55 protein-coding genes and 1 pseudogene (2 of these 56 cut by a window edge) are annotated in these 56,393 nt (G+C 61.7%); 18 read left to right on the top strand and 38 right to left on the bottom strand.

Annotated features, from left to right (window positions below; all coding sequences use genetic code 11):
• The 14 genes and pseudogenes from EQG66_RS02950 to EQG66_RS15255 form a co-directional block, all read right to left on the bottom strand.
• Positions 1–281 carry the beginning of a relaxase/mobilization nuclease domain-containing protein gene (locus EQG66_RS02950; RefSeq protein ID WP_129403059.1) on the bottom strand. Its footprint begins 1,459 nt before the window's first position, so only the first 281 of its 1,740 coding nucleotides appear in the window; its start codon is at positions 279–281; its stop codon lies beyond the left edge, outside the window.
• A gap of 231 nt (positions 282–512) precedes the next feature.
• The gene (locus EQG66_RS02945; RefSeq protein ID WP_129403058.1) at positions 513–1,217 is read right to left on the bottom strand and encodes a lytic transglycosylase domain-containing protein; all 705 of its coding nucleotides are present in this window, start codon (positions 1,215–1,217) and stop codon (positions 513–515) included.
• A 4-nt stretch (positions 1,218–1,221) separates the two neighbouring features.
• A complete protein-coding gene (locus EQG66_RS02940; protein ID WP_129403057.1) occupies positions 1,222–1,569 on the bottom strand; it encodes a DUF736 domain-containing protein in 348 nt (115 codons plus the stop codon).
• A 107-nt stretch (positions 1,570–1,676) separates the two neighbouring features.
• Positions 1,677–2,195 carry a S26 family signal peptidase gene (locus EQG66_RS02935; protein ID WP_129403056.1) on the bottom strand — a complete coding sequence of 173 codons (519 nt, stop codon included), beginning with the start codon at positions 2,193–2,195 and terminating at the stop codon, positions 1,677–1,679.
• Positions 2,192–2,713 carry a DUF2840 domain-containing protein gene (locus EQG66_RS02930; protein ID WP_129403055.1) on the bottom strand — a complete coding sequence of 174 codons (522 nt, stop codon included), beginning with the start codon at positions 2,711–2,713 and terminating at the stop codon, positions 2,192–2,194. Before EQG66_RS02930 ends, EQG66_RS02935 begins: the two co-directional genes overlap by 4 nt.
• Positions 2,714–3,017: 304 nt before the next feature.
• Positions 3,018–3,833, bottom strand: a pseudogene (locus EQG66_RS02925) (replication initiator protein A); the annotation flags it as partial.
• Between the two features lie 17 nt (positions 3,834–3,850).
• Positions 3,851–4,132 carry a helix-turn-helix transcriptional regulator gene (locus EQG66_RS02920; RefSeq protein WP_129403053.1) on the bottom strand — a complete coding sequence of 94 codons (282 nt, stop codon included), beginning with the start codon at positions 4,130–4,132 and terminating at the stop codon, positions 3,851–3,853.
• Between the two features lie 138 nt (positions 4,133–4,270).
• Positions 4,271–4,786, bottom strand: coding sequence for a DUF2285 domain-containing protein (locus EQG66_RS02915; protein ID WP_129403052.1), 516 nt, complete (start codon positions 4,784–4,786; stop codon positions 4,271–4,273).
• On the bottom strand, positions 4,737–5,024 hold the full coding sequence (locus EQG66_RS15410; protein ID WP_268249033.1) for a transcriptional regulator domain-containing protein: 288 nt from the start codon (positions 5,022–5,024) through the stop codon (positions 4,737–4,739). Before EQG66_RS15410 ends, EQG66_RS02915 begins: the two co-directional genes overlap by 50 nt.
• Before the next feature lie 113 nt (positions 5,025–5,137).
• Positions 5,138–5,410, bottom strand: a complete 273-nt coding sequence (locus tag EQG66_RS02905) for a DNA -binding domain-containing protein (protein ID WP_129403050.1) — start codon at positions 5,408–5,410, stop codon at positions 5,138–5,140.
• Positions 5,411–5,524: 114 nt separating this feature from the next.
• Entirely contained in the window at positions 5,525–5,779 is a 255-nt protein-coding gene (locus tag EQG66_RS02900) for a helix-turn-helix domain-containing protein (protein ID WP_129403049.1), read from the bottom strand.
• Between the two features lie 196 nt (positions 5,780–5,975).
• Entirely contained in the window at positions 5,976–6,302 is a 327-nt protein-coding gene (locus EQG66_RS02895) for a DUF736 domain-containing protein (RefSeq protein WP_067733898.1), read from the bottom strand.
• Positions 6,303–6,878: 576 nt separating this feature from the next.
• Positions 6,879–7,319 (bottom strand): hypothetical protein, encoded by a 441-nt coding sequence (locus EQG66_RS02885; RefSeq protein WP_129403048.1) that lies wholly within the window; start codon positions 7,317–7,319, stop codon positions 6,879–6,881.
• Between the two features lie 141 nt (positions 7,320–7,460).
• Positions 7,461–7,625, bottom strand: coding sequence for a hypothetical protein (locus EQG66_RS15255; protein WP_164975567.1), 165 nt, complete (start codon positions 7,623–7,625; stop codon positions 7,461–7,463).
• A 304-nt stretch (positions 7,626–7,929) separates the two neighbouring features.
• On the opposite strand from EQG66_RS15255, the gene EQG66_RS02880 reads away from it, so the two are divergent.
• A complete protein-coding gene (locus EQG66_RS02880; RefSeq protein WP_129403047.1) occupies positions 7,930–8,547 on the top strand; it encodes a plasmid pRiA4b ORF-3 family protein in 618 nt (205 codons plus the stop codon).
• A 15-nt stretch (positions 8,548–8,562) separates the two neighbouring features.
• Here the strand turns inward: EQG66_RS02880 and EQG66_RS02875 are convergent, their stop codons facing one another.
• The 3 genes from EQG66_RS02875 to EQG66_RS02865 all read right to left on the bottom strand — a co-directional run bounded on the left by EQG66_RS02875 (position 8,563) and on the right by EQG66_RS02865 (position 15,146).
• Positions 8,563–9,489: a DUF2493 domain-containing protein gene (locus EQG66_RS02875; protein WP_129403046.1), complete on the bottom strand. Its 927-nt coding sequence runs from the start codon at positions 9,487–9,489 to the stop codon at positions 8,563–8,565.
• 306 nt (positions 9,490–9,795) lie between these two features.
• On the bottom strand, positions 9,796–10,830 hold the full coding sequence (locus EQG66_RS02870) for a DUF7146 domain-containing protein (RefSeq protein WP_129403045.1): 1,035 nt from the start codon (positions 10,828–10,830) through the stop codon (positions 9,796–9,798).
• Positions 10,830–15,146, bottom strand: a complete 4,317-nt coding sequence (locus EQG66_RS02865) for a strawberry notch family protein (protein ID WP_129403044.1) — start codon at positions 15,144–15,146, stop codon at positions 10,830–10,832. The genes EQG66_RS02870 and EQG66_RS02865 overlap by 1 nt, the downstream gene beginning before the upstream one ends.
• 184 nt (positions 15,147–15,330) lie before the next feature.
• Between EQG66_RS02865 and EQG66_RS02860 the strand changes: the two genes are divergently transcribed.
• Positions 15,331–15,606: an HU family DNA-binding protein gene (locus EQG66_RS02860; protein WP_129403043.1), complete on the top strand. Its 276-nt coding sequence runs from the start codon at positions 15,331–15,333 to the stop codon at positions 15,604–15,606.
• Positions 15,607–15,646: 40 nt separating this feature from the next.
• On the opposite strand, the gene EQG66_RS02855 is transcribed toward EQG66_RS02860, so the two are convergent.
• The 4 genes from EQG66_RS02855 to EQG66_RS15500 all read right to left on the bottom strand — a co-directional run bounded on the left by EQG66_RS02855 (position 15,647) and on the right by EQG66_RS15500 (position 20,293).
• The gene (locus tag EQG66_RS02855) at positions 15,647–16,291 is read right to left on the bottom strand and encodes an antitoxin of toxin-antitoxin stability system (RefSeq protein ID WP_129403042.1); all 645 of its coding nucleotides are present in this window, start codon (positions 16,289–16,291) and stop codon (positions 15,647–15,649) included.
• Complete coding sequence (locus EQG66_RS02850; RefSeq protein WP_425470206.1) at positions 16,284–16,799, bottom strand: hypothetical protein; 516 nt, start codon at positions 16,797–16,799, stop codon at positions 16,284–16,286. Before EQG66_RS02850 ends, EQG66_RS02855 begins: the two co-directional genes overlap by 8 nt.
• 22 nt (positions 16,800–16,821) lie before the next feature.
• Positions 16,822–18,969 (bottom strand): ParB/RepB/Spo0J family partition protein, encoded by a 2,148-nt coding sequence (locus EQG66_RS02845; RefSeq protein WP_129403041.1) that lies wholly within the window; start codon positions 18,967–18,969, stop codon positions 16,822–16,824.
• A gap of 130 nt (positions 18,970–19,099) precedes the next feature.
• A complete protein-coding gene (locus tag EQG66_RS15500) occupies positions 19,100–20,293 on the bottom strand; it encodes a DUF932 domain-containing protein (RefSeq protein ID WP_245987815.1) in 1,194 nt (397 codons plus the stop codon).
• 204 nt (positions 20,294–20,497) lie between these two features.
• Here EQG66_RS15500 and EQG66_RS02835 point away from each other — a divergent pair, with 204 nt between their 5' ends.
• From EQG66_RS02835 to EQG66_RS02800, 8 genes are all read left to right on the top strand, one after another.
• The gene (locus tag EQG66_RS02835; RefSeq protein ID WP_129403040.1) at positions 20,498–23,224 is read left to right on the top strand and encodes a class I SAM-dependent DNA methyltransferase; all 2,727 of its coding nucleotides are present in this window, start codon (positions 20,498–20,500) and stop codon (positions 23,222–23,224) included.
• 6 nt (positions 23,225–23,230) lie between these two features.
• Positions 23,231–23,986, top strand: coding sequence for a hypothetical protein (locus EQG66_RS02830; protein ID WP_129403039.1), 756 nt, complete (start codon positions 23,231–23,233; stop codon positions 23,984–23,986).
• A 159-nt stretch (positions 23,987–24,145) separates the two neighbouring features.
• Positions 24,146–25,282 carry a Fic family protein gene (locus EQG66_RS02825; protein WP_129403038.1) on the top strand — a complete coding sequence of 379 codons (1,137 nt, stop codon included), beginning with the start codon at positions 24,146–24,148 and terminating at the stop codon, positions 25,280–25,282.
• Between the two features lie 7 nt (positions 25,283–25,289).
• Positions 25,290–27,353: a DEAD/DEAH box helicase gene (locus EQG66_RS02820; protein ID WP_129403037.1), complete on the top strand. Its 2,064-nt coding sequence runs from the start codon at positions 25,290–25,292 to the stop codon at positions 27,351–27,353.
• Positions 27,346–28,539: a GIY-YIG nuclease family protein gene (locus tag EQG66_RS02815; protein ID WP_129403036.1), complete on the top strand. Its 1,194-nt coding sequence runs from the start codon at positions 27,346–27,348 to the stop codon at positions 28,537–28,539. Before EQG66_RS02820 ends, EQG66_RS02815 begins: the two co-directional genes overlap by 8 nt.
• Positions 28,540–28,776: 237 nt before the next feature.
• Positions 28,777–30,075 carry an SIR2 family protein gene (locus EQG66_RS02810; protein WP_164975566.1) on the top strand — a complete coding sequence of 433 codons (1,299 nt, stop codon included), beginning with the start codon at positions 28,777–28,779 and terminating at the stop codon, positions 30,073–30,075.
• Entirely contained in the window at positions 30,065–32,068 is a 2,004-nt protein-coding gene (locus EQG66_RS02805) for an ATP-binding protein (RefSeq protein WP_129403034.1), read from the top strand. Before EQG66_RS02810 ends, EQG66_RS02805 begins: the two co-directional genes overlap by 11 nt.
• A 1-nt stretch (position 32,069) precedes the next feature.
• A complete protein-coding gene (locus EQG66_RS02800; RefSeq protein WP_245987814.1) occupies positions 32,070–32,993 on the top strand; it encodes a 3'-5' exonuclease in 924 nt (307 codons plus the stop codon).
• A 73-nt stretch (positions 32,994–33,066) separates the two neighbouring features.
• Here the strand turns inward: EQG66_RS02800 and EQG66_RS02795 are convergent, their stop codons facing one another.
• From EQG66_RS02795 to trmB, 6 genes are all read right to left on the bottom strand, one after another.
• Positions 33,067–33,621: a toll/interleukin-1 receptor domain-containing protein gene (locus tag EQG66_RS02795; RefSeq protein ID WP_129403032.1), complete on the bottom strand. Its 555-nt coding sequence runs from the start codon at positions 33,619–33,621 to the stop codon at positions 33,067–33,069.
• 6 nt (positions 33,622–33,627) lie between these two features.
• The gene (locus EQG66_RS02790) at positions 33,628–35,079 is read right to left on the bottom strand and encodes an SIR2 family protein (RefSeq protein WP_129403031.1); all 1,452 of its coding nucleotides are present in this window, start codon (positions 35,077–35,079) and stop codon (positions 33,628–33,630) included.
• A 17-nt stretch (positions 35,080–35,096) separates the two neighbouring features.
• Positions 35,097–35,594, bottom strand: a complete 498-nt coding sequence (locus EQG66_RS02785) for a TIR domain-containing protein (protein ID WP_129403030.1) — start codon at positions 35,592–35,594, stop codon at positions 35,097–35,099.
• A 155-nt stretch (positions 35,595–35,749) separates the two neighbouring features.
• Positions 35,750–36,592, bottom strand: coding sequence for a hypothetical protein (locus EQG66_RS02780; RefSeq protein ID WP_129403029.1), 843 nt, complete (start codon positions 36,590–36,592; stop codon positions 35,750–35,752).
• A gap of 421 nt (positions 36,593–37,013) precedes the next feature.
• Positions 37,014–38,213 carry a tyrosine-type recombinase/integrase gene (locus EQG66_RS02775; RefSeq protein ID WP_129403028.1) on the bottom strand — a complete coding sequence of 400 codons (1,200 nt, stop codon included), beginning with the start codon at positions 38,211–38,213 and terminating at the stop codon, positions 37,014–37,016.
• Between the two features lie 129 nt (positions 38,214–38,342).
• Positions 38,343–39,050: a tRNA (guanine(46)-N(7))-methyltransferase TrmB gene (gene trmB / locus EQG66_RS02770; protein WP_129403027.1), complete on the bottom strand. Its 708-nt coding sequence runs from the start codon at positions 39,048–39,050 to the stop codon at positions 38,343–38,345.
• Positions 39,051–39,162: 112 nt separating this feature from the next.
• Between trmB and EQG66_RS02765 the strand changes: the two genes are divergently transcribed.
• The gene (locus tag EQG66_RS02765; RefSeq protein WP_129403026.1) at positions 39,163–39,570 is read left to right on the top strand and encodes a DUF1761 domain-containing protein; all 408 of its coding nucleotides are present in this window, start codon (positions 39,163–39,165) and stop codon (positions 39,568–39,570) included.
• A 42-nt stretch (positions 39,571–39,612) separates the two neighbouring features.
• On the opposite strand, the gene metK is transcribed toward EQG66_RS02765, so the two are convergent.
• The 3 genes from metK to EQG66_RS02750 form a co-directional block, all read right to left on the bottom strand.
• A complete protein-coding gene (gene metK, locus EQG66_RS02760; RefSeq protein ID WP_129403025.1) occupies positions 39,613–40,827 on the bottom strand; it encodes a methionine adenosyltransferase in 1,215 nt (404 codons plus the stop codon).
• 67 nt (positions 40,828–40,894) lie between these two features.
• Positions 40,895–42,442, bottom strand: a complete 1,548-nt coding sequence (lnt, locus tag EQG66_RS02755; RefSeq protein WP_129403024.1) for an apolipoprotein N-acyltransferase — start codon at positions 42,440–42,442, stop codon at positions 40,895–40,897.
• An 8-nt stretch (positions 42,443–42,450) separates the two neighbouring features.
• Positions 42,451–43,095, bottom strand: coding sequence for a YqaA family protein (locus EQG66_RS02750; protein ID WP_129403023.1), 645 nt, complete (start codon positions 43,093–43,095; stop codon positions 42,451–42,453).
• Positions 43,096–43,190: 95 nt separating this feature from the next.
• Between EQG66_RS02750 and coaBC the strand changes: the two genes are divergently transcribed.
• Genes coaBC through EQG66_RS02730 form a run of 4 tightly spaced genes read left to right on the top strand, consistent with a single transcriptional unit; the run spans position 43,191 to position 46,019 of the window.
• The gene (coaBC, locus tag EQG66_RS02745; RefSeq protein WP_129403022.1) at positions 43,191–44,438 is read left to right on the top strand and encodes a bifunctional phosphopantothenoylcysteine decarboxylase/phosphopantothenate--cysteine ligase CoaBC; all 1,248 of its coding nucleotides are present in this window, start codon (positions 43,191–43,193) and stop codon (positions 44,436–44,438) included.
• Entirely contained in the window at positions 44,435–44,896 is a 462-nt protein-coding gene (gene dut / locus EQG66_RS02740) for a dUTP diphosphatase (protein ID WP_129403021.1), read from the top strand. The genes coaBC and dut overlap by 4 nt, the downstream gene beginning before the upstream one ends.
• On the top strand, positions 44,893–45,666 hold the full coding sequence (locus EQG66_RS02735) for a HesA/MoeB/ThiF family protein (protein WP_129403020.1): 774 nt from the start codon (positions 44,893–44,895) through the stop codon (positions 45,664–45,666). The genes dut and EQG66_RS02735 overlap by 4 nt, the downstream gene beginning before the upstream one ends.
• Positions 45,654–46,019 (top strand): DsrE family protein, encoded by a 366-nt coding sequence (locus EQG66_RS02730; protein ID WP_129403019.1) that lies wholly within the window; start codon positions 45,654–45,656, stop codon positions 46,017–46,019. The genes EQG66_RS02735 and EQG66_RS02730 overlap by 13 nt, the downstream gene beginning before the upstream one ends.
• Positions 46,020–46,034: 15 nt before the next feature.
• Here the strand turns inward: EQG66_RS02730 and EQG66_RS02725 are convergent, their stop codons facing one another.
• The 3 genes from EQG66_RS02725 to EQG66_RS02715 form a co-directional block, all read right to left on the bottom strand.
• A complete protein-coding gene (locus EQG66_RS02725) occupies positions 46,035–48,371 on the bottom strand; it encodes an FtsK/SpoIIIE family DNA translocase (RefSeq protein WP_129403018.1) in 2,337 nt (778 codons plus the stop codon).
• A gap of 82 nt (positions 48,372–48,453) precedes the next feature.
• Positions 48,454–49,386: a DMT family transporter gene (locus EQG66_RS02720; RefSeq protein WP_129403017.1), complete on the bottom strand. Its 933-nt coding sequence runs from the start codon at positions 49,384–49,386 to the stop codon at positions 48,454–48,456.
• Entirely contained in the window at positions 49,383–50,177 is a 795-nt protein-coding gene (locus tag EQG66_RS02715) for an NTP transferase domain-containing protein (protein WP_129403016.1), read from the bottom strand. Before EQG66_RS02715 ends, EQG66_RS02720 begins: the two co-directional genes overlap by 4 nt.
• Positions 50,178–50,257: 80 nt before the next feature.
• On the opposite strand from EQG66_RS02715, the gene EQG66_RS02710 reads away from it, so the two are divergent.
• The gene (locus EQG66_RS02710; RefSeq protein ID WP_129403015.1) at positions 50,258–50,539 is read left to right on the top strand and encodes a DUF3297 family protein; all 282 of its coding nucleotides are present in this window, start codon (positions 50,258–50,260) and stop codon (positions 50,537–50,539) included.
• Here EQG66_RS02710 and recF read toward each other — a convergent pair.
• Both recF and EQG66_RS02700 read right to left on the bottom strand, forming a co-directional pair.
• Positions 50,526–51,593 (bottom strand): DNA replication/repair protein RecF, encoded by a 1,068-nt coding sequence (gene recF / locus EQG66_RS02705; protein WP_129403014.1) that lies wholly within the window; start codon positions 51,591–51,593, stop codon positions 50,526–50,528. The two genes, EQG66_RS02710 and recF, sit on opposite strands and share 14 nt — an antisense overlap.
• Before the next feature lie 14 nt (positions 51,594–51,607).
• Positions 51,608–52,600 carry a 50S ribosomal protein L11 methyltransferase gene (locus tag EQG66_RS02700; RefSeq protein ID WP_181951773.1) on the bottom strand — a complete coding sequence of 331 codons (993 nt, stop codon included), beginning with the start codon at positions 52,598–52,600 and terminating at the stop codon, positions 51,608–51,610.
• A gap of 146 nt (positions 52,601–52,746) precedes the next feature.
• On the opposite strand from EQG66_RS02700, the gene EQG66_RS02695 reads away from it, so the two are divergent.
• On the top strand, positions 52,747–53,217 hold the full coding sequence (locus EQG66_RS02695; RefSeq protein WP_129403012.1) for an RNA pyrophosphohydrolase: 471 nt from the start codon (positions 52,747–52,749) through the stop codon (positions 53,215–53,217).
• A gap of 33 nt (positions 53,218–53,250) precedes the next feature.
• A complete protein-coding gene (locus EQG66_RS02690) occupies positions 53,251–53,721 on the top strand; it encodes a RidA family protein (protein WP_129403011.1) in 471 nt (156 codons plus the stop codon).
• 62 nt (positions 53,722–53,783) lie between these two features.
• Here EQG66_RS02690 and EQG66_RS02685 read toward each other — a convergent pair whose 3' ends face one another.
• The 3 genes from EQG66_RS02685 to EQG66_RS02675 all read right to left on the bottom strand — a co-directional run.
• Positions 53,784–55,076: a dicarboxylate/amino acid:cation symporter gene (locus EQG66_RS02685; RefSeq protein ID WP_245987809.1), complete on the bottom strand. Its 1,293-nt coding sequence runs from the start codon at positions 55,074–55,076 to the stop codon at positions 53,784–53,786.
• Positions 55,077–55,174: 98 nt separating this feature from the next.
• Positions 55,175–55,756 carry a nitroreductase family protein gene (locus tag EQG66_RS02680; protein ID WP_129403010.1) on the bottom strand — a complete coding sequence of 194 codons (582 nt, stop codon included), beginning with the start codon at positions 55,754–55,756 and terminating at the stop codon, positions 55,175–55,177.
• Positions 55,757–55,822: 66 nt separating this feature from the next.
• Positions 55,823–56,393 carry the 3' portion of a ParB/RepB/Spo0J family partition protein gene (locus EQG66_RS02675; protein WP_129403009.1) on the bottom strand. 404 nt of this gene lie beyond the right edge of the window, so only the last 571 of its 975 coding nucleotides appear in the window; its start codon lies beyond the right edge, outside the window; it ends in the stop codon at positions 55,823–55,825.

Here is a 56,393-nt window from a genome sequence, read left to right as displayed (position 1 = left end):
TGGGTCGCGAGCGGCGCGCTACGCGCATTGAGCCGAACGATGCGTGCCTTGACGACGGCGCCGCGCGTGCGTGCGGTGATGAGCCGGTTAGCCTGGATGCTGGCGCGTTGTCCGCGGCCGAAGCGCGAGGTGTGGCCTGACTTGATGCGTCCGGTCAGCGAGATGCCGCCGCCAGCTCGCTGGGCTGCTCCCAATGCCTGGGCGATGAACGGCCGTGCGCGCTGCGAACCCGATGAACGAACGCGGCCGGGACGGATGCGAAACTCGCGGTCATCGGCCATCGGCGCACCGGACAATGTGCAAATGATGGTGAAAAATCAGACTGTTCGATGGGTTCAGCACCTTGCCGATACCCGGCGCAATGTGTGCGAAGCCCGCAAAAACCTCGGAAAAGCAACCAACCGACCGGGGCACAACGTGCGCCCTTTTATCCTGCCCTCCTTCGGTCGTGGTGACAGTCTCCCCCGATCCTCCGCTATCGTGCGAGGCGATGCGATGGGCGGATGCATCGATCATCGAAGACCATCCCCCGCCGCCCGCGCTACAAACAGCCCATGCGGTTGCGGTTGAGCCGCAGGTTCGCTGGCCTGTGCAGGCTTGGCGAATTGCTGATCGGCGGTCCCGGTGGATGGCATGCTGGATGCTGCCGCGCGTGCAACGAAGATCGGTGAACGTGTCCAGGCAAAGCGATCGACCATGGCAATCGCGGTCGTATTTACCGCATCAGCCTGGCCAATCGCAGGTGAAACCACCGCGATATAGGCACGCGTTTCAGCGGGCAATGGTCTGCCCCTGAGCGCAGCTTCATAGCGCCCGGGACCGGCATTATAGGCAGCGATCCAGCCTGGCGATCCGTAGCGATCGAACAGTTCGCGGATATAGCCAGCGCCCGCGATGATGTTGTCATGCGGGTCGAAAGCATCCGCCCCCAATCGGTGTCGGGCGCGCAGATAATCCCACGTCGCAGGCATGATCTGCATGAGGCCCATCGCGCCCTTGGGCGAAACGGCGCGAGGCTTGCCGCGACTTTCCGCATGCATGATGGCGTGCAGCCAGGCGGGAGGAATCGCAAAGCGCGACGCGCCCTCGACAATGAATTCGCCGAATGGAACGCCGGGCATTCCGCGCTCGGCCGCAGCCGATTGCGCGAGCGTGGCGGTCGGTAAGAGGCAGAAGCCAATCAGGCCGGAAAGAGAAAGGAGTGCGGAGCGGCGCATGGCATCAATCCCGTGCATCGCGCTTGGAAAGACGATTCCATTGCAGCGACCAGGACACGCCATCGGCGCCGTCGCGGAACAGATTGGCGCGAACGGGCTGCGGGAGAGCGGGATCGTCGATGATCAGCGCGATGAAGTTGCCAGCGCGTTCACCTGTGCGTTTCCAGCCCGCACCGATCTCAGGTCCGACTTCCATGCCGTCGGCGTGGCGGAGGTGAACGCGATAATCCGGCGCATTGTCAGCATCGGATGGTTCGGCATGCACGATGTCGATTTCGCGGCAATGGGCGAAGGTATGGATGCGTCCGACAAAGCCGTCCGTCGTTTCAGTGAACGTGCCGATCTGTGGCATGGAGAATCTCCTTGGGTTGCAGGTTGAAATGCCGATTGGTGAGCAACGGCGCGGCCTGGCGATGGCGGTCAGCGCGCCGTTTGGTGGCCGTTTGCGCGCCAGACGAATTAGCCGCGGGCCGTTTCATCCGTGTAGATTGGCGTCGCTCGTCCGATGATCGAGCGCGCCGGGACCGGGCCGAAATAGCGGCCGTCGAGACTGTCCCGCACGGCGGAATTCATCAGGAAGACAGTGCCTGCGGAAATGTGGCGACAGCCCTGCCAAACCGGCAATCCGCGTCCTTTGCGGTCGTGATCGAGCGCCTCGCCAAAGACCACGCCATCAATGGTGATCGTGTTCGTCAGCCGACAGACGGTCTGTCCCGGCAATGCCGCAACATGCTTCATCAGCGGCACGCCCCGACCGAGATAGCCGCGCGCCGCCATGAAATCCGCCAGCGGCCGCGACGGTGCCACGGCGACCAGATCGCCAACGCGAAGATCATGCGGGGGTTCGAGATCGTAGAGACCTACTGGGACACTGGCCGACGCATTCCAGACGAGCCGGAGCGGCACAGGGAGGAACGACGCGATGCCAATTCCCAGCATGGAGAAATACGTCGTCATGACGTAACCGAAGCGGGTCATCCTTCGATCTCCTGGCGCTTGAGCCATGCCAGATGGCGCTCTGGCGTGTAGGCTCGCGGTGCCTGACCGACGCTCATCCGGTTCGCGACATGACGCCAGTGATCGGGGGCTACATCGCAGGCATCGAGGCCGACGGCTTCCACGTCATCGACCAGCTGAAGCACCTGGCAGACCTTGGTCCAGCCATCGACGGTCAGCAGGATTTCGCCGCCGGGGCGAATGAAGGGCAGCGTCTGATAGGCCTCACCGGGCGCCACGGTACGAACGATGTCGATCCGCGAGGCGATGGTGCCGAAGTCGTTGGCGGCCCAGCGAATGAAGCCGAAAACACTGCCCGGTCGATAGGAAAGCACGCGCCGTCGTCGATCAAGGATCTGCTCGCGGACATGACGGCCGAACCTGATCCAGTTCTCGATTCGCTGTTCGATGTGCGTTAGTTCGACATGGGTCAGGACGTCAGCAGAGCGGGCGAGCGGTGCAATGCCGTGCTGCTGGCCGGAGCTTGCGGCGCAGGTCATGATGGTTCTCCAGGAAAGTTGGGAAGTGATCGGTTCACGGCGCGCCAGCGGGAGATCGCCGCTGCCGCGCATTGACGGTGAGGCTGTTGCGGACCGTATCGATGAGGCTGCGCACATCGCGCGCGCGCTCTTCAAAGTTAGATTCTTGGTTAGAGTCTAAGTTACGGGCGCGAATTCGGCTTGCGCTGTCGAGACTTAACCCCTCATCGGGTTCCCGTTGGCACGAGCCTGAAGTTCCTGATGGCACGGGCCTTGCGGTTCCCGATGGCACGACGCCGTCCACAGGCTTTCCACCGGGCATCGCTGGTTTGAAGGCGAGCAGGGTCCTGCCTCGGGCCTCGACTTCGAGGAACAGGACGTAGCCCGGGAGCGGCTGGCGCCGGACGATGTCGCGAAGCTCGAACGCAAACCGCTTGAAGGGCGACAGGCTGCCGGATTTCTGGTGCAGATGGCGAAAGTCGAAGCGCCAGCCATGGCGCTGTTTACCGCCGTGCTTACGGACCAGGCGATATAGCCAGCGATCAAGCCCGCCGGTGAGATCGAAATAGGCTCGGTCGATCGTCAGCACGAGGGCCTCGTCGAGTACGGCCTGATAGAACCAGTCGGGCAGGATCAGTTCGATGCCGTCGGGACGCCCGTTGCTGTCCCGGCGCTCCTTCCATTCGTTAATCCAGGAAAAGCGGTGGCGCCGTCCTTCGGCATGCTGGCGAATGGACGTGGCGACGGTGGTCGATTGAAGCCGGTCCAGCGCGGCTTTCAGGCGCTGGTAGTCGCGCATGGACGTGCCGCGCCCGATGAACCGCAGCACTTCGTAGGGCGTTGCGACGATCAGCCGGGACGTTCGGAATCCCGCGTCGCGGGCCTCGATAATCTGGCTCGCAGCCCAGATCAGGATGTCCGCGTCCCAGATGGTCGCCATGCCATGATCCGGCACGGCCTCGACCCGGATCGAGACATTGCCGGCGGCAAAGTCGATCGGGGTGACGCGGTGGGTCTTGGACAGGGAGAAGAATGGATAGGCCATGAGATCCTGCGCGTCCCGGGGCGCGATGTCGCCAGGGATGGTGCGGAACAGATCGAGCTGTCCGTGCTCCGGAGGGGATTGGAGGCGGGGCGCCATGTGCAGATTGGCTGCGATCAGCGCGCGAGGCGGCCGGTCGTGGCAACGACATCGTCCGGATGCCACTTCGCCGGCAGCACGGTGCCTCGCGGGTCGGAGGTCGACGTGACGGCGCCGCGCTCAGCCCAATGCTGCAAATCGTCGACCGAGTAGACTACCCGGCCACCGAGCTTCTTGTAAGCGGGGCCAGTCCCGTAGGTCCGGTGCTTTTCGAGTGTTCGCGGCGAAAGGCTGAGAAACGCGGCCGCTTCCTTGGTGCGCAGATAGCGTGGCGGCAGAACGGCGAGATCGGGTCGCATAAGTCGGCCTTTCGTGGGCTTCGTTGGTGCCGTCGGAGATCGACGGCGGGCGAAGGCCACAATGGCGAAGCGAAATCGGCGAGTTGCAGCGGGATTTTGGTCCCTGCCAAATTCCCACATCAGCATTCGGGAGACGGTTCAGGACCGGCGCTTGTGCCTCAAGAGGTTCCGGTATCCGCCCGCGATCATTGCGCGGGCATCGCGCAGCAGCGCCATGACAGCATGGCGCGTGGAGGAGGCTTGCCATTCGTCGCGGCTGACCGGGCCAAGTCGAAACAAGGCCCTAGCAATGTCTTGCTGGGTGGCACCGTGGCGCGAACCATCGAATGCCTGAAGCATCCTGCGCGCCCGCGTTCGCTGCTGACGGGTCAGTCTGGTGTCGGGCGGGATCGCGCGACCGTGAAGAGCCGCCAGAAGGCGATGTGCGGCTTCGAGCCTGCCGAACCCGTCGAGGTTCAAGGGAATGACGGCCACCACTGGATTGGACGCAGAGGCCAGAAGTTGAATCTGAATGTGCTTGCCGTTGGCAAGCCGGACCATGGCCTCGCCATCACTTCCGGGGATCACGGCAGGCAAATGGTCACCGCCAGATCCGAAGTCCAGCTCAGGGGGAGCTTCTGCCAGAACGACGATGCTGGTGTCGTCCTGAGGCATCCAGAAAGCGGTGGCGGCAGCGTGATCCAGTGCGGGGTCGACCGCGAAATCGCAACCTCCAGCGCTGGCGGATCGCGTCCGTCAGCATGGCTATGTCGGCATCGTGTGCCGACAGGGCGTCGAAATCGCGGTTATACGCTTCGTTTCGTCGAAGCCATTCCCATGCGAGACCCGAGGCACTCATGCGTTCAACGGGCTCATAGCGTTCAGACGAACGCCATTGCGATGCATCCGGCATCATCACGATTCTCCCCGGCCTCAATCGAATACGGGAAGACGATGATTCCTTTCTGCGCTGGCGGTCGGAAGTCCCCATGTCGGCAACAGGTGATGCCGGAGCGGCATCACCTGCTAATCCGGCTGCCCCTTGCGCAGGAGTTCGCGATAGCCGTGCTCGGACATCCATTGCGCGCGCGCCAGATGAGCATCGTGGACCCTGCGGGACCGCACCGGATCAATTGCTGCATCGAGGCCGAAGAGAATGCGCGTGACCTCATGCCAGTCGGCCCCGTCCCGATGGGCATCCAGAAGCCGCAGGTACAGCACCATGTGCTCACGATCGTAGGAGGTGAGCTGTTGGCCTTGCGGCGGTTCATCAAGGAACTGCGGTGCAGACTCGTCCATCACCGGCCACCACGTTGTTCTGGGTGTTTTTGCGACTTTCCATCGGCCCTAGCATTGATCCAGGACAGCGGCTCGCAGATTTTTTCCGGTAGCGGAAAGAGACGACAGCCAGCCTCAAGGCCGGGCTGTTCGATCCCCTGGATGATGGAGCCGCAGAACACCTTCGCCCTTCTCCGTGGACAGGAGAACGACACCAGCGGATTCAAGCGCCCTGCGAACCTGATCGCGCGTGGTTTCATACACCTCGAGCCCGCTTTCGGATTCGAGGCGTTTGAGCGCGGTCAGAGAGACCTGGGCCTTGTCAGCGAGCGTCTCCTGTGTCCATCCCAGCAACGCGCGTGCGGCCCGCGATTGGCGAGCGGTGATCATGCATGATCGCCTCCCACCGCCGCGGATGAACGCGCCAGAACTACGACTATATTAGTCGTCCTTGCTGCAAATACCACCTCTATCCTGCGTCGATCGACCTCTTGAACCGCGAACTATTTGAGCGGTTGGCGGACCTGATTCGGCCGCCCGAATGCCAAAAGGCCCCGACCGTTCTGGTCGGGGCCTGACGGGGACCTCAGTCGCCCCGGCGACCGTTGGGGCGAGACCAGATGAGCGAGTAACCTTCGCCGTCTTCGTCGTCGAAGAGGTTGGCGTAGATCGGGGCGTTGAAGCTCGGATCATCGAGCTTGAGGCCCAGATAGTCGCGGCCCTCACCCGAGCGCTTGGACCAGGCTGCGCCGATTTCCGCGCGGCCGACCACGACCCGGTGGCTGGGGGCGTTTTCGCCGGTGGCGCGCAGGTCGGGGATAATGCGCACGCCCTTGGCCTGGACGCTGAGGGTGATGATGTCGCCGGTGAACTCGTTCGAGCCGGTCTTCTTGAAGGTGCCGATGGTAGCCATGAGAAATCTCCGTTCGTTCGTCTTCGAACCCGCACCATTGCGGCCTCGATGGCGATCGAGAGGCCGGAGACGACTGACGCCGCACAGCTCGCTGCCGCAGCGAAGCGCAGGACGGCGTGAAGCCAGCTTTCTTGTCTCGCGAGGAATGACGGCCTGGGCCGGCAGGGGAAGAAAGTTGGCGGAACGCTGTTGCGGCATAGGCGGTCGAGGCGCAGCCGATCTTCGGCCAGATCAGCCCATGACAGAGGCCGTTTGGAGCGGGCGCGAGCGATCAGATACGGGACATGCCTAGCGAGACCCCTTCAGCTTCAGACCGGCACGGCGGAACAACGCGATGATTGCTCCCGCGCCAGACATGTATGTGGGCAATAGAACGCAGCACGCTTCACAGGCAGCGGCCCGGGCCACGTTTCGTCGCATGCCGCCTCAATCGGGCAACCCTTCGAGTGTTCGGACAGTGCCGCAGACCATACAGGGTCCAGCTTGATGCGACTGTGCAGCCGAATATGCCGCTCTCGTCCAGCAGGACGGCAATAACTTTGCCTCGTCGGTCGCCCAGTGAGTTGCTGGGGCGCTTCAGGCGCTCGTCAAATGCCCCGACGACGGCCTGGTGCCTGCCATGCTTGCTACCCGAACGAATGCCGCGCAACCCACGGCGATCGCGCCGATCACCGAGAACAGCTGCTGCCAGGTTTCGGAGGGCATGGTGTGCTTCACGATGCCATGGGTGGCGTGATAGCCGGCCAGGATGGCAGGTGCGACGAAGACGAATGCGATCAGCAGCCTTGCCCAGGTCGTTCGCGCCAACATCAGCCCAATCTGCCCTACACCGAGCGTCAGGCCTGCCGCAAACAAGCCGGCGAGTATCGCACCAAGCAGGCCGGCGCCCGATTGGTAGGCCCATGCGCCAGCGCTCATGCCGACAAAAAGGGGCAGCGCGAACACCGCAAGCGTGAATAGCAACCAGCAGAAGAAGCCGATCGCCGCTATGGACAGCAAAATGCCAAGAATAATCATGGCGGTGGTCTCCCGTGAGAATTGGTCTAACGGTCGCGCCTCCACCACCACCGCGGCGCGTTTTGCACTATAGCGGAAGTCAGTCCCGATAGGGAGCGGAAACCGTTACAGTTCCCGCTCCGCGTGAGCGGTTGGATGCGGTCAGACCGCGAAGGGATCGATTTCTGCGATGACTTCGGCATCGTGATCGAATTCGGTGGCCGGTACGACCGACAGGCTGCCGTCACCGGCGCGGAAAATGACGATGGCGACCATCAGGGTGGCGGCGAGGCTGAAGGCGAAAGCTTGCGCGTCGTTGAGGGACATCGGACCTGCTCCTGTTCGAAGCGGAGGCTCATCCCCCGCTGACAGGCGCCCGAAGTGACCGGGCAAGGGCTGCAATCACCGCGCTGGCGCAGTCAGTGCGGCGGCACGCTTTGCGTAGTCCGACCCTTTACGGGTTGATGGCGTCAGGCTCTTGGCAGGGCCAAGGATCAGCGCATTTGAAGTGGGGGCTGCGCAGTTGCCGAATTGGGCGCATTGGCTGAGACTCAAAGTGCAAGTGGAAATTGCGCACCTCGCATCTGTGACAAGGCTTGACGTCGCCCACCTGCGAAGGCTTGTTGCCAGTATGTTCAAACCCTTCAATGCCATTCAGATTCGTGTTTCGATCGACGACATTGAGCCTCCGGTCTGGAGGCGTATGATCGTCCCGATTCACTGGAACCTCGAACAACTCCACCTGACGATCCAGGCCGCGTTCAACTGGTGGAATTACCATCTGCACGAGTTCCAGATCGGTGGCCTGCGTTTCGGCGATGCTGCCGCTGCCTACGAAGGGTCCTGCGAAGACGACCCGCAGGTTTTTGAGCAGGCCGACGTTCATTTGCGGGACTTTACGCGAGCAGGAGCCAGCTTCAAATACCTCTATGATTTTGGCGACAGTTGGTCGCACACTGTCGAATTGGAACAGTGGCTTTCCCTCGATGCTGCACCGAAAAAAGCCCGATGCGTGGACGGCGCGCGTGCTCGCCCGCCGGAAGATGTTGGCGGCATTCCCGGCTATGAACGGTTTCTTGAAATCATGGCCGACCCCGGTGACCCGGAGCATCGCGAAACCAAGCAGTGGTGCGGTGGGCATTTCGATCCTGATTGGTTCGACCTTGCGATCGTCGACAAGGACGTCGGCTATGCGCTGAAACCTAATGTGAAGCGACGCTTGCACCAGCCAAAACCTCGAAAGGGGTAGTATCGTCGGCGGCGCTTACGCGCCGCCCGAGCCGAACCGGTAGACCGGAATTCCGAGCTTGCGGGCCTTGTCAGCGAGATTGTCCTGAATGCCCGTGCCAGGAAAGATGATGACACCGATCGGCATGACGGCGAGCATTTGATCGTTGCGCTTGAACGGTGCGGCCTTCGCATGCCTGGTCCAGTCCGGCTTGAACGCAACCTGCGGCACCTTGCGGGTATCAGCCCAGCGCGAAGCAATCTTCTCGGCGCCTTTGGGAGTGCCGCCGTGCATCAGCACCATGTCGGGATGCTTGGTCCGGATCTGGTCGAGCTTGGCCCAGATCAGATGATGGTCCGTACTCTCGCCTCCGGAAAATGCGATCTTTGGCCCGGCGGGGAGAAGGACTTCGCTTTCGGCGCGCCGCTTGGCATTGAGGAAATCCCGGCTGTCGATCATGGCGGAGGTCAGGTGACGATGGTTGACCATGGAGCCCGAGTGCGGTTTCCAGCTTGATCGGGTTTGCCGCTCGAAATGTTCGGCGGCCTGGTCGCGCATCAATTCGAAGGCATCGCGCCGTTCGAGGAGACTCTGTCCCTGAGCGGTCAGGCGTTCCAGTTCGACCGACTTCACCTCGCTGCCGTCCTGCTCGCTCTGGAGACGGCGTTGGCCCACCTCATTGTCGTCGAGTTCGCGTTCGATCCGTTGGCAGGCGCGGTGAAAGAGGTTGACGGTCGACCATAGAAGGTCGTCGAGGTCGGGCTCGAGGCGTGTGTCTTCTAGGCTGGAAATCAGGGCGTCGAAGATGTCGGCGACGGCACCGGCCACACGATTGCCTTCGGGCAGCGGGCGGGGATCGGGTTCATCCTCGAAGGGGCGGTAGCCGTAGAGCTGGAGTTCCTGCAAAACATGGTCGGTTGGGGAAGAGTTGTGATGCGGTTCAAAGTAGTCGTGCTCGTCCATCTGATGCTCCATCGATTGGACCGCGCCCTCGCGGCCTTCATGGCGATGAAGCCCACGAACGGGCTGGTTCTGCACCCGTAAGGGCCGGAGCGAACGCGGAGGATGGCAAAGGCCTGCTATTTTGTTTCGCGATGGAAAGGCGCGGCCCCCGCGCCGCCGGAAAATAGCTGGCCGCCGCCATTGCCGGACCAGAACGCTTGTGGGTCTATCGCCCTCTCGAAGGCCGGGCGCGACCTCTGTCGATGGTAAGACCTATCCCGGATGGCTACGCCTGCATCGGACCGCACAAGCCTGCCGTGCCGTGGGTCAAGCAGCGGAACTCAGGAAACGCGCAACATCCTGCGGGGCGAATTGGTCCCGGATGCGTGCCCGCAGCGTGTCGAGGCCGTGCGTGCACAGATCCTCGTTGAAATCCCCGAGTGCCGGCGACAGCACGATCGTCTCGATCCCAACCGCATTGGCTCGTTCGACCAGGCTATCACGCGCCCAGTCTCCGGCCGGGTCATTGTCGCGGATGATGTAGAGGCGGCGCAATGCATCAGGGAACGCGATGGCAGCAAGGTGCGGTGCTGAGAGGGCTGCCGCCATGGCCATGTCACGTGCGGCTTCGCGAACCGATAGCACGCTTTCGATGCCTTCACCGGCGGCCATGACGTCGCCGGGTACGCCAAAGCGAACCGCGTGGCCAAGCAGCTCTCCCATTGCCTTGCGCGGCGTGTCGATGGGCGCCTTGTCCTTTCCATCGGGTGCAAGCCAGGTTCGATGAACCCCGGTGATCTGGCCATCGAGATCTGTGACGGCGGCGATCATCGCTGGCCAGGTCTGGGTCATCTCATCGGTCTCTGGCCGATAGTAACATCGGGGATGGAAACGCAGGCTTGCTGGTCCCGGGAGATATGCAATGCCGCGACGTCGCAAGTAGGTGCCGGCTACTGAACTGCCGATCGGCTGCGATATGGCAAAGAGCCGCTTTGCAGCCTCAACCGAACCTGATGAGACACGCGGCAACTTGTGCCGCAACGGCGCGGGTTCAGGATGTGGCACGCTAAGAAAGGCGCGTGCTTCCTGGACAACATCGACAAATTCGGTGAGGTCCCGCGCCAGCCGAATCAGGTCGAGCAAATCACCGTGCTCGCCGGTCGCGGCATCCTGCCACTTCCCCGCAGGGCCTTTGGCAGAGTCATGGAGCCGGACGAAAAGGGAGCGTCCCGGTGTGTTGTTCGCATCGCCAACCAGCCAGTAGTTGCCGTGCTTACGGCCGGTATTGAGGTAACGGCGGCACACCGCCTCGGCCTGGCGGCCGAGACAATGAGCAAGGTCGCCTGCATCCATCCGCGCCATCAGGCTGCCTCCCGCTCGGACACGCGCGAGGCCGGATAGGTATCGAGCAAGCGGGCGAGAATGGCGACGCCGGTGGTGCCGATGGGGACGAAGAAACGGAGCTTCCAGGAGATGATCTCCGTGAACAGGCCGTATGCGCGCAGGCGCTCGCGCATCGCCTCGGTAAAACCGGTCAACTCGAGGCGGTTCGCACCCATGACCCTGGTCCGCCGCAATTGCAGACCTTCGGCGAGATCGATGATCGTCTGCCCATCAAGAAGGGCTGCGTAGGCAGCATCGGCAGTCAGGTCGAGTTCGCCGACGGTGCTTGCATTTGCCGCCCATGCCGATGAAACGCGACGGCCAATGATACGTTCGCCCTCATCGGTCTGAAGCCGATAGACCCGCGTCGATTCGTCGGGCAGTCGTTTCCACACCGGGAGGAGCAGGCCGGCTACGATGTGGATCGTGCTGTCCGTATAGGTTGGCACCTCGGCCAGTTCTCGCTGCCAGACTTGGGCGAAAGCATCGCGGTCGACCTCCTCCCAGTGGCTGTCGGCCATCGCGGCGAGCGAGGCGTGATGGTATTCCATAGGGCGGATCAGGCGAACGCGGCGCTCGATTTCACCATCGTCGAGCATCAACGATGGCGCCGGAACCTGCACGGCCGCGCGACCGGACTTGCCGTTGACCAGCAATCGGCCATGGTCATTTTCGAGCCAGGTCAGCGCATCGCCAAGCGACATGGGCCGATTGCGCTCGCGCTGGGTGATGGTCAGCAGGCGCGTTTGCGCGCCGGTTGCCGGATGGGTGTAGATGCTTACCCGATCCGTGACGACGAAGCTCTCTGCGGTCAGGGTTTCGAGGCCCAGATCATAGGTGCCGCTGGCGATGGCGCCGGCAACCTTGGTGTCGAGCAACTGCTCGAATGCCGTGAAAAGGATACCCTGCAACTCGATGGTCAGGGCCAGAAGCCTGTTGAGGAAGGTTGTGATCGGCGGCAATTCGTCCTTGATCCCGTTGGTGTCCGTCAGCTTGAGACCCGTGGCGCTCTCGAACCGTTCGAGTGAACACCCGTCGATCTTGCCGCGAACCACGAGCAGATAGAGCTGGCGAAGCGCGGCACGGGCATAGGGGCTTTCGAGATTGTCTTCGGGCCGAAACAGGCCCTGGCCGCCCGTCTGACGTTGACCGCGCGTGATGGCACCGAGCGTGTCGAGCCTGCGCGCGATCGTGCTGAGGAACCGCTTCTCGGCTTTCACGTCCGTCGCGATCGGACGGAAAAGCGGTGGCTGCGCCTGGTTGGTTCGATTGGTGCGCCCCAGACCCTGGATTGCAGCATCGGCCTTCCAGCCCGGCTCGAGGAGATAGTGAACGCGCAGGCGCTGGTTCCGAGCGGACAGATCGGCATGATAACTGCGCCCTGTTCCCCCGGCGTCGGAGAAGACGAGGATGCGTTTGAGGTCGTCCATGAAGGCTGCCGTCTCCGCCAGATTGGCGCTGGCCGCCCGGTTTTCGACCGCGAAGCGCTCACCCTTGCGCACAATCCGGCGCGACCGGCCGGTGACTTCTGCGACCATCTCCGTGCCGAACCGCTGAACGATCTGGTCGAGCGCGCCGGGAACGGGTGACAAGGACGCAAGGCGTTCGATGAGATCGTCGCGGCGCGCCACCGCCTCACAGCATTCGACCGGTTGGCCATCCCGAACGACGGGACGTGACGCCAGGTTACCCTCGCTGTCGGTATAGGGCTCGTAGAGCTGCACCGGGAAGGAGTGCTGCAAATAGGACAGAACATATTCGCGCGGCGTGATGTCGACGCGCACGTCACCCCATTCCTCGGTCGGGATTTCGGCAAGGCGACGCTCCATCAGCGCCTCGCCGGTCGACACGATCTGAACCACCGCGCAATGCCCGGCCTCCAGATCCCGCTCGATCGAGCGGATCAGGGTCGGCGTCTTCATCGACGTCAGGAGGTGGCCGAAGAAGCGCTGCTTGACCGACTCGAAGGCGCTGCGCGCGGCGGACTTGGCCTGCCGGTTGAGCGTCCCGTCGCTTCCGGTGATATTTGCCGCCTCCATCGCCGCATCCAGGTGGTTGTGGATGATGGCGAACGCACTGGCATAGGCATCATAAATGCAGCGCTGATCGTCGGTCAGCTGATGCTCGACCATCTCGTATTCGACGCCCTCGTAGGACAGAGAACGCGCGGTGTAGAGGCCAAGCGACCGCAGATCGCGGGCCAGGACCTCCATGGCCGCGACGCCGCCGTCCTCGATCGCTTCGACGAATTCCGCGCGGGTGGCGAAGGGGAAGTCCTCGCCGCCCCAGAGGCCGAGGCGCTGGGCATAGGCCAGGTTGTGGACGCTGGTGGCACCGGTTGCCGAGACATAGACGACACGGGCATTGGGCAGCGCATGCTGAAGGCGCAGGCCTGCACGCCCTTGCTGGGAAGGAGCGACGTCGCCGCGTTCTCCTTTGCCGCCACCGGCATTTTGCATGGCATGGCTCTCGTCGAATATGATCACGCCGTCGAAATCGGCGCCTAGCCAATCCACGATTTGCCGGACCCGCGAAACCTTGTCTCCGCGTTCGTCGGAGCGCAGCGTGGCATAGGTTGCAAACAGGATGCCTTCCGACAAGCCGATCGGCTTGCCCTGCGCGAAGCGGGACAGAGGAGTAACGAGGAGGCGTTCCATGCCCAGCGCCGACCAATCGCGCTGTGCATCCTCGATCAACTTGTCGGACTTGCTGATCCATACTGCTTTTCGGCGGCCCTGAAGCCAGTTGTCGAGAATGATCCCGGCCGATTGACGCCCTTTGCCCGCGCCGGTCCCATCGCCGAGCATTAAGCCCCGACGAAACCGGACCGTGGCCGGCGCACCTTCTGGCGCTGCCTGCACGAGGTCAAAGGTCTCATCGACGGTCCATGAGCCCGCAAGGTAATCGCCATGTGCTTCGCCAGCATAGATCACGGTTTCTAGCTGCGCGTCGGAAAGCAATGTATGGATGTTGACCGGCAAGCGCGGACGGTAGCTCGGTTTGGGGGGCGCGACCGATGCCATCGCGGCGGACTGCACCAACTTGGTCGGGTGGGGCTGCGAGCCGGGGATGCAGATCGATTGAAGCGCGTAGCCTTCATAGAGGCCATCGCTCATTCGCGTATCTTCGGGCGACACCCAGTCGATGGTCTCGTAAACTAGCTCGGCGCTCTTCGGATCGGCGGCGACATTGCCGCGTGGAGATTTCTGCGCGGACCGACCGAGATAGCCGCGCACCGATCTGGGCATGGTGGCGACCGCAGATGCTGTTTCCCCCGGCAGCGTGACGGAAGGCCGCGGCGGAACGCTGGTTGTAATCCACTCGAGGAGCGTGGCGACATCGGGTGCGATCCCCTGCGATGCCGGAAATACTTGGGGGTCGGCTGCCGGCAACTTGTCGATGACGGTCAGACGGGTCGGGAAGGTCGTGCCGTGCCGAGCATAGACCGAGCCTGCGATTGCGCAGGTGAACACGACGCGGGCGCGGGCCTGTAAACCGGCAAAGGCACCCTTCCAGTCGGGAATGTCCGGCCCGACGTTGGCGCCGGTGATGGCGACCAGCCTGCCGCCGGGAGCGAGGCGGGCAAGAGCCGACGCGATGTGGCGAAAGCCTGCTTCCTGAACGCGGCCGGTGACATGGGCCATGGCCGAAAACGGCGGGTTCATCAGCACGACCGAGGGGATTGCGCCGGCATCGAGGTGGTCGTCGATCTGCGCGGCATCGAAGCGCGTGATGCGCGTTGCCGGAAATAGGCTGGCCAGAAGCTCGGCGCGCGTGTCCGCCAGTTCGTTGAGGATCAATGATCCACCGGCCATCTGGGCGAGGATCGCGAGGAGCCCGGTGCCTGCCGATGGTTCGAGGATGTAATCAGCAGAGGTGATGGCGGCTGCGGTCAGTGCTGCAAGTCCGAGCGGGATCGGCGTCGAGAACTGCTGGAGCGCTTGGCTTTCCTCCGATCGCCGGGTGTGCGTAGGGAGAAGGGCGACGATTTTGGTAAGTGCCGAGAGCCGGGCTTCAGGCGTTGCGGCCTTGCGGAACAAGGCTGTGCCATACTTGCGCAGGAACAGCACCGTCGCGACTTCGCAGGCCTCGTAGGCGAGTTTCCAGGTCCAGGCGCCCGATGCGTCGGACGCACCGAAGGCTTCCTCCATGGCGCGACGCAGGCAAACCGCGTCGATTTTTTGCCCTTGCTCAAAATAGGGCAGCAACTGCTCGGCGGCAACAAGGACGGCGGTAGAGCGGCCGTGCGGGCGTGTCGCCGCCGGATTACCGGCAACGGCGGTCAGGATGTTCATGGCAGAAGACCTCAGATGAGAGCGGGACGGGGCAGCCTCGCGGAGCACTCTCTAAGCCGCGCGGGGTCACCCCCTTCCGGCGTCCCTCTCCCTCTTCCTGCCGCCATGGGCATGTAGGAATGGATTTGGCCCGGCCGTGCGGCTAATCGGGCCGCCTCATCAATTCACGAAAGACGCTTTCATCATGAACAATTCTGATCTTGCCGACGCTCTAGCCGCTGCGAATGGCCTGACCAAGGCCGATGCCCGCAAGCTGGTCGACGACGTGTTTGCCGCGATTGCGGATGCTGCAGCCAAGGGCGAGGAGATCGCGATCAACGGCTTCGGCAAGTTCAAGATCAAGGACACGCCCGCACGCGAAGGCCGCAATCCCTCGACCGGTGCGACCATCCAGATCGCGGCCTCGAAGAAGCTGACCTTCGCGGCGGCAAAGGCAATCAAGGACAAGCTGAACGGCTAAAGGCCCGGCCGGCGTCCAATCACATGGGCGCCGGTCACGGTCAGCCGAACCGCTGGCCTGCGCCGGTAAACGTGTAAGCGTTGGCGCAAATCACCGCGTCGACGCTTTCGTCTGACGAGAGGTGCTCATACTCAGCTTCGAGCTGACGGTAGAGCCAGCGGGCAAGATCGCGCAGCGCCTCGATCACGATATCTTCCGCGCCGCCCGTCACCGCCTGATAGGTCGCGCTGTCACGCCCGACGGCGATCTCCATGCAGTATTCGTGATAGTAGCGGCCGTGATGGCGGACCTCTGCCCGCAGCTGATAGAAGTTCGATCGCTGGGCGGCCTGCAAGGCATCGGCAATCTGGTGGAGCACCGCGTCCTTCGGCGCATAGTCGCGGATATTTGCCGAGGCCTGACGGGCATAGGCATAGTGCCCTTCGAAACAGGCGCCATCGCCCTGGCTCCAGAACCCGCTGAAATAGATGCAGGGGGCGGCCCGCGAGCCGCCGCCCATGAGGCGCACCGGTCGGGTCCGGAGCGCTATGCCGAGGATCGCGCAGATTTCCTCGAAATCCGCGTAGACGCCGTCGTACCAATCATAGTCGAAGCCGCCTTCGCGATACCACGCGCGCGCGGCCTCTTTCGCGGGCTCGTCCAGTTCAGCGAGCTGATAGACGGTGGTCTCGATGATCTCAGACATCGCCGTCACTCCCATCGAGGACTGAGGCTAGCCACCCGTCCGTGTAGGTCCAGGCGACGGTCTTGCCGGTCGCCAGATCGAGGACGTGCGCGCCGCCGCCGAACCCGTTGAGGCGCGGCCTGGAGCAAGTGTTGGCGTACTGGAAGCCCCAGCGCCCGGTCAGATGGAACTGTTCGGCGCAGCATCGCACGAACGCGATGACCCGCTCGGGGTCGCCGGTGCCATCATCGCGCATCCACAGCGCAGTGCCGCCGTGTTCGGGCTGAATCGAGAGGAGAAAGCCCTCGGACGGCGGCTCTTCTGAAGCGCCTTCCGCAGACAAGCTGTTGTAGAGCGCGAGCGCCGCGGCGGCATTATCGGGCGTGCCGACATCGAGCAGGCACGAGAAATGGGTGAAATAGTCGGCCATGGGAGTCTCCGGGCACGGGGCTAGGCCCGGCGCAGATGTGCTGCGCGGGCTAAGCTCGGTGCAGTTGGGGATGTGAAAATGCGCACGGAGAGCGGGCAATGCCGCCCTCCGTGCGCAAGGTTCATTCGGCAGCGATCGAAAGCGCGTCTTCGTCGTCGCCTTCGGCCGGCTCCTCATCATCATTGTCGTCGTTGAGGAAGGCCGGGAGCGCGGCATCGCCCTCGCCCTGGTCGGCAGGCGCAACACTGGCGGCGGCCGTCTCGTCGGGCTCGGCGAGGCGCAGCGGCTCGGGGAGCCAACCCGAATCGGCAAGCAGGCGCTCGGCCTCCTTCGCCATGTCGCCCTTCTTCATGTGATCGATGAGTTGAGCAGCCCGATCGCCGGCGCCCTCGCGCACGGCTTCGAGGATGCGGGCCTTGGTCACGCGGCCGAGATAGTTGCCGACGGTCGGTCGCCATCCGACTTGCACCATATCGAGCCCGGTTTCGCGCGCGAGGCGGTCCGCCTGGTCGAGGCGCAGTTGCAGGCCGTGTTCGCTGACGCCTGAACTGCTGTACGGATTGGGCCGCTCGTAGAGGGCGTTGACGCCGTAGCTGACGCAGTGGGCGAGGAGCGCCATGCGGTCGACGTCGCCGAGACCTGCCAGCCAGTCCCACAAGCTGGTATTGTCAGCGGGGATGCGGTTCTTCCAGAGCTCGTTGCGCTCATCGACCGACTTGACCGACTGGCTGCTACCGAGGTCGTCGGCCTGCGCGGGGAAGAAAATGTGCCGGACCTGGGCTTCCAGCGCGCCATTGGCGGAACGGTGGTGGAAGGCGTCCGAAACCAGCTTGTGCAGCAACGCGGTCATCGCGATGTGCGGGTTCTGGGCCACGGCGTCACGCAAGGCGAGCGTGCGGTGAGCGGTCAGTTCGATGACCAGGCGTTCGGGCAGCGGCTTGATGCCGTCGTCCTCTTCCTCGTCGATCGGGGCCGGCTGGCCCCCGAAATTGACCACTACCGGCCTGACGGCAAGGGCGCGCGAGGTATCGCCTTGTGTGCCATCGACCACGCCTTCGACATCGGAGACGGCTTCGACGGGTGCCTCATCCTCGGGGCGGACATAACCGCGATCGGCGATCAGCGCGCCATCGGAATCGATGGTGACGAATACGCCTGCGATTGCAACGTCGGCGGGATCGTAGCGCATGGGCCGGTTGTCGAGCGCCTCGAGCGCGGCCTCGATTTCGCCGAGCCGCTGGTCGATTTCGTCGGGGAGCTCATCCGCATCCTCGTACTGCTCGGTCAGACTATCGAGTTCCGCCTGCAATCCGGCGCGGGTTGCCTGCTCCTCTTCGGTCATATCGATTGGTATGCCGACGATCTCGCGCATGCCGTGGGTCACGCCGTAGGGAACGCTGAGGCTCGCATCGACCCACTTCCAGCCTTCGGCGCCGATCCTGTCGGCCTCGGCGTGCAGCTTCTCGGCGACGAGCCGGTCGAGCAGACCCACATCCTGGAGCCAGCCACCATCGTCGGACTGGAAGAGATCGCGCAGGACGATGCCGCCCGCGGCTTCATAGGCATCGATGCCGACGAACAGCACGCGCTTGTCCGAGGCGCGGACAGTGGTCTCGGTGAGCATGCGGCGGATTTGCCAGGGCTCCTTCTGCCAGCTGTCACGGATTGCTTCCCAGATCTGTACCTGCCGGGCGTGATCTTCGGACACCGTGAAGGCCATGAGCTGTTCGAGCGTCATGCCATCCTCGGCGTAGATTTCGAGCAGGGAGGGGGCTGTGCTGGCGAGACGCAGCCGCTGCTTCACCACGTTGACCCCAACGAAGAAGGCTGCGGCGATGGCTTCCTCGGTCATGCCCTTGTCCCGTAAGGTCTGGAAGGCGCGGAATTGGTCGAGAGGATGGAGTGGTGCGCGTTCGATGTTCTCGACCAGCGAGACTTCATCGATGAGGACGTCGCTGGCGGCGTCGCCGACGACGCAGGGCACCGGCGTGGTGCGGGCGAGGCGCTTCTGCTTGGCGAGAAGTTCAAGCGCCCGATAGCGGCGCCCGCCCGCCGGCACCTCGAACATGCCGGTTTCGACGCCGTCGGTATCCAGCACGGGTCGGACATGCAGCGACTGGATGAGGCCGCGCCGGGCAATGGATTCGGCCAGTTCCTCAACCGACACGCCGGCCTTCACGCGCCGGACATTCGACTGGCTCAGCACAAGCTTGTTGAAAGGGATATCGCGCGAAGACGACAGGGTGATCTTCTGGGCAGCTGTTGGCATGGTGTTTACTCCGCGACGGGCTGCCGAGAGCCTCTCTCTCGACGCCTCAACCCGTCACGAAGCGAAGCGCCGCCCTCTTCCTTTCGAAGGGGCAGCGCAACGCAGGGAAACCGGCACCTGTCCGCCGGAATCAGTGGACCCGATCGAGCAGTTTCTTTGCCTTGCCCTCCATGTCCAGGCGGGCATCCTGGTGGGACTTGTTGCGAGCCAGCGCGGTGATGCCCTGTACGAAATCGAAGATCGATTCGGGTGGGCGACCTTCCTCGGCGAGCACGGTTTCGATGATCTTGCCCGTCTCGGCCTTGGAAAATCCGCGCTTACGCAGGAAATCACTGCGATCCTCGTCGTTGCGGGCAACGATGCGCTCGCGGGCGGCCTTGATGCCGTTCACGAAGGGCTGCGGAGAAGAGTTGGCAAAGCCTTCGAGGGCCGGGGCTGCCTCATGGGCGAACCGGTTGGCGGCATGTTTGCTGTGCCTGATGGTAATTTCCTCGAAATCCTCGACGCCCCAGAGGTTCCGGTTCTGGCAAACCGCGCGCAGGTAGAAACTCGCCATGCCCAGCGTCTTGGCACCGACCTCGGAGTTCCAGCAGTAGAACCCCCGGAAATAAAGATCCGGCGAGCCGTCGGGCAGTCGTCCGGCCTCGATCGGGTTGAGATCGTCAACCAGGAACAGGAACACGTCGCGGTCCGAGGCATAGAGGGTGGTCGTGTCGCGGGTGATGTCGACACGCGGATTGTAGATGCCGGTAGACCAGTCGAGCACGCCAGGGACCTTCCAGCGGGTATCGCCCGTGCCGTTACCGGCGATCTTCTGGACGGCTTCGACGAGTTCATGGTCGTAGATCCGACCATAATCAGGCCCCGTCACCGCGCGCAGTTCCACTCGGCCGTTGTCGGTCTCCAGCGTCTTGATCTGCTCGGCTCGATGCGAAGTCAGCCCGTATTGCAAGTTGATCGCCGCGAGCGGCGCGGGAAGCTGGCGCAAATAGGCGGCAGGTGCGCCAACCTGACTCGCCAATTGGCCGAAGCTCCAATGCGTCGGGGCGACGGGCGCGTCGGCGCCGGGGAGGACCAGCGACAGACGTTCGGGATCGTTGCGGTTCGCCTCGACATGGATGAGGGCCGTTTCCACAACACGGGTCCGGCTGCGCTCGGACCGGCCGCTCACCGAGCGGGCCAGATCACCCAGCGAGAGATAGCGTTCATCGTCGGGCCGCGAGAACCACTCCGACGATACGCGCCCCACGCGCTCTCCGCGCGATACATCAACCTTGTAGCCGCCGCTTGCGTCACGGCGGGCGTCGAGAACCTGCATATTCATGGGAAAACCTCCATGACGGGCGCCGAAAGCCTCTCTCTCAGCCCTGCTCCGTCACGGAATTTCTGGCCCGTCTCTCACTCTGAACGGGGCGTTGCGGGGTGTCCCCGCAGAAGGGGCCGGCAGAGACCTTGGCTCGGCCGCAGGGGAAGACATTCCCCATCTCGAAACTTGCGACATCACCAGGCTCCGGCGTAGTGTCACAGAATGAATGCAGTAGAGATCGAACAAGCTATTTCCGAATTAGCCGCGCAGCCTTTTGACCGCGCGGAATTTCCGTTCGCCTTCCTTGAAGCCTTCGGCAACAAGGCGACCACGATCAAGAAGCTGCGTCAGGGTGCCTCCAATGCATCTGACGTGTCGGGCGGCGTGCTCCAGCGCAGCAACATCCATATCGCGACCTGCGACGCGGGATGTGTCGACGGCACCCTCAAGGCGTTGCGCGACAGTCCGAAAACGGCGGCGGCCAAGGCCAAGTTCATTCTTGCGACCGATGGCGACCAATTCCAGGCCGAGGATCTCGCCAGCGGCGAGATCGTCTCCTGCGCCTACGCGGATTTCCCCGACCACTTCGGCGTGTTCCTTCCCCTTGCCGGCATCACCACCGTCAAGCAGATCCGGGAAAGCACGTTCGATATCCGGGCCACAAGCAGGCTCAACAAGCTCTATGTCGAGCTGCTGAAGGACAATCCGGAGTGGGCAACCGCTGAGCGGCGGCCCGACATGAACCATTTCATGGCCCGGCTGATCTTCTGCTTCTTTGCCGAGGATACCGACATTTTCCACGGCGAGGGCCTGTTCACGAGGACGGTCGAACAAATCAGCGCGAGGGATTCGTCCGACACGCATCATGTGATCAGCGAAATCTTCCGGGCGATGGACACTAAGCTCGCCGATCGCGCAGCCGCCAACATCCCGCGCTATGCCAATGGCTTTCCCTATGTGAACGGCCAGCTTTTTTCCGGCAGCACCGAGACGCCACGGTTCAGCCGGATCGCCCGGTCGTATCTGGTGCACATCGGCAACCTCAACTGGAAAAAGATCAACCCCGACATCTTCGGTAGCATGATCCAGGCGGTGGCTGACGACGAGGAGCGCGGCGCGCTCGGCATGCATTACACCAGCGTGCCGAACATCCTGAAGGTGCTGAACCCGCTGTTCCTCGACGATCTGCGCGAGAAGCTGGCGGAAGCGGGCGACAACCCGCGCAAACTCCTCAACCTGCGCAACCGGATGGCCAAGATCCGAGTGTTCGATCCGGCCTGCGGATCGGGCAATTTCCTTGTCATCGCCTACAAGCAGATGCGGGAGATCGAAGCCGAGATCAACGCACTGCGGGGCGAGCCCGACCGGCGCAGCGACATCCCGCTCACCAACTTCCGTGGCATTGAGCTGCGCGATTTTCCGGCCGAGATTGCCCGGTTGGCGCTGATCATCGCCGAGTACCAGTGCGATGTCATCTACCGCGGCCAGAAGGAGGCGTTGGCGGAGTTCCTCCCTCTCGATAGCCAGAACTGGATTTTCCGCGGAAACGCACTTCGGCTCGACTGGTTGAGCCTGTGTCCGCCGGCCGGAACGGGTGTTCGTGCACAAGCCGATGATTTGTTCGGCACCCCTCTGGCACAGTCGGAGATCGATTTTTCGAATGAGGGCGGGGAGACCTACATCTGCGGTAACCCGCCGTACATCGGTGACAAATTTCAGACCAGCGAGCAGAAGGACGATCTTAAAACCTTCAAAACTGGCCGACAGGACGTGCGGGCCGTCGACTACATTGCCGGATGGTTCTGGAAGGCTTCGGATTATATCAAGCACGGTGGGCGCTTCGCGTTCGTTTCGACCAACTCGATTTGCCAAGGTGTGCAGGTGCCGCTCATCTGGCCTCGCATTTTCCGCAATGGGCAGTGCATCTACTTTGCCCATGACAACTTCATGTGGGGCAACAACGCGGCGCGGAACGCCCAGGTCACCTGCGTAATCGTCGGCGTGACCGGAAAGGGAGAATCCAAGAAATTCATTTTCACGGACGAGACGCGCAAGGAGGTTGCGAACATCAACCCCTACCTGTCAGCCGCTGACACCGTCATCGTTGAGCGTTCATCCGATCCGGTCTCCAACGTGGCAACGATGTTCGGTGGCAACATCCCGAGGGATCGCGGAAACCTGCTGCTTTCCGCGCAGGAGAAACAGGAGCTGGTTCAGGCCTATCCGGAGGCGACCAAGCTGATCAAGCCGATCCTGGGCTCCAATGAATTCATCAATGGCTTGCAGCGCTATTGCCTCTGGATTTCCGACGAGGATGCCGAGCTAGCCTATTCCATTCCGCCGATCGCGGCGCGACTGGCGAATATCCGAGAGTATCGCCTGAACGGCAGCGAGCGCGGGCGCGCCGGCCTCGATACACCCTACAAGTTTGAGCGCACCATCATCGGCCATCATCAGACTATCGTGGTGCCGAGCGTGTCGTCCGAACGCCGTCCTTATCTGCCATGCGGCCTCCTCGAACCTGATGTGCGCGTTTCGAACCTTGCGTTAGCGGTCTACGACGGGCCGCTTTGGAATATGTCTCTTATCGCATCGCGTCTCCATTTGGTGTGGATCGCGACCGTCTGCGGTAAAATGAAAACCGATTTCCGCTATTCAAACACCATGGGCTGGAACACTTTCCCCGTTCCGAAGATGACCGAGCAGAACAAAGCCGATCTCACCCGCTGCGCCGAGGACATCCTGCTTGCGCGCGAGGCCCATTTCCCGGCAACCATCGCGGACCTGTACGATCCTGAAAAGATGCCGGAGAACCTTCGCCACGCGCATGAGCGCAACGACGAGGTGCTGGAGCGCATCTACATCGGCCGACGCTTCCGCAACGACACCGAGCGGCTGGAAAAGCTGTTCGAGCTCTACACCCGGATGACCAACGCGAAGGCGGCGTGACGATTAATGGTCGACCGGGTCCTGTTCCAGATGTGGGGGCCGTTTCGCGACGGCTTGATCGCTAGCCATCAGTTCTATGTGTCGGAGGCCAGAACACGCCTGCTGTCACAGTTCGGCACCATGAAAGAGGATGCAGACCGGTACGCAGAGGACTGGTTGGCCAGTCGGGCACCTTACTTCAATCCTGACCGGGATGATCCTGCGGATGCATATCAGCAGGCATGGGACGAAAGCGCCTCATTCTACCTGCAACTCGAAGACCTGCAGAAGGCGACGCGATTGAGCGTGATCGCGGGCATGTACCACGAATGGGAAAAGCAGCTGCGCGATTGGATCACGCGCGAACTGGGTCGGCTTATCCATGGCAGTCACACGCGGGCAGCACTTTGGAAGGCAACCATCGACCAGCTTTTCGACTTTCTGGAATGCTGGGACTGGCCTGTCCGTTCACGCCCCTATTTCCAGCCGCTGCATCAATGCCACCTCGTCGTGAACGTCTACAAGCATGGCGAGGGCATATCCTTTGAAAAGCTGCGCAAGGATGCTCCGCAGTTCCTGAAGCGCGATGATTTCCCCGAGCCGCTGCTGCGTTTTCCGCCTGACTATACCGACCTCACCGTAGCCGACGATGATCTTGATCGGTTCTCCGATGCCATCGTCGCGTTCTGGCAGGACGTCCGGGAAAACACGTTTGCATCGCAGATCAACGATCTGCCGAAATGGCTTGAAAAAGCCATCGAGAAAGACCGGACTGAGGCCTGATCCGCATCCTTCTTCCTGGCGCCCATCTCAAGGCGTGAATTTGACATAGTGATTTTCGTAAGTCAGAAAATGCGCCAAAATCTGAAATAAGGATTTTGTGTCAGCGCGAATCTGACATATGGAAATTCCAATGGCAAATTGAGGGGCGCTTTCTCAAATATGGATCTTTCAGCCTATCAGGCGGGGCGGCACGAACCCCAGCTGGAATATCGCAGCTTCCTGCCAGAAGCGATCAACCATGGCTGGACGATATCCGATCCGCAGGTGCTACAGCTGCTTGGCCAGGCAGACCGGGCGCTTGGCGAGCTTAATGCCTTTGCCCAGCTGATTCCCGACATAGAATTCTTCATACGCATGTACGTGGCCAAGGAAGCCACGCAATCAAGCCGTATCGAAGGCACCCAGACCAACATCGAAGATGCGTTCAAGGATGCAGAGGATCTGCTGCCTGAAGTGCGCGATGACTGGAGTGAGGTGCAGAACTACATTCGCGCCATCACCTTCGCGATCGAAAGCCTGGAACGCCTTCCCCTGTCGAATCGCCTGCTGCGCGATACCCACGCCATTCTGCTCGACGGAGTGCGCGGCGAGACCAAGAGGCCGGGTGAATTCCGCATCAGCCAGAACTGGATAGGGGTGAGCCTGAAGAATGCAGCCTTCGTTCCGCCGCACCACGACCACGTGCCGGAGCTGATGAGCGACCTCGAAAAGTTCCTGCACAATGCCGAGATCATGGTGCCGCCGCTGATCAAGATCGCGATCGCGCACTACCAGTTCGAGACGATCCACCCGTTCCTTGATGGCAACGGGCGATTGGGCCGGCTGATGATCTCGCTCTACCTTGCCTCGGAACGGTTGTTGGTGAAGCCCGCGCTGTATCTGTCGGACTACTTCGAGCGGAACAAAACGGCCTATGTCGACCATATGATGGCCGTGCGCCAGGGTAACCACCTGCGCGATTGGCTGATCTTCTTTCTGCACGGCGTAGAGGAAACCGCTCGCGCGTCAGCCGGCGTGTTCCGGGCGATTCTGGCGCTCAAGGAGAGGATCGAACGCGAAGTATTGCCCCGTTTCAGCCATCGTCGTCAGGAAAATGCCCAACAGCTGATGCGCAATCTCTATGCTCGCCCAGTCGTCGACGTGAAGGCCGTCACCGTGATGCTGTCCACTACGACCAATACGGCCGCCTCGCTAATCAGTGATATGGTGGAACATGGCGTGCTTCTGGAGGTGACAGGTCAGAGGCGAAACCGACTCTTCCTGTTCCACGACTATCTCGAACTGTTCCGAAAGTAATTGCCGCATGGCTGATGAAAAGATCATTCCCGCCGTCTCCTTCAAGACAGCCCACACCGGCGCATCGGCGAAATCGGACGAGCTGGGCATGCGGCCCATGCAGGCGCGCGCCTATGAAAAGCGCGGCGAGCAATACCTCCTGATCAAGTCGCCGCCGGCCTCGGGCAAGAGCCGCGCGCTGATGTTCGTTGCGCTCGACAAACTGGCCAATCAGGGCGTCTGCCAAGCGATCATCTGCGTGCCCGAACGCTCGATCGGAGCAAGCTTCGGCAGCGAGCCGCTGAGCAAGTACGGTTTCTATACCGACTGGGTGGTCGCTCCGCAGTGGAACCTGTGCAACACACCGGGCGCCGACGATCCCAAGGTCGCCAAGTCCAAGGTGAAGGCGGTCGGCGAATTCCTCACCAGCGATGCCAAGGTGCTGGTCTGCACCCACGCGACATTCCGCTTTGCGTTCGATGAATTGGGGGTCGAGGCGTTCGACAACCGCCTGGTGGCCATCGACGAGTTCCACCACGTCTCCGCCGATGCCGGCAACCGGCTCGGCGCCCAGCTTGCGCAGCTGATCGGGCGCGACAAGGCGCACATCGTCGCGATGACTGGCAGCTATTTCCGGGGCGATGCGATTCCCGTGCTGGCTCCGGAGGACGAGACCCGGTTCGAGACCGTCACCTACACCTATTACGAGCAGCTCAACGGGTACGAACACCTCAAGGTGCTCGACATCGGCTACAGCTTCTACACCGGTCCCTACACAGAGAAGATTTCGGCGCTGCTGGACCCGACGGTGAAAACCATCGTCCACATCCCGTCGGTCAATTCGAAGGAAAGCCTCAAAGACAAGCACCGCGAGGCCGAGGACATCATGAACCACCTCGGAGATTGGCAGGGTGTCGATCCCGAGACAGGCTTCCACCTGATCCGCACGACGGCTGGTCATGCTATCAAGGTGGCCGATCTGGTCGACGACGATGCCGCCAAGCGAGACCGGGTGGTTTCGGCGCTCAAGTCTCCCAAGGCGCGCGAAAACCGCGATTTCGTCGACGTGATCATCGCACTGGGCATGGCGAAGGAAGGCTTCGACTGGATCTGGTGCGAACATGCCCTGACCGTCGGATATCGCTCGAGCCTGACCGAGATCATTCAGATCATCGGCCGCGCCACCCGCGATGCCCCGGGAAAGACCCGCGCCCGCTTCACCAACCTGATTGCGGAGCCGGCGGCGGATGACCCGCTCGTGGTCGATGCGATCAACGACTACCTGAAGGCAATTGCGGCCAGCCTGCTGATGGAACAGGTGCTGGCACCGCGCTTTGATTTCACGCCCAAGGACGCCGGCCCCAAGCCGGGCTTCGACTATGGCGAGGACGGCTACAAGGAGGGCGAGCTCAACGTCGGCGTCAATGCCCAGGGCCAGATGCATTTCGAGATCAAGGGTCTGAAGCTGCCCACCAGCATTGAGGCAACCCGCATCTGTCGTGAAGACCTGAACGAGGTGATCGCCAGCTTCGTGCAGGACAAGGCTGCGCTGGAGCGCGGCATGTTCGACCCGGAAGTCGTGCCGGAGGAGCTGACCCAGCTGAAGATGGGCAAGATCATCCGGGAGAAGTACCCCGAACTTAGTGCAGAGGACCAGGAGGCGGTGCGCCAGCACGCAATCGCCGCCATGACGCTGACTCAGCAGGCGAAGGCTGCGATTGGCGGCGCCAGCGTCGATGGTGATCTCAAGGCCAATACCGCATTCATCGACGGCGTGCGCAAATTCGCGCTTAGCGTCACCGACCTCGACATTGATCTCATCGACCGGGTCAATCCTTTCAGCGCGACCTACGCCGTGCTTGCCAAGGCGATGGATGAAAAGACGCTGTTGCAGGTCCAGGCAGTGATCAACGCCAAGAAGGACAAGCTGACCTACGAGGATGCCCGCGCGCTGACCGAGCGTGCGCTCGAGTTCAAGCGCGAGCGGGGCCGGCTGCCCTCGCTGACCTCGCAGGATGCCTGGGAGCGCAAGATGGCGGAAGGCGTCGCCTTCCTCCAGCGCCATGCGACGAAGGCAGCCGCTGATGGCTGAATTGAGCGACCTTGAACTTCTGGCGGAACTAGGCGTCGAGACGGCAACGGAGCCTGCGCGGTCGCTGACCCCGCTGCAGGAGCGGATCATTGCCGGGTTCGAGGATATTCAGCGTTTCGTGACCGAACACGGCCGCCTGCCGCAGCACGGCGAAGATCGTGATATTTTCGAGCGGCTCTATGCCGTGCGTCTGGATCGCCTGCGCGCTCAACCCGAAGCTCGCGAACTGCTGGCGGCGTTGGATACGGGTGACATTCTCAACAGCTCCCCTCTCGTCGCCACGGCACCAGTAGGCCTCGATGATACGGCCCTTCTCGCCGAACTGGGCATCGAACCCGGTGCCGACGACGACATCTTCCAGCTTCGCCACGTCACCCCGCGGGCCGAGAAGCGGGCAGCCGAAGAAATCGCTAACCGCGAACGGTGCGAAGATTTCGACACGTTCAAGCCGCTGTTCCAACGGATTCAGGCCGATCTCGAATCGGGAAATCGCCAAGCCAAGGTGCTCGACCAGACCGAGGTGACGCTGGCGGAGATCCAGCCCGGAAATTTCTTCATTGTCGGCGGTCAGCTGGCCTATGTCGCCGCTTCGACTGACGAGTTTGTAACGCAGTACGAGCGCAAGGACCGCCGGGTCCGGGTAATCTACGATAACGCCACGGAAGCCAGCGTCCTGTCACGTTCCTTCCAGAAGGCGCTATATCGCGACGAAACCGCGCGCCGGATCACCGAACAAAGCGCGGGGCCGTTGTTTGGCGATACCGCTGAACCCGATGATCTCGCCAGCGGGACCATCTATGTGTTGCGCAGCAAGTCGGCCCATCCCTATGTCGATGAACATCGCGAACTGATCCACAAGATCGGTGTGACCGGCCAGCCTGTGGCGAGCCGGATTGCAAATGCAAGGAACGACCCGACCTTCCTCCTCGCTGACGTCGAGGTTGTGGCCGAGTACCGGCTCTACAACATCAATCGGGCCAAGCTGGAGAACCTGATCCATCGCGCGCTTGCGCCAGCAAGGCTCGATCTCTCTGCCGGCGACCGCTTCGGCAAGACCGTTCAGCCTCGCGAATGGTTTCTAGCGCCGCTCAGCGCGATCAATGAGCTGGTCACCAGGATCAGCGACGGGAGCATCACGGAATACAGATATGATACCACCAATGCCCGGTTCATTCCGGCAGTGTGACGCGAGGACTTGTGGTTTGCGGCAATGATTGCGGACAGTCCGGAACGTCTCCTTACGGAGACGTAGATTGGGCTAGGGGACATTCCAGCACATCGGTGTCGGCCTTCAGGCCGGCACCATCTGAGACGTTTGCGGTCACGTTTTGGCCTTTAGGTGCGGACCGTCAGTTCTTACGATAGCGACATTTGGGTGCGGCGGTTCGATATATTTAAGCGCCAGACTCTAAGGGGAATGTTTATGGCGGATAGCGAGGCCGGCGCAAAACCTACTTTCAAATTCTTGCGCGGAGGTGAAGCGGCGAGCGCAACGCTCGACTGGAGCACGGGGCCGGAGCAGGTCCGTAAGGCAGTTAGCGAAGCGATGAACGCGCGCAACGTCGCAGTCTTGCTGGGCGCCGGGTGTTCGTCATTATGGTCGGAGGGGCTTGAGCGCGGAATACCGACCATGGCCCCACTCGCAAAAGAATTCTGCGGATATCCCAAGCCGCCAGAGTATGACGATGACCTTGAGTTAATTCCGTCGCCGGCTTGGTCACTCGATCAGGCCGATGTTGATTTCCTCAAGAAGCTCGGTGCCGAGCTTGATGGAACAGAATATTCGCGCAATCTCGAACGCTTGATGGAATTGCTATTCAGCCTACGCTTCGTGTTCACGCGAAGCACGAAGACTGAACATGCTGCCAGCAGCGAAAAAGTCGAGCTGATCATCAATAAGGTGAAGAGCTTCCTCTGGGAACGGTGTACAGATGGTCTGTTTGCCCATGGAGACACTGCTGTCCTCACGCTCTACGAATCATTTTATCGCAAATTAGTGTTGCGCGACCGGTCGCTCCCGCGCCCTTGGGTTTTCACTACCAACTACGATTTGTTCAGCGAACGCGCGATGGACCGGCTCGGCCTGCCCTACGCGAACGGCTTCTCCGGTGTTGTCGAACGCCGGTTCAACCCAGCTACGTTTCGCTACGCGCTTGCCGAGCAACTTGATATCGCCAGCCGGAAATGGTCAGCTGTCGATGGCTTCGTCTATCTGTGCAAGCTGCACGGCTCCTTGAGCTGGACCGAGGACGATCACGGACTCTTCCCCGTTCGCGAGCTTTGGCCCCAAGATAGCCCGGCGCGGATGATGATCTACCCGACGCCGGCTAAGCAGAATTCGAGCCTTGGTTCGCCCTACGCCGATCTGTTTCGCGAGTTTCAGTCGCGGATCGTGCGTGAGCAGAGCGTTCTCATCACCGCCGGCTTCGCGTTCGGTGACGAGCACCTCAATCACATCATCTATCAGGCCCTCACTATCCCCACGTTCCGGCTTATCGTCTTCGCTGATCCGGCGTCGAACGGTGAGATCGGAAAACTCCGAGACCTGGCAGATCCAAGGATCTGGATCATCGGGGGTGACGCCCCGGACGGTAAGCGGGCGCACTATTTCGACAGCATCGTCGAACACTTCCTGCCACAGCGTCCGACCGAACGGATCGACGACGCCGTGCAGCGTGTCCTTGAAACGATGAGCGGCAAAGGAGGAAACGGTGAGCAGTGACGATCGCAAGCGCGCGATTGGCAAGCTGATCTCGGTCGCAGCGGACAAGTTTGTCATCGAGATGCTTCGCGGCACGGATAATTTTACGGTCGTCGGGTTCGATGACATTCACTACGTCGCACGGCTCGGGTCATTCCTAATGATCCCCGCTCAATCAGACTACGTTGTCGCGGAAGTGGTCGGCTTGCGCGAGCGCGACAGCAGTGCGACTAAGGACGACGGTGACGCGCTCGATCGTGCGCAATCCGCGAAATATCTCGACGTCGTGCCAGTAGGCATGTTGCCTATGCAAACCAAAGGCAAGTTCCGGTTTGGCGTCTCGGTCTTTCCGTCGCTCTTCGCGGACGCCCTCTACGCGCTCGACTCCGAGCTCGACCGCATCTTCGATACCGACGGCGATTGCGTTCCTTCAGTGGGCTACCTTAACAATCCTTGCGCCCCTCCAGAAGCGACCCGGATGCGCAACCTCGGAATCGGGCAGTCGGTGATCTTCGAAGACTACCAAGTAAAGGTGCGCATAGACGATTTTTTTGGCGGCCATGTTGCGGTCCTCGGCAACACGGGAAGCGGCAAATCCTGCACAATCGCTTCCGTCCTCCAAGCGCTTTTCGAAAAGGTGGATGAGCACCATGCGCGCGGCGCGACGTTTGTGGTGCTCGACGTCAACGGCGAATATCATTCCGCGTTTGACGAGATCGCCAAGGGAGGCAAGATCGGCGTCGAGCGGGTGATCCTCGATGGATCGGCGTCTCCGAACCGATTTCGCCTTCCGCACTGGTTTCTGGATTTGTCAGAATGGGAGCTGCTCCTCCAGGCGAGCGAGCGAACTCAGTTACCAATCCTCCGGATGGCACTCGGGCTCTCGACCTTGTTTGGCCAATCGCAGGGCGCTCAGCTAAACGTCTATCGCAATCACATCTTGGCCACGTGCATCGCTCAGATACTAAGCGATGAGACCCAACCTGGTGCAAAGGAAACAAGAATCCGTGGCATTCTGCAGCGATTTAGGACGCAGGAAATCAACGCCGCAAAGATCGGCGCGTGGATCACTGTAAGCTATGGCAATATGCCAGGCCTACAGAGTGCCTACGTTTATCTCGCCGGTACCGACGGTAGTAACGGCTTTATTGATCCGGATCTGAAGTTTCCTGATTATGATGGCTCGCCGTTCGATTTCGCGGTTCTAGGTGACGCGATCGATTTGGCGATCCTATACCAGGAGGCGCACGGCAACCGCCAGATCCGAGACTACTGCTCCCAAATGGTGACGCGGTTCAAGGCGCTAGAGGAGAGGTCGGACTATGCCTTTCTGCGACACGAAGCTTGCGCGGGTGGAGAACCCTCTGCGTTTATCGCGGGCCTTTTGGGTTTGCAGGCCTCAGGCACGGTCCACACCAAGACTGCTCAGATCATCCTAATCGACATGAACGCCGTTGAGGATGAAGTCGTCGAACTCGTCAGTGCCGTGACTGCCCGGATGATTTTTCGCCAGCTAAGGCGAGCCGATCCACGCAACCGATTCCCGGTTCACCTGCTGCTCGAGGAGGCGCATCGCTACGTCGCCTCGGTCCCATCAAAATATGCCATGGACGCCGGCAAAATTTTCGAGCGGATATCGAAAGAAGGCCGGAAGTACGGCCTCTTCCTTTTGGTAGCTTCACAACGTCCGAGCGAGTTGTCGAAGACAGTGCTGTCTCAATGCTCCAACTTCGTGGTCCACAGGATTCAAAATCCTGATGACCTCTCGCAAATTCGCCAAATGACCCCGTTTATTTCCGATAGCGTTCTGCGTCGCTTGCCGTCGTTGCCAAAGCAGCATGCGCTTGTGTTCGGAAATTCGGTGAACCTCCCGACCACTTTCAAGGTCAGGAGCGCCGCACCGCTTCCAGCGAGCGATGACGCCAAGATTGTCGATCTCTGGTTCCACGAGGAGGGGCGTCCTTCCGCCTTACAACTGGGACCGACCGTCGGCGACGAGGTTGCGGCAAACTAGCGTGGTGTCCGACTCCTCGCTTGAAGCGCTCGCCGCGCACCTCGAGGCAAGCGGCAATTATCGTGTCCTTCGGCGGCTGCCAGATCCGCCAGATCCGCCTAGTAGCTTCGTGCCAATGCCGCACTTAAAACGGGCAATCTTTCTCGACGTTGAGACCACTGGACTTGATCCGAACCAAGACGAGATCATCGAACTCGCGATGGTGCCGTTCTGGTATGACGGCGCCGATCGTGTCGTGGGTATCGGATCGCCGCTGACGGGGCTGCGTCAGCCGATGAAGTCAATCCCGGCGGAGGTTCAACGACTAACCGGCATCACCGATGCGATGGTCTACGGGCACGCGATTGATCCTCGGATGATCGCAGCATTCGCTACCGACAGCCTCATCATCGCCCACAATGCCGCATTCGACCGGCGTTTTGTCGAGCGATTCTGCCCTCAGTTGGCGGACAATCCTTGGGCCTGTTCGATGGCCGAAATCCCTTGGGCGATGCACGGGTTTGAAAGCACTAAACTTAGCCTCCTCGGTTTAGCGCGTGGCTTCTACTATGACGGACACCGGGCGGTGCACGACTGCCACGCCGGCATAGAGCTTCTCTCGCGCGCCCTGCCGCTCGGAAGCGGAGACAGTGCGCTCAAGTCGCTACTGATGTCGGCACGATCAACTACGTGGCGATGCTGGGCAATCAACTCACCGTTTGACAAAAAGGACATCCTGAAGGCTCGCGGCTATCGATGGGCTGACGGTAGCGATGGCATGCCCAAAGCCTGGTGGATCGACATAGACGAGGCGGCTTTTCCCGGTGAGATGGCCTTCCTACGCACGAGCATCTACGGTCGCTCGATACAGATCAGCATGAGTACTTTGAACGCATTCAACCGCTACTCTGACCGTCTGAACGTCACCGGATACGCTCTGCCATGATAATCGACGACCCATCAGCCCATCGGCAATCCTTGATACGCGATCGTAGCTTCCTGAATGGCGTGGGTGGATCTCAGTATCCCCGTAGCCATTTCCCGAGCTCGGTCGCCGTGTTCGACTTTTCGTCGAGCACCATCCAGACATCCCCGTCGTAACCGTTCAACTTTCCCCACACGATGCGGTCGTAAAGGCCAAGATACTCCCAAGACGCCCACGATTGCTCATAATGGGAATCCGACGCGGGGAAGAGCGCGATGTGCGCTGGAAGCTTGACACCATCGGCGATGCCCAGTTCCCACGGCACCCAGCGGCTGTCCTTACTGTTGGTACTAGCCAGAAGAACGAACCGGCTCGTGTCGCGGATGCGTGTCTTGAGCAGCGCGGCGGTCTTGGCGCTCGTGTAGGGCGGCATCTCGGGATCGATTTCGTCCACGTATACTTTCGCACCATGGTTCTCGAGAACGCTGATAGCGCCGGCTACCAGCTCGTCGTCCTTACTTGAATGCGAGAGAAAGGTTGATCCTGACAGGGACCGCGAAGCTGCGGCTTTCCGCAGGTTCGTCGCCCGCTCCGGTCCCATTTCGCGCGCGAAACGCCTGAAGTCATCGCGTGACGCATACAATGCCATTTCGGACTACGCCCGCTTGTCGATGCGCGTGAGGATCGAGGATACGAGTTTCACGATCTCCGCGGCCGAGATGTCCGCGCGGGCAAGTTCGGTCAGTTCCTCGTCGGTCGGGCGCATGGCACTTCGGCCCGTAGCATCTATCGTCGAACCAATGAGGCTGTCCGATATCTGAGCGGCGGCGCCTCCGGTCGAGCCGATCGGGATGACGAAGCAGTCCGCGGCCTTTGCAGCCTTGAATTCGTCTAGAACCCCACCGGCCACGATCGCGGAGTCCGCGCCGGGATCAATCTTCATCCCCCCGATGAACACCACGACACCAGCTATCCGAGCCAACTCAGCGCGCAGCGCAGTCCACTGGGCGCGGTCCGGCGCCGCGCCGGGGATCGGCTGGGGGAAGGGCCGTGCGATTAGCCGGCGCTCGAGATCCCAGCCGCCGCTGGACCTGAGGGCATCGAGAAACCCGGCGATGGATGCGGAACCGACCACGAGGCCTGCTCCGCTGACGAGATCCTGTCCGCGATCGCCGATGAGTTTACCGACAGCCTGCGCCACTCCGTAAACCCTCGCGATGTCGTCTCCCGCCTCTGGGGGCCAGCTGCCGCTGACCCACACCCGACGGGCGGCGACGCGGCGCTCGACTTGCCGGAGGAGCTCGGGGACCTCGGCGTAATCGTCTATCTCCACCACGACGAGGCCATATCGTTTGAGATCCCGGCTCCAGAGCTTGTGCTGCGTGCTGCGCGCCTCGAACTCGGCCTCCGTCTTATAGTCCTCCCGCTGCGGCGGGCGGACGATCGCGAAGTGCTCCGGGGGTGCCGACGTGAAGCTCTCGCGGATGAGCGACAGCACATGCCGGATGTTCGGATCGGTGAAGCTGATGCCGAGAAAGAGCATCGACATACTGGAGAGATGAGCTTGCAGGAGCGGGAGAAACGCCCCGCGCTTCGACCGGTAAAGCTCATAGTCTTCCGTGGAGATCACGACATCGTCGAGCCGTTCGATGGAGCCGTGCATCTTGAAGAGGCGGGAGGCCCCGGGCGTCGCGCGCAGAGCCAAGTCGGCCGCGCCGGAGACGGTATCGATCGGACGGTTCACCGACCCGAAGGCTCGCTCGACCAACCGGTCGTAGTTGGTGGTCCAGATGAACTTTACAGGAAGCCTCGAAATAATCTCCAGCGACTCCGGTACCGGATGCTCGACGCCGATCTTTTCCTTGATGACGTTGCGGACCTGTGTGGCCGAGCCGTTCTCCTGGATACTCCATTGGGCAAGCGCTGCCAGATCGTGCAGCTCACCCGACTGAACGCCGAGTTCCTCGCCGACTTCGGTCAGGAGCGATGCCCACGATGGATAGCCAGCTCCCATGGAGACGCCGGCGCCGACGAACACGGCGCCGAATCCACCGATCAAAGCCTCTGGATAGTCCTTCAGGAACCGCTTCGTCGTCGCCGCGACCATCTTACCGCCTCCCTGTGTCAGTTGCGGCCGCGGATTGCGATCGCGTCCTCGATCCACTGCTCAATGCCGCTCGCGATCGAGGCATATGTGGACTTGCTGTCTGTGCCGGTGGGCGTGACCAGTTGAACCACCGAAGACAGCTTACGGCCTGAGTCGCCGAAGGTGATCTCGTCGAACGGGTTTGCTCCGGCGACCGACGTCTGGCTGTTGCGGTCCAGCAGCTTGTTCACCCGGACGCCAACGACGCCCTTGCCGTCGTTCCATGCTTTAACGATCTCGTGTTTGACCCAGGGGCGGGCGGCAGTCTGTGAGCCGACCAGCACGACGACGCAGCTCTTGCCGTACATGTTGTCCGCGATCCATTTTTCGATAGCTGTCTTGCCCTTGCGCTTCACCTCTTCCCAGGCGTTGGGAGTGCAAAGGGGCTGTCCTTCGAGTGCTCCCATGTTCCTGATCTGCTGGGTCCGCCAGAAATCGTTGTCGAAATGGAAGCTGAAAAATACACGACGAGCCACGCAATTCTCCCTCTTAGCTAATCTTCGCTTAATCTGAGTCGTCAAAGTGGATTGCAAGTGTAACGAATTATATTTTTACACGATATGGTCATGTGATCCGCCAAGAGGAAGATCATCTTCTGGTGGTTGTCAATATTTCTGCGAACATCTTTCGGTCACGCGAACGTGGCTAGTCGTCCTGAAGGATCGATTTCTATCGCGCCGCTCCACTTGCCGGGTACGGCGGCCAGGTCGTCCGAGCAGTGGTCGGTGCCGATGAGCCTTGTCCAGAATATACAGACTGGGGCGGTGACCCGCTTGCCCCAGCCCGCGAGTTCGATACGCGCCTTCACCTCGATGCGCCGCTGATCATTGTCGAATCCTGCGAATAGTTCGAACCGGGAGCCGTCGTCCATGACGACCGCAGTGTCATGCATGAGCGCGGTGACGTAAAGGGTAAGGAAGTTGCAGTTGGCATCAAACGCGGCGCGCTCCACGGGCCGGAGTGCGCCGGCCTTGGTGAGGAGGCCGGCTAGTTCGCTGCCGACCTGTTCGTCCGTGAAGGCCGGGTTCCAGATGAATGCGCCGGCGAGGTAGTTAAAGACAGCTTGCTCGCGTTTGGTCACCTTCTCGAACCGGTCGGCCTCCATCTTCCTAATCGCCTGCGCGAGCACGGACCTCACGACTTCCCGTCGCAAGCCGAGCCGAGCGTCTAACTGCGCGTCCGTTGTCGTCCGGAGGTTGGCGGCGCAGATCCGTTTCGCCTTCGCCAAATCGGGAAATCGTCCCTCACCCTGGTGAAGCCACGAGTCGAGGCTCAGGTGGATATCGCGGACCGTGTCGGTCACCGCGCCCTTCTCGCGCTGATCTCGATGTGCGACGAAGTCCCCAATCTCCCGGATCGAGGCTAGGCCGTGGCATCGATCGCGGAGGCCAAGGAAAATCCGATCAAGGTCCGCTACCCGGCAGTCCCCTCGGATGTAGCGTTCGATGCGCTGGCGGAGTTCGGTCGGCTTCATGACGGCAGTTTATCAGCTTATAAGACTGGAACATAATGAAAACATCTGCCTACCGGACTTACACTGCCAGATCGATCCACAGACGCGGAAAGGCGATATGAGGCAGGCGCCGGGGCGGGTGAATGTGGTCCGTCGCAAGCGACTTCGAACTCTCCTCGGCAAGGTCGGAGATGACGAGCTCAACCTATCAAGCTGAAAGACCGCCCCAAAACGCGAAAAATGATAGGATTGAACCTCAAGCCACCAAATTCTGTGCAATTTTCAGCTTACTTTGCGCCTACTGCAACCTAAATCAATCACGCGGAAGCAGAAAAAGCGACCTTTGAAGATCACTTAAGTTAAAAATTTTCATGGTAATAAACAGATACGATGAGAGGGATTTGAACCCTCGGCCCCAGCCGAGGCATCTGGTCAATGATTTTCAACCCGCGAAAATCGTCGTCAGATGATCACTCCAGGCCTGCAAGGCGTCTCTCTTTTCGTCTCGCCAGTCGTGCCGCTGATAGATGCCCGCCACGCCAGCTTTTGAACCGCCGACATGGTTCAGGACAGCCTCGGTCACCTCGAACCGAACGCCAAGACGCTGAAAACCGGTGGCTAGGGTGCGTCGAAGGTCATGCAATCGCCACGGCGGGAGCGGGCGACCGTTTGCTTCTCCGACTAACCGGTCAAGTTTGTCCTTGCCTTTGGCATAGCCTGTAAATCCTGCGCCGGTTGAAGTCGGGAAGACGCGGCCATGATTGGGCCACTTATCCGCCTTGGCGACCAGATCCAGTTCGGCGATTGCCAAGTCATTCAGCGGCACAGTATTTGGCTCGCCATTCTTGGTGCGGTGGCTCGGCAGGCGCCACTCCCGTGCCTCATGGTCCAATTCGTCCCAATAGAGCCCGGCCACCTCTTCACGGCGCTGGCCAGTCACGATGAGCAGGCGGACGATTGGGCCAAAGCATCGATGCGTTTTGGGGGCTTGTTCCCAGATATGTTTGAGTTCGCCATCGAGGAGCCAGCGGTCCCGCGGCTTGACAGGAGGCGGCGTTTCCATGCCCTCCATTGGGCTGTGCAGTATGTCACCTCGGCTTACCGCCCATTTGAACAGGCGCCGAAGGACAGCAAACACGTTGCGCTTATTCGCAGTCTGCTCCTCCGGCATGCGATCGAAGACAGCCACCACATCGGATCGCGTGATTGTCGGCAACGGCTTATTGCCTAGGACTGGTTTGAGGTGGAGCCGGATGGAGCGGTTGACCAAGGTCTTCCAGCCCTTGCCCTTGCAGGCAGCGCTGAAGGTATCTGCATATTTCGAGAACGCGAGGTCCACCGCTTCCCGGCGTCGCTTCTTGTCTTCCTCCATCGGGTCGATGCCGCGCGCGACGAGAATGAGAAGGCGGATGGCCTCTTCGCGGGCTGTGGCAGGAGTCCAGGGCGAGCCATTGGTGCCGATGGTATAACGGCGTGTCGGCGATTCACGGCCACCCATACGAAACTGGATAACGTAGGACGCAGCCCCGGACGCTGCGACCCTCACCCCGAACCCCTTGAGATCTTCATCCCAAAGGAAGCCGGTCATCCCGCTCGATTGGAACGCATCAAGCGTTCGTTTGCTGATCCTGCCGGTTGCCATTGCAATACCTCGTGTACCGCAAAAGTAAGCACCGTGCAATCACCGTGGCGGAAATCGCCGGATAGCGCGGCGTGCAATATCGTATATAACTATATGAATTTTAACGATTCATAAAAATAAGCCATTGACCTATTTTCGTTTCCAGCGGAAGTACCAGACCTCGTGCCCCTGCTGTCGGGCCTTCGCCTCATAGCGCGTTTCGGGCCAGCCGCCGGGTCGGGTAAGAAAATCCTGCGGCTTTTCACACAGCCATTCAAAATCCGCTCGCCCGTTCATCACCATCAGCGCCCAGCGCAGATAGACCGGATGATCGGTGCCGAAGCGAAACTCGCCGCCTTGCTTCAATTTGGCGGAGATCAGGTCCACCGGCCCCTTGTTCATCATCCGCCGCTTGGCGTGGCGCGCCTTCGGCCACGGATCGGGGTGAAGCAGATAGACGAAGCTCAATGCCCCGTCGGGCACGCGCGCCAGCACATCAAGCGCATCGCCATGATGGATGCGGACATTCGGGATGCCCGGCTTCTCCGCATCGCCATGTACATGGCCGAGCGCCGAGGCAACGCCGTTCAGAAACGGCTCGCAGCCGATAAAGCCATGATCGGGCAGCATGTCGGCGCGATAGGCCATATGCTCACCGCCGCCGAAGCCGATTTCGAAATGCAGCGGGCGAGTTTCACCGAACAGGCGCTCCGCCGTCACCGGCCCCTCTGGCGGAACCGCGATCTGGGGCAGAAGATCCTCCACCAGCCTATGCTGAAACGCGCGCAACGGCTTGCCCTTTGAGCGGCCATAAAGGCGGTTGAGTGTGGTCGGGTCGCCCGATTTATGCGCGGTCATGGGGCGGCCGCATAGCCTGTGATGCGCCGCTTGGCCAGATGTGCATTTGGCGCGCGCCTGTGATATCTGTGCGCCGCCGTCGGTGGGGCGGCAAACAAACAGGAGGGATGCTATGCGAATTGCGGGAATAAACGCGCTCGCTGTGCTGGTGGCGACCGTTGCAGTCTATGCGGTGGGCGCACTGATCTATGGTGTGCTTATTGGCCCTGAAGTCTGGATGGAAGGGGCTGGAATAACCAAGGAACAGATGGATGCGGTGGGCATGTCGCGCATGCCCTACAGCCCGATAATGCCGTTGATGACGGCCATTGGCCTTGCGTTGCTCTTCAAATGGGCCAGCGTAAGTGGCCTTGGCAACGGGATCAAATGGGCATTGGTGGTGGCGTTTGCGTCTGCCGTACCGACGTTGCTCTATGGCTGGGTCTATGGCGTTGGACCATTTCATGGCACGCTGATCGACATCGCGCATCTGGTGATCGGCCACGGCGTCGCGGGCGCGATCCTCGCAAGCTGGAAATGATCCAGCGGAGGACGGGTTGAAACCCGTCCCCGGCAAAGTGCATTAGGCGAGTGCGGCTTTCAGCGCATCGGCAAGGTCGGTGCGTTCCCACGGGAAAAAGTCGCCATCCGCCGTGCGGCCGAAGTGGCCATAAGCCGCCGTGCGCTTGTAGATCGGCTTGTTGAGGCCGAGACCTTCGCGGATGCCGCGTGGGGTAAGGCCGCCCAGACGCGCGCCCGCAACCTTGGCAACGGCTGCTTCGAGCACATCGTCCGCCACGGTGCCGGTACCATGCGTATCCACATAAAGCGACAATGGCGAGGAAACGCCGATGGCATAGGCGACCTGAATGGTGCAGCGGCGCGCGAGACCGGCAGCAACGATGTTCTTGGCGATGTAGCGCGTCACATAAGCGGCCGAGCGGTCGACCTTGGTCGGGTCTTTGCCCGAAAACGCGCCGCCGCCATGAGGAGATGCGCCGCCATAGGTATCGACGATGATCTTGCGCCCGGTCAGCCCGGCGTCGCCATCAGGTCCGCCGATCTCGAAGCTGCCGGTGGGGTTGATGTGATAGACGGTCGCGTCGGACAGCAGCTCCGCGGGCAGCAGCTCGGCCACTACGCGCTTCACATAGGCGTGCAGCTCTGCCTCCTTGTCGCCCGTGTCATAGCCCGGCGCGTGCTGGGTGGAGACGACGATCGCGGTCGCGGCGACCGGCTTGCCGTTCTCGAAGCGCAGCGTCACCTGGCTCTTGGCGTCCGGCTCCAGAAAGGGTGCTGCGCCCGAATGGCGGTCAGCCGCCATGCGCTCCAGGATCTTGTGGCTATAGTCCAGCGTCGCGGGCATCAGATCGGGCGTTTCGTCACAGGCAAAACCGAACATGATGCCCTGATCGCCCGCGCCTTCATCCTTGTTGCCGCTGGCGTCCACGCCCTGCGCGATGTGCGCGGACTGGCCGTGGAGGTTGTTTTCGAAGCGCAGTGTCTGCCAGTGGAAGCCGTCCTGCTCGTAACCGATCTCGCGCACGGTGTTGCGTACAGTGGCTTCGATCTCCTCACGCGCGCCGGGCGCCCATGCGCCGTTTTCATAGACGCCCTTGCAGCGGATTTCTCCGGCCAGCACCACGAGCTGCGTGGTCGTCAGTGTTTCGCAGGCGATGCGCGCCTCCGGATCCTTGGAGAGGAAAAGGTCGACGATGGAGTCGGAAATCTGGTCCGCCACCTTGTCGGGATGGCCTTCGGAAACGCTTTCGGAGGTGAAGAGATAGTTGGAACGCATGGTTTTCCCAGTCACTAAGGTGTTGCTGTGTCTGCGTATAAAGAAATCTTTATGTGCGCTTGGGGCTTTAGCTTCGCGCAAAGCCTCTGGCAAGCACCATCGCGGTTAACGCTAGCAACGCTGCGAAGATCATCGGCAGGATATTGCCGAAACGGGCGAAGAGTGTGGGCGGCAGGCCGCGCGGAAGCAGCGCGTTGATCGCGCCCGCCTGCTGGTGCGGGATGGATGCGATCAAGCGCCCGCGCCCGTCGATCAGGGCCGAAATGCCGGTGGGGGTGGAGCGGATGACCGGAATCGCCTCCTCGATTGCGCGTATGCGGGCCTGGGCGAGATGCTGCGGTGGACCCCAACTCCCGAACCACGCGTCATTGCTGGGATTATAGAGGAAATCAGGCCGATTAGCGCCATCGACCACCTGTCCCGAAAAGATCATCTCGTAACAGATCTGCACGCCCATTTTGAGCGGAGGGCGCGCGTTTGCGGCGGGAAGGGGAAGCGAGCGTGGACCCGGCCCCGGCCAGAAATCCGCGTCACCCGGCACAAGACGCGACAGGCCCAGCGGCTCCAGCAACTCGCGCATAGGCAGATATTCGCCATAGGGCACCAGATGTGCCTTGTCGTAGCGCCCAAGGATGCGCCCACCCGCGCCGATCACCCACGCGCTGTTCGCCGCGCCAATGAGGGTGCGGCCGGTATAATCGCTGATCTTATCCTCTCGGAAATAGGGCTTGGTGCCGCCCAGCATGAGTATGTCCGAAGGGCCAACCAGCTCCCCCACGCGATCCCGCCATTCCGGCTCCACATCCAGCCATGCCGGGATCGCCGCCTCCGGCCAGAAGATGAGGCGGGGCTGGCTTTGGCGGGGCGCACCTGTGAGCTGCGCGAGCTTGGCGAAGTTGACCAGCTCCAGCGCAGGATCATATTTCTCGTTCTGGTTGATATTGGGCTGGACGATGGTGACGGCGATGCCCGATGGGCGCGATCCGCCCGGTAGGCTCGCCGTGCCCAGGATCGCCAACGCACCTATGCCCGCCAGCACCGGTCCCGCGCCATGCCATTGTCTGCGGGCCAGCGCCAGCACGCCGCCCGCCGCAAGTATCGCCAGCCCGGAAAGCCCATAAGTACCGATCCACCGTGCCGCCTGATCCACCCCGGTATCGAGCCAGATCATGCCCAGAGGATCCCACGCGAAGCCGGTAAAAATGGTCGCCCGGCCATATTCGCTGAGGATCCACAGCGCGGCGAACATCGGCGTAACCAGTAGGCTTCGCCACCGTCGCCGCGCCAGATGCAGGGCCAGAACCGCCAGCCCCGGATAGACCGCGAGATAGAGCGCCAGCGCGACCACTGCGCCATAGCCGAACCAGTGCGGCATCGCATCCTGATAGGCGAAGGCGTGAGCAATCCAGTTGTTGCCGACCGTGAAATGCCCCAACCCATAGCTCCAGCCGAGCATGAAGGCTCCGCGCGCGCGCTTCACCCGCTCAGTCAGCGCCATCAGGGCCGCTAAAGCGATCAGGCTCACTGGCCACCAACCCAGCGGCGCAAAGCCTGTCGCCGCCAGCGCGCCCAGCAGCATCGCGGCGATGAGGGGGTGGCGCTGGATCAGGCGCATGGGCAGCTTTAGCGTTGAACTGTCAGCGGAGGCGCATGGCTGCACTTGTCACCCGGCTTGGCTTGCTTGTCACCGGAAAGCAACCCGATCGCAAGGAAGCCCGCCGCCACCAGCACAAGGAACGCGGCCGAAACCCACGCCAGATATTTCTCGATGAACAGCTTGATCGGTGCACCGAACTTCCAGAACAGGAACCCCACCGCCATGAACTGAAACGCGCGCGACAATGTGCTGGCCCAGATGAAGGTGAACAGGGGCAGCGCGATGAACCCGGCGGTGATCGTGATCAGCTTGAACGGTATTGGCGTCGCGCCCTTTATGAGGATGATCTCCGCACCATATTCGCGCAGATAGCAGGCGGCCACCGGGAAGCTCTCCGTCAGGCCCAGCACAGACAGTAACCACGCACCGACGCTGGCATAAAGAAAATATCCGATCGCATAGCCAAACAGCCCACCCAGTACCGAGGCGAGCGTGCACACAAAGCCAAACCACAGCGCCCGCTGCGGCTTCGCGAGGCACATCAGCCCCAGCAGCGGGTGCGGCGGAATCGGAAAGAAGCTCGATTCCATAAACGAGATGGCGAACAGCCAGCGGTCCGCATGGCGGTGCGCGGCCTTGGCGAGCATCCATTGATAGAGGCGGGTCAGCATGCTGCGCTGCACCTAGACGAAATCCGCCGCCCACGCCAGATCGAATATGCGGCACCGGCTCGACTTGCGGTTGCGGTGCGGTTAGAGATAGTATCATGACCGGCCCTCATATTCTCCTCATCGTTTCCGGCGGGATCGCCGCCTATAAATCGCTGGAGCTGGTGCGCTTGCTGAAGCGCGACGGCATATCTGTGCGCGCGGTACTGACCAAGGCAGGCGCGGAGTTCGTGACGCCGCTGTCGCTCGGCGCACTTACCGAGGATCATGTTTATTCGGATATGTTCGACCTCAAGGACGAGCGCGAGATCGGCCATATCCAGCTCTCCCGCCAGGCAGACCTCGTCGTCGTCTGCCCCGCAAGCGCAGATATCCTTGCAAAGATGGCAGCGGGCATGGCGGACGACTTGGCAACCACGATCCTGCTCGCCACCGACAAGCCTGTATTTGTAGTGCCTGCTATGAATGTGCGCATGTGGGAGCATGCCGCTACCCAACGCAACATCCGCCAGCTGACCAGCGACGGCATAATCGTTATGGAACCAGACGAAGGCGACATGGCCTGCGGCGAATGGGGCAAGGGCCGCTTGCCGGAGCCGGAGGTTATTGCGGGCGAAATCCGGCGGCTGTTGAGCAGGGGCGAGGGCAGCGCAATCCCCGTGCCGCCGCAGCGCCTGCTTCCTGCCGCCAACGGACCGCTTTCGGGCATGCATATCCTCGTTACCGCCGGGCCGACGCACGAACCGATCGACCCGGTGCGCTATATTGCCAACCGGTCCTCTGGGCGACAGGGCTTCGCCATTGCCCGCGCGGCAGCGGATGCGGGGGCGAGGGTCACGCTCGTCTCCGGGCCGGTCGATCAGCCCACACCGCGCGGGGTTACGCGCATCGACGTGCAGACCGCACGCGAGATGCTGTCCGCTGTTGAATCCGCCTTGCCCGCTGACGCCGCGATCATGGTTGCCGCCGTGGCGGACTGGCGCGTGGAGCAAGAGGCTGGACAGAAGCTCAAGAAAGACGGCTCCGGCGCGCCCGCCCCTCTGCCGCTCACCGAAAACCCCGACATCCTGGCCACGCTCGCGATATCGGTGCAGCGCCCAAAGCTGCTGGTCGGCTTTGCGGCGGAGACAGAGCATGTCATTGAGCATGCCAAGGTCAAACTCGCGCGCAAGGGCTGCGATATGATAGTCGCCAACGACGTGTCCGCAGGCGTGATGGGCGGCGCGACCAACCGGGTACATCTCGTGAGCGCGCAGGGCGTCGAAAGCTGGGACGAGGCCTCCAAGGATGTCGTCGCGGCCCGCTTGATCGCCCGCATCGCCACACAGTTGCAGGACAACGCATGACCCAAGCTATCACGATCGAGATCAAGCGCCTTCACCACGGCGCAAACCTGCCGCTGCCCGCATACGCCACCGAGGGTGCGGCGGGGATGGACGTGGTGTCCGCCGAGGATGTCACACTGGCTCCCGGCGGCCGCCATGCGGTGGCGACCGGTTTCGCGCTGGCCATCCCTGATGGCTATGAAATTCAGGTGCGCCCGCGCTCAGGCCTCGCGCTCAAGCATGGCATATCACTGCCCAATACGCCGGGGACCATCGACAGCGATTATCGCGGCGAGCTGAAGATCATCATGATCAATCTGGGCGATGCGCCGTTCGTGATCCAGCGTGGCGACCGCATCGCACAGCTGGTGGCGGCGCCGGTGCAGCTTGCCCGGTTTGCGGAAGTCGAAACACTGTCAGATACCGCGCGCGGTGAAGGCGGTTTCGGCTCCACCGGCGTTAAGGCAGCGGCATCATGAGCCTCGATGATCCACTGCTCGATCGCTACGCGCGGCATATCGTGCTCAAGGAGATCGGCGGCGTGGGGCAGATGCGGCTGATGTCCGCCCATGTCACGATCATCGGCGCAGGCGGGATCGGTTGCCCCGCGATCCAGTATCTCGCCGGCGCGGGGGTAGGCACCATACGGGTGATCGATGATGATGTCGTCGCACTCTCGAACCTTCAGCGCCAGACCCTGTTCGGCAGCGACGATGTGGGCGCGCCCAAGGCAGAAGCAGCGATGCAGGCGGTGGCGCGGTTGAACCCGCATGTGAAGCTCATCCCCATCGTCCAGCGCCTCGATGCCCAAAACGCCGAGACGCTGCTGCGCCATTCCGATGTGATCCTCGATGGGTGCGACAATTTCGCTACCCGCCTCGTTGTGAGTGACACCGCGACGCGGCTGCGCATCCCGCTGGTTTCTTCCGCCGTCGGGCAGTTCGAGGGGCAGCTCGGTGTGTTTCGCGGCTGGGAGGCGGGCCAGCCCTGCTATCGGTGTTTTGTCGGTAACGATCCTGCCCGCGCGGACGCCAGTTGCGCCGATCAGGGTGTACTGGGTGCGCTCACCGGCGTGATGGGCAGCCTCGCCGCGCTGGAGACGATTCGCGCGCTGGTGCCCTTTGGTGACGACAGCGCGGGCAAGCTGCTGATCGCTGATCTGATGGCGCTGCGTTTCCGCACGCTGTCCCTGCCTGCAGACCCCGGCTGCCCGGCCTGCGCCGCCGCCGCAGAGCCATGCCCGGCCTGAACTTCGTTGTCCTCACCGACGATGCGGAGCGGCTGCGCGGCGCGCTCACGCTGGCGCTGGCGCACGCGGCACTGGGCGGGGAGGCGCGGCTTTTTCTGCAACTCGATGCGGTGCGCCTACTCACGCCGCCGCTATCCGCCCCGCGCGATGCCGATCATGCGGCGCACGGCCTGCCGACGCTGGCGGCGTTGGTGACGGAAGCGCTGGACGCGGGCGTTGCGATCATCGCCTGCCAGAGCGGACTGGCGCTCGCCGGGCTGGCAGCGGACGCGCTCGACCCGCGCATTACCGCAGGCGGGCCGGTGTCGTTTTTGCAATCGATTGGCCCGGAGGGCCGGCTGAGCGTCATCTAATCCGCCCCACCCGCGCTATATAGGATTGCCCATTTCGTCGCGCAGCACCTCGCGCCGTCCGACATGGTTGGGCGGGCCGACGAGGCCTTCATCCTCCATCCGCTCGATCAACCGGGCCGCGCTGTTATAGCCGACGCGCAACTGCCGCTGGAGCCAGCTCGTGGATGCCTTCTGATTTTCAAACACCAGCTGGCATGCCTTGCGATAGAGTTGGGCGTCGGCGCTGTCGTCACCAAGATCCACGCCATCGAGCGCGAAGCTGCCCTCTTCCGGTTCTTCTGTAACAGCTGATATATAATCCGGCCTGCCCTGCCCGCGCCAGTGATCCGCCACCAGCCGCACCTCGTCATCCGAAACGAACGGCCCGTGCACGCGCATCAGGCCTTTGCCGCCCGCCATATAGAGCATGTCGCCCTTGCCGAGCAGCTGCTCTGCCCCCTGCTCACCCAGGATCGTGCGGCTGTCGATCTTGCTGGTGACGAAGAAGCTAATCCGCGTCGGCAGGTTGGCCTTGATGACACCGGTGATGACATCGACCGAGGGGCGTTGCGTCGCGAGGATCAGGTGGATGCCCGCCGCGCGCGCCTTCTGCGCGAGGCGCTGGATCAGGAATTCCACCTCCTTGCCTGCCGTCATCATCAGGTCCGCCAGCTCGTCGACCACCACCACGATCTGGGGAAGGATCTGGTAATCGAGCTGCTCTTCCTCATAGATCGGCTGGTGCGTTTCCGGATCATAGCCGGTCTGCACCTTGCGGCCCAGCGGCTTGCCCTTGGCGCGGGCGGCGCGCACTTTCTCGTTATAATTCGCAAGATTGCGCACGGAGATGGACGCCATCATGCGATAGCGGTCTTCCATCTGCTCCACTGCCCATTTGAGCGCGCGGATCGCCTTGGCCGGCTCCGTCACTACCGGGGAGAGAAGGTGCGGAATGTCATCATAGATGCTGAGTTCCAGCATCTTCGGATCGATCATGATGAGGCGCAGCTCGTCCGGCGTCATGCGATAGAGCAGCGATAGGATCATGGCGTTCAGGCCGACGGACTTGCCCGACCCGGTCGTGCCCGCGATCAGCAGATGCGGCATCGGCGCAAGGTCAGCCACCACCGGCTCACCACTGATGTTCTTGCCCAGAATAATGGGCAGCTGCGCTCCGTTACCCGCAAACGCCTCGCTGGTGATCAGCTCGCGGAAAGAAACCCCCTCCCGCTTGGCATTGGGCAGCTCGATTCCCATCACCGTGCGGCCCGGAATGGTAGCCACGCGGGCCGACAGCGCGGACATATTGCGCGCGATATCGTCCGCGAGCTGGATCACACGGCTCGCCTTGATGCCGGGCGCAGGCTCCAGCTCATACATGGTGACAACCGGGCCGGGACGCACCTCGGTCACATGCCCTTTAACGTGGAAATCGTCGAGGACAGATTCCAGCAGCCTCGCGTTGCGCTCCAGCGCGGCCTTGTCGATCTTGCCGCCGGTGCTGGGCGGCACTTCGGCGAGCAGCTCCGGCGAGGGCAATATCGCGGGGCGGGCGGATGCACTGCCGAAAAGATCCTCTTGGCGCGGCGCGGCGCTGGCGGCGGAAACGGCGCGTTGCGGCGCTGCCTGCTCTGGCGACTGGATGCGGATCGGCGGCTTGGGATCGGCAGACACCTGCGCGCGCGGGCCTCCAGCGGCGGGGCGCTGCGGCTCGTCAGCTTCATCGTCCCATGGCGGCGAGGCAGCACGAGAAAAGCCCAGCCGGGGCAGCTTTATTCCGCCAAGAGCAAACAGCGGCCGCTCCAGCTTCCACGAACGCACGCACAGCGCCATCCCGCCCCCTATGCAGGCGATGAGTAACACCCATTCCGCCGCCCGGCTCCACCCTCCGGGGATCAGCGCAGTGAGGTTCATAGTCTGGCGGGCGAACAATTGCGCCAGCAAACCACCCCGGCCGGCCGGCAGACCGACCGGCGCGCCGGGCGCCATCAGCTCCAGCCCGATGCCGACCAACAGGATGCCTCCCAGACAGCGGCCAATTTGCGTACTCCAGCCTGCCATGGCATCGGCAATCCACAACCGGCGCGCGAAGGTGGCGATCAGTGGCAGCAGCAAAACCACTCCCAACCCGCCAAGCCACAACAGAAAACCGGCCATATGCGCACCGGGCAGACCCATAACATTCCCCACGGCGCCACCTGCGGCGGTATTCATCGAGGGATCACTCTCCTGATAGCCTAGGAGAGCGAGCGCTACAAAAAGCGTCAATAACCCCAGCAAGATCGAGGCAACAATCACCGCCGCCCTCATCATGCTGCGTTTCAGCATGATGCGCCAGTCCGCAGTGCGCTTTGCCGGAGCGCGGCTCGCCATGGTTCGTCCCCGCTTTTCTCGATTTGTTCCGTGCGCGACAATGCCCCGGCACAGGACTCTCCGTCAAGAGTCGACTCGGCTGTCAGGCCGATTCCGCTTCAGTTGGGTGCGCAATCTCCGGCTTTTCGCGCGCCGCAATCAAGCATGCAATCACGATTAGCGCTACACCCGCCAGCACTGGCACGGTCGGCACCTCGGAAAATATCAACCAGCCAAATAGCGTTGCCCACAGGAAAGCGCTATATTCCAACGGGATGAGCTTGCTTGCTGAGGCGCGGGCATAGGCAGCGGAAAGAGCAATCTGCGAACACACCGTCAGCACTGCCGCACCCGTAATCGTCAGCGCGCTATCCGTTATCTCCATCGGCGCTGAGACCAGCCATGGCGCGAACGGCAGCAGCAGCGCCAGCACCAAGAGATTCTGGAAAAATGCCACCTCTATCACGCCTGCCACCTGCGCCTGCCGCCGCTGAATGAGCAGGTTCAGGGCAAACAGCACCGCTGAAGCCAGCGCCGCCCCCGCTCCCCACAGGGCATCTGCGGAGTACACAGCGCTCAGGCGGCCACTCACTATGATAACGACGCCGATAGTACCCATGATCGCGGCCCAGATGGCGTGACGGCTCACCCGCTCGCCCAAAAGCACCGGGACCAGCGCCAAAGCTATGATCGGGGCGATGAAGGAGAGGCCTATCGCTTCAGCAACCGGCAGCTTGGTCAAGGCCCAGAAAAACAACCATGCCATCGGCGCGATCAGTAATGCGCGCAAAACATGCAGCCGCATTACGTTCCGGGGCGGCCAACGGTTGCGCGTTACTATCATGCCCGCACCGCTAATCACGCTCGCCAGCAGGCTGCGCCACAATAGCGCTACATAAGTGCCCAGCGCCAGCGCCGCACTTTTCATCAGCACATCCATCAGCGCGAACATGGCGACCCCACTCAGGCACAATGCCACGGCAAACCATGCAGCGCGCTTCGCTGTGCGGGGTTCTGCCCCACAGGTCACATTCATGGTCCGCCCCTGCGCGCCAGTATCCGCTCGATCAGCGTGACATCTTCCGGCTTGTCCGCGTCAATACAGGCTTCCGCGAACGGCAGAGGCACCACCCGCGCGTTCACGCCCAGCGCCCTGCCTGCCCGCGCGATCCCCGCATGGATGCTCAACACCCGCAGCCCCGCGCCCAGCAGCAGCAGCGGCCCCAGCGCAAGAGCGATTTTCCAGCCCTTTTTTCGATCCTGCTCGATTGCGCGCCATTTCTGTAGCGCATGTTTGGCATTGACTCCGCCCAGCCAGAAAAGATTGGCGCCAGACCATGCTCCCCCGCGCGATTTCAACCATGTGCGGCGGGATTCGGGATAAGCACGCATCAAGGTGGTCCGCTCCACCATTCCGGCGGCAATATCGGCATCCCCCACCCCTGCCAAGAAGGCGTCGATTACCCTGGCATCAAGCAGAACATTATCGGCCGTCGTCACCAATACGGGCAACGAATCCGGCTCAGATTCCATCCATTCGAGCAGGGACTGGCTGATCCCTGCTCCACTGGCGTAGAGAGTGATGGCTGCGTGTTTTGCCATCCAGGCCGTTTGAGGATCAGCAACAAGCTCCTCCGGCTGCTGCGCCATAACGATGATACGGCCGATGCGCGGATGGGCGATAAGAGCCCGCGCGACATAATCGATCATCGGCCGCCCACTAATCGGGACCAATGCCTTCCATGCAATTCCTGCTGCGCTGGCCAGCGGATCGGCGCCAGGCCTGCTGCCTGCCAATAATATCGCCGTCAGGCTCCTGTCATTCACGTATGCGGCACTCCTCTCTGCTCCCTTAGCCCGCGATAGGGAGTTGATAAAGCTGCGCTTGCATATTAGGCGCGTAAGCCATGACTGAGACAGACACCCCCACAGCCGCGCCGCAGGGCGATACCCCGCCAGACCGGCTTTCCGTCAACGCCAACAGTCCCTTTTTCGACGTGGAGGTGCTGAAACGCGGCATCGGTATCCGCTTTAAGGACCGGGTGCGCAATGATGTCGAGGAATATTGCATTTCCGAAGGCTGGATACGGGTCGCCGCCGGAAAATCGAGGGATCGGCATGGCAATCCGCTGACCATCAAGCTCAGCGGCCCGGTCGAGGCGTGGTTCGAGGACGTCAAACAGGGCTGATACGTCCTTCGGCAACATGGAGCCTGCTCGCCACGCCGATACCGTCAAACAGCGCTGCCTCGGTCCCAGTCATCCAGATCTGACTGCCCTTCTCGCCAAGTAAACCGAACAACGCGAGCCGCCGTGCCGGGTCGAGATGCGCGGCAACCTCATCGAGTAATAACACCGGTGGCCTGCCTCGTTCCGCACCAACCAGAGCGGCATGGGCGAGTATAATCGAAAGAAGCAGTGCTTTCTGCTCCCCCGTGGAACAGAGCGCAGCGGCCTGACCCTTCTCCTGATGAGTTACCAGGAGATCAGAGCGGTGCGGACCGACAAGCGCGCGCCCGGCGGCGGAATCGCGGCGGCGGCTCTCGCGCAGGGCGGTATCGAGCGGGCGCTCGTCTCCCTCCCAAGCTGACAGCGCCAGCAGTGGCCGCGCGAATACGCCTTCCGATTGCGCCGCCAAAGCCTCAGCTAGCCGCCCGACCAGCGCAAAGCGGGCCGCATGCACCGCCGCGCCATGCTCCGCCATCTGCGCCTCCAGCGCACCGAGCCATTGTTCATCCCACGCGCGGTTGTGGTCAGCCAGCAATTTGTTGCGTGCACGCATGGCCGCCTCGTAGCGGGTTGAATGCACTGCATGGGCAGGCTCCAGTGCCAGAGTCAGCCGGTCGAGAAAGCGCCGGCGCTCGCCTGCGCCGTCCATAAAAAGGCGGTCCATAGCGGGCGTAAGCCAGACAATGGCAAGATGTTCCGCCAGTGCTGAGGCGGCATGCGCCACGCCTCCGATCCGTATCTGTCGACGCTCTGGCGCATCAGCAATCGTTCCTGTGCCCAGCGTGACTCCATCGACCTGTCCGGCCACGCCGAACCCGCCGGGTCCGTCCTGCCGCGCCATACGCGAAAGCGCCGCACCACGCAGCCCGCGGCCCGGCACCAATAGCGACACAGCCTCCAATATATTGGTCTTGCCCGCGCCATTATCACCTGTGAGCACCACAAACGGAGCGCTCGGCACAATGAGCGCGTCTTCATGATTGCGGAAATCACGCAGAGTCAGGCGGGAGAGCATGCGCGTTGCCCGCGCTACCAGCTACCGAAGCCGGGCGCCTCGCCATGTGCGCCAAAGTCTGCGCGACGCGGACGCTTCCAGCCAATAGCAGGGCGCTTGCGCAACCGCAGCGTCGGCCAGTGGCGCCCCTGGGTGTCGTCGGCCTCGATACGGTCCACCAGCCGCAGTCCCTGTGCCCTGTACGCGTACGTCACGGCGTCGGCCTGTTCGTCTAGCAGCCCTGCAAGGATAAGCGTGCCGCCCTCGGCCAATATCGCGCATAAAGCTGGCGCCAACTCGATCAACGGACCCGCAAGGATATTGGCGATCACCAGTTCATAGGGCGCGCGCGCCTGAATCAGGGGGTGATCTACCCCTGGCGCGGCACATAGCGCCAGTTCCCCGCGCCCAAAGCCAAGTGCTACGCCGTTAAGCGCGGCATTCTGCGCGCTGACGTCCACCGCAGCCGGGTCTATATCTGATGCGGTGGCATAAGCGCGCGGCCAGAGATGCAGCGCGGCAAAGGCCAGCAAGCCGGTGCCGGTGCCGATGTCCGCGATCGCGCCGAAGCGCTCGCCGATGTTGCGGCAGCGATCGAGCATGGCGAGGCAGCCGCTTGTCGTCTGGTGCTGGCCAGTGCCAAAAGCCCGCCCAGCTGGGATGAGTAACGGCACCAGCCCGCCCGGCACCATATCTTCCGCCCGGTTGCGCACATGAAAGCGCCCCGCGACGACCGGCTCCATCCCCTGCTGGCTGATTGACACCCAATCCTCGTCTGGCAGGCGCTCCAGCTGCGGTTTGGCATCCGCAGCACTCGGCAGCATAGACTGCACCAGCTTTATCGTCGCGCGCGCTGGCTTTCCCTCGAAATAGGCGTGCAGCTGCCAGCGCGATGGGTTGTCTTCCTCCGCTTCGCTTGTCATTAGCGCGGGAGGCGGCTCAAGCAGCGCGAGCGCACCCATGTCGTCGGTGATCGCCTCCGCCTCGGCGCGGGTGCAGGGCAGGGTCAGTTTCCAGCTTTGGGCCATGCAAGCCGCATTCCATGCTATTGTCTGCCCGTCAAGCTGTGTGCACCGCAACAAACGCATGGACGCGCTTGCTGCTGCCCCGTATCATACCTACATAGGCGTGCCGTGTTGTGCGGCTTTGTTTTATATCGCGGATTACTAAATTCATGCCCCACACCCTCCCCTATCGCCCCTGTGTCGGGATGATGCTCGTCAATATGGACGGCCTTGTATTCGTGGGCCAGCGGCTCGATAGCAAGGTCGAGGCGTGGCAGATGCCACAGGGCGGCATAGACGATGGCGAAGACCCGCGTGAAACAGCCTATCGCGAGCTGGCGGAGGAGACCGGTATCGTTGCCGATCTGGTCAGCATCATCGCGGAAAGCAAGGATGAGCATTATTACGACCTGCCCGAAGAACTGATCGGCCAGATCTGGGGCGGGAAATATCGCGGTCAGCGCCAGACCTGGTTCCTGATGCGCTTTCACGGCACCGATGGTGACGTGAATATCGCAACCAAACATCAGGAGTTCCGCGACTGGAACTGGGTGAAGCCGGATGACTTGCCGGAATTGATTGTTCCCTTCAAACGCAAGCTCTACCGCGATATTCTCGCCGAGTTCGCGCACCTGATCTGACCCAACCCATCCCGCATCCAAGGAAAATCATGCATGAGCCTGATTGAAGATCGTCTGACGCACCTCGGCATTACATTACCGCCCGCGCCGGCGCCCGCCGCCAATTATGTGCCCGCCGTGCGCACGGGCAATTTGGTCGTGATATCCGGGCAGGTCTGCTTTGGCGCGGATGGCATGTTGGCGGACCGGCACAAGGGCAAGCTAGGTGCTGGCATGTCTGACGAGGCGGGCAAGGAGGCAGCCCGGCTGTGCGCCCTCAACCTCATTGCACAGCTGAAAGCCGTGGTGGGTGATCTCGACACGATAACACGCTGTGTGCGGCTGGGCGGGTTCATTAACGCCGCGCCGGATTATACACCGCTACCTGCGATCATGAACGGCGCGTCTGACCTCATGGTCGAGATATTTGGCGAGGCGGGCCGCCATGCGCGCTCCACAGTGGGCGTCGCGGTATTACCGTTCGATTGCGCGGTCGAGGTAGAGGGGATGTTCGAGGTCGCCTAGAGCGCACTGCTTAAGGCAGATCGCTTGTGGGTCAAATCCCTCGCTTGACCATCACGGATACTCTAAGCGGAGGAGTCGGCGCTGTGTGCGCTGATGACTTGCGCGGCGACCAGATCTCCCACCACATTCAATGTGGTGCGGCACATATCGAGCAGCCTGTCCACACCCAAGACTAGCCCGATGCCTTCAGGCGGCACACCTATCGTGCCCAGTATCAGCGCGATAACCGGCAAGGATCCTGCCGGAACCCCCGCCGTACCAATGCCGCCCAGAATACAGATCAACATCACGGTAAGCTGCTGGCCGAGGGTGAGGTCTACACTGAAGAATTGCGCGAGGAAAATCACGGTGACGCCCTCGAACATCGCCGTGCCGTTCTGGTTGGCCGTGGCGCCGATGGTAAGCACGAAGCGCGCAATCGGGCGCGGCAATTTGAGCTTCTCGTCTGCCACCCTCAGCGAGGTAGGCAGCGTGGCGTTGGAAGACGCGGTGGCGAAGGCCATGACACTCGCCTCCTGCGTCTCGCGAAAGAATGCGAGCGGGTTCTTGCGGCCCAAAATTGCAAGCAATGCAGGAAACACGCCAAACATTTGAAGTGACAACGCCAGAAGCACCACGCCGACATAGGCCGACAGCCGAACAATCAGATCCCAGCCGAACAGCGCAGCCAGATTGAACATGAAACAGAAGATCGCCAGCGGGGCCATGCGGATCACAAGGCCAATCAGCCGCATCGCGATCTCGAACACGCCTTCGATGCCGGATTTCAACACATGAGTGCGCGTGGAATCGGTGAGTAAAAAACCGATCCCAAACATCAGCGCGAAGAACATTACGGCAAGAATGTCATTCTCGCTCATAGCGTGGATGAAGTTATTCGGCACGATCTCGACGAGCGCCTGAATTCCGGTTTTCGATTCACCCGCATGCTCGACAATGGCCTTCGCATTATCACCCGATGAGGCGAGCAATGCCTGCGCTGTTGCGGGATCAACACCTGAACCGGGCTGGAGAATATTCACCACTGCGAGGCTTATCGCCACCGAAATCGCCGAAACAAAAATGGTATAGACAAGGGTGCGCACCCCGACGGAGCGCAGCGCCCGTATCTGCTGCATCTCGGCCACACCAACAATCAACGCAGAAACCAGCAGCGGGATGACCAACATGAAGAGCAGCCGCAGGAAGATCTGGCCGATCGGGCCTGTCACATTGGCCGCTATCCATCCGATCCACGGCGCATCTCCTGCCAGCGTATAGGCCACAAGCCCGGCAAGGAGACCGATAACAAATCCGCCGAACATCCAGTATTGCAGGCGGTTGTCGGTCGCTTCATGAACTGCGTTCTCCGCCATACTGCATCCTTCTGCCGCGTATTTCCTATATTTTATACCGCATGCTACATATAACATGGGTATTCGTAGCATTGACTACGAATAAAGAACTTTGTCTTTCAACTCGGAAATTCGCCGGCAAACAGGCTGTCAGTCAATAGCCGCCGACCACTGGGCACCTCACGTTCGCGCAGCTCATCAGATAGCTGTGCCGCATCTCCCGGATAACCCAAAGCGATTGCCGCTTCCATACGAAAGCCCTCAGGCAGATTAACCGCTTTGGCCGCTGCCTCAAAATCTAAGCCTGTCATGCCATGCGTAATGAGGCCCATACTGTGTGCCTGTAGCGCCATAGCCATCCATGCTGCGCCACAATCGAAGCTATGGCTGTGCGATGGCTTTTTTTCGCCATAAGCCTCCATAATCGTATCGGATACTATAAAAATGAGAGCAGAGGCATTGCACGCCCAACTCTGGTTAAACGGGATCAGCGCGCCCAAAAACGCTTCCCAGTGCGCATCGCCTCGCAGCGCATAAACAAAGCGCCAGGGCTGATAATTAAAGCTGGAAGGCGCCCATCGCGCGGCCTCCAGCACACTGAAGAAAACCTCCTCATCAATCGGCCGCGGGTCAAAGGCACGAGGCGACCAGCGATCAAGCATCATTGGCAGTATCGGATGGCCTGCCTTACGATCTGTCATGTTCAGTCCTTGTATGATGGAGGAAAAAGATGAGTGGATCGCATCACTGAACGACCCTGTAATGGCTCAGATTGCCTCGCCAGAAAGGCGCTGACACAGCATATCAAGCTGATCGAGTGTCGAATAGCGGAGAGTCAGCGCGCCTGAGCCTGTAGCGGCATGATCGATCGAGACTTTCACGCCAATAAGATCGGCCAGATGCTGCTCCAGCGCCACAATATCGGCATCGCGCCCGGCACCACCAGAAGTGCCGCGCGATTTTTGCGCACGCGCTTCTTCCGCCGCTGCGCCACGTCCCTTAGCCTGTTGCGCCAGCTTCTCGACCTGCCGAACGGACAACCCGCGCTCTATGATCTGGCGAGCAAGCTGCGCCGCTCCTTCCACGCCAATCAGGGCGCGCGCATGCCCCATGCCCAGTTGCCCCCCACGCACGGCCTCCAGCACCGAAGCGGGCAGATCGAGCAACCGCATAAGGTTCGCCACATGGCTGCGCGATTTACCAACCAGCTTGCCCAGCGCCTCCTGACTATGGCCAAACTGCGCAATGAGGCGGGAACAGGCTTCCGCCTCCTCGACCGGGTTCAGATCCTGCCGCTGGATATTCTCGATAAGCGCGATTTCCAACGTTTCGGCATCA

Source organism: Sphingobium fluviale, assembly GCF_004122115.1.
GTDB lineage: Bacteria > Pseudomonadota > Alphaproteobacteria > Sphingomonadales > Sphingomonadaceae > Sphingobium > Sphingobium fluviale.
The sequence above is the reverse complement of the archived record's forward strand: the minus strand, read 5'-3'. Positions and strand labels throughout refer to the sequence as shown.

Excerpts from the sequence above, each read along its gene's own strand:
- EQG66_RS02830 (WP_129403039.1), top strand. The coding sequence starts at position 23,231 with ATGGTCGACCGGGTCCTGTTCCAGATGTGGGGGCCGTTTCGCGACGGC.
- EQG66_RS02680 (WP_129403010.1), bottom strand. The coding sequence starts at position 55,756 with ATGACAGATCGTAAGGCAGGCCATCCGATACTGCCAATGATGCTTGAT.
- EQG66_RS02735 (WP_129403020.1), top strand. The coding sequence starts at position 44,893 with ATGAGCCTCGATGATCCACTGCTCGATCGCTACGCGCGGCATATCGTG.
- EQG66_RS15410 (WP_268249033.1), bottom strand. The coding sequence starts at position 5,024 with ATGCCGGATGCATCGCAATGGCGTTCGTCTGAACGCTATGAGCCCGTT.
- EQG66_RS02875 (WP_129403046.1), bottom strand. The coding sequence starts at position 9,489 with ATGGACGAGCACGACTACTTTGAACCGCATCACAACTCTTCCCCAACC.
- EQG66_RS02795 (WP_129403032.1), bottom strand. The coding sequence starts at position 33,621 with ATGGCATTGTATGCGTCACGCGATGACTTCAGGCGTTTCGCGCGCGAA.
- EQG66_RS02940 (WP_129403057.1), bottom strand. The coding sequence starts at position 1,569 with ATGCCACAGATCGGCACGTTCACTGAAACGACGGACGGCTTTGTCGGA.
- EQG66_RS15255 (WP_164975567.1), bottom strand. The coding sequence starts at position 7,625 with ATGTCCCTCAACGACGCGCAAGCTTTCGCCTTCAGCCTCGCCGCCACC.
- EQG66_RS02915 (WP_129403052.1), bottom strand. The coding sequence starts at position 4,786 with ATGCCTCAGGACGACACCAGCATCGTCGTTCTGGCAGAAGCTCCCCCT.
- EQG66_RS02780 (WP_129403029.1), bottom strand. The coding sequence starts at position 36,592 with ATGAAGCCGACCGAACTCCGCCAGCGCATCGAACGCTACATCCGAGGG.
- EQG66_RS02895 (WP_067733898.1), bottom strand. The coding sequence starts at position 6,302 with ATGGCTACCATCGGCACCTTCAAGAAGACCGGCTCGAACGAGTTCACC.
- EQG66_RS02695 (WP_129403012.1), top strand. The coding sequence starts at position 52,747 with ATGCCCCACACCCTCCCCTATCGCCCCTGTGTCGGGATGATGCTCGTC.
- EQG66_RS02835 (WP_129403040.1), top strand. The coding sequence starts at position 20,498 with ATGAATGCAGTAGAGATCGAACAAGCTATTTCCGAATTAGCCGCGCAG.
- EQG66_RS02730 (WP_129403019.1), top strand. The coding sequence starts at position 45,654 with ATGCCCGGCCTGAACTTCGTTGTCCTCACCGACGATGCGGAGCGGCTG.
- EQG66_RS02750 (WP_129403023.1), bottom strand. The coding sequence starts at position 43,095 with ATGCTGACCCGCCTCTATCAATGGATGCTCGCCAAGGCCGCGCACCGC.
- EQG66_RS02775 (WP_129403028.1), bottom strand. The coding sequence starts at position 38,213 with ATGGCAACCGGCAGGATCAGCAAACGAACGCTTGATGCGTTCCAATCG.
- EQG66_RS02920 (WP_129403053.1), bottom strand. The coding sequence starts at position 4,132 with ATGCGACCCGATCTCGCCGTTCTGCCGCCACGCTATCTGCGCACCAAG.
- EQG66_RS02690 (WP_129403011.1), top strand. The coding sequence starts at position 53,251 with ATGAGCCTGATTGAAGATCGTCTGACGCACCTCGGCATTACATTACCG.
- trmB (WP_129403027.1), bottom strand. The coding sequence starts at position 39,050 with ATGACCGCGCATAAATCGGGCGACCCGACCACACTCAACCGCCTTTAT.
- EQG66_RS02825 (WP_129403038.1), top strand. The coding sequence starts at position 24,146 with ATGGATCTTTCAGCCTATCAGGCGGGGCGGCACGAACCCCAGCTGGAA.
- EQG66_RS02945 (WP_129403058.1), bottom strand. The coding sequence starts at position 1,217 with ATGCGCCGCTCCGCACTCCTTTCTCTTTCCGGCCTGATTGGCTTCTGC.
- EQG66_RS02810 (WP_164975566.1), top strand. The coding sequence starts at position 28,777 with ATGGCGGATAGCGAGGCCGGCGCAAAACCTACTTTCAAATTCTTGCGC.
- EQG66_RS02700 (WP_181951773.1), bottom strand. The coding sequence starts at position 52,600 with ATGGCCCAAAGCTGGAAACTGACCCTGCCCTGCACCCGCGCCGAGGCG.
- EQG66_RS15500 (WP_245987815.1), bottom strand. The coding sequence starts at position 20,293 with ATGAATATGCAGGTTCTCGACGCCCGCCGTGACGCAAGCGGCGGCTAC.
- EQG66_RS02930 (WP_129403055.1), bottom strand. The coding sequence starts at position 2,713 with ATGACCTGCGCCGCAAGCTCCGGCCAGCAGCACGGCATTGCACCGCTC.
- EQG66_RS02725 (WP_129403018.1), bottom strand. The coding sequence starts at position 48,371 with ATGGCGAGCCGCGCTCCGGCAAAGCGCACTGCGGACTGGCGCATCATG.
- EQG66_RS02845 (WP_129403041.1), bottom strand. The coding sequence starts at position 18,969 with ATGCCAACAGCTGCCCAGAAGATCACCCTGTCGTCTTCGCGCGATATC.
- recF (WP_129403014.1), bottom strand. The coding sequence starts at position 51,593 with ATGCTCTCCCGCCTGACTCTGCGTGATTTCCGCAATCATGAAGACGCG.
- EQG66_RS02685 (WP_245987809.1), bottom strand. The coding sequence starts at position 55,076 with ATGGCGGAGAACGCAGTTCATGAAGCGACCGACAACCGCCTGCAATAC.
- metK (WP_129403025.1), bottom strand. The coding sequence starts at position 40,827 with ATGCGTTCCAACTATCTCTTCACCTCCGAAAGCGTTTCCGAAGGCCAT.
- EQG66_RS02820 (WP_129403037.1), top strand. The coding sequence starts at position 25,290 with ATGGCTGATGAAAAGATCATTCCCGCCGTCTCCTTCAAGACAGCCCAC.
- lnt (WP_129403024.1), bottom strand. The coding sequence starts at position 42,442 with ATGCGCCTGATCCAGCGCCACCCCCTCATCGCCGCGATGCTGCTGGGC.
- EQG66_RS02860 (WP_129403043.1), top strand. The coding sequence starts at position 15,331 with ATGAACAATTCTGATCTTGCCGACGCTCTAGCCGCTGCGAATGGCCTG.
- EQG66_RS02720 (WP_129403017.1), bottom strand. The coding sequence starts at position 49,386 with ATGAATGTGACCTGTGGGGCAGAACCCCGCACAGCGAAGCGCGCTGCA.
- EQG66_RS02880 (WP_129403047.1), top strand. The coding sequence starts at position 7,930 with ATGTTCAAACCCTTCAATGCCATTCAGATTCGTGTTTCGATCGACGAC.
- coaBC (WP_129403022.1), top strand. The coding sequence starts at position 43,191 with ATGACCGGCCCTCATATTCTCCTCATCGTTTCCGGCGGGATCGCCGCC.
- EQG66_RS02935 (WP_129403056.1), bottom strand. The coding sequence starts at position 2,195 with ATGACCCGCTTCGGTTACGTCATGACGACGTATTTCTCCATGCTGGGA.
- dut (WP_129403021.1), top strand. The coding sequence starts at position 44,435 with ATGACCCAAGCTATCACGATCGAGATCAAGCGCCTTCACCACGGCGCA.
- EQG66_RS02885 (WP_129403048.1), bottom strand. The coding sequence starts at position 7,319 with ATGATTATTCTTGGCATTTTGCTGTCCATAGCGGCGATCGGCTTCTTC.
- EQG66_RS02865 (WP_129403044.1), bottom strand. The coding sequence starts at position 15,146 with ATGAACATCCTGACCGCCGTTGCCGGTAATCCGGCGGCGACACGCCCG.
- EQG66_RS02710 (WP_129403015.1), top strand. The coding sequence starts at position 50,258 with ATGACTGAGACAGACACCCCCACAGCCGCGCCGCAGGGCGATACCCCG.
- EQG66_RS02870 (WP_129403045.1), bottom strand. The coding sequence starts at position 10,830 with ATGGCGCGGATGGATGCAGGCGACCTTGCTCATTGTCTCGGCCGCCAG.
- EQG66_RS02905 (WP_129403050.1), bottom strand. The coding sequence starts at position 5,410 with ATGGACGAGTCTGCACCGCAGTTCCTTGATGAACCGCCGCAAGGCCAA.
- EQG66_RS02765 (WP_129403026.1), top strand. The coding sequence starts at position 39,163 with ATGCGAATTGCGGGAATAAACGCGCTCGCTGTGCTGGTGGCGACCGTT.
- EQG66_RS02855 (WP_129403042.1), bottom strand. The coding sequence starts at position 16,291 with ATGTCTGAGATCATCGAGACCACCGTCTATCAGCTCGCTGAACTGGAC.
- EQG66_RS02900 (WP_129403049.1), bottom strand. The coding sequence starts at position 5,779 with ATGATCACCGCTCGCCAATCGCGGGCCGCACGCGCGTTGCTGGGATGG.
- EQG66_RS02790 (WP_129403031.1), bottom strand. The coding sequence starts at position 35,079 with ATGGTCGCGGCGACGACGAAGCGGTTCCTGAAGGACTATCCAGAGGCT.
- EQG66_RS02815 (WP_129403036.1), top strand. The coding sequence starts at position 27,346 with ATGGCTGAATTGAGCGACCTTGAACTTCTGGCGGAACTAGGCGTCGAG.